The organism is Opitutia bacterium (assembly GCA_016217545.1).
Taxonomy (GTDB): domain Bacteria; phylum Verrucomicrobiota; class Verrucomicrobiia; order Opitutales; family Opitutaceae; genus Didemnitutus.
The window spans coordinates 1,092,551-1,150,221 of the sequence record JACRHT010000012.1; the positions used below are offsets into that span (position 1 = coordinate 1,092,551).

Annotated in this window: 43 protein-coding genes and 2 tRNA genes (2 of these 45 running past the window's edge); 27 read left to right on the plus strand and 18 right to left on the minus strand. The window is 66.3% G+C overall.

All coding sequences use genetic code 11. The features are described from left to right. Nucleotides 1-1,991 carry the 5' portion of a M13 family metallopeptidase gene (locus tag HZA32_11635; GenBank protein ID MBI5424725.1) on the minus strand. It extends 40 nt beyond the left edge of the window, so only the first 1,991 of its 2,031 coding nucleotides appear in the window; the start codon lies at nucleotides 1,989-1,991; the stop codon falls past the left edge of the window. Between the two features lie 345 nt (nucleotides 1,992-2,336). On the opposite strand from HZA32_11635, the gene HZA32_11640 reads away from it, so the two are divergent. Together HZA32_11640 and HZA32_11645 are read left to right on the plus strand one after the other, a co-directional pair. Next, on the plus strand, nucleotides 2,337-6,050 hold the full coding sequence (locus tag HZA32_11640) for a response regulator (GenBank protein MBI5424726.1): 3,714 nt from the start codon (nucleotides 2,337-2,339) through the stop codon (nucleotides 6,048-6,050). Then, on the plus strand, nucleotides 6,047-6,967 hold the full coding sequence (locus HZA32_11645; GenBank protein MBI5424727.1) for a response regulator: 921 nt from the start codon (nucleotides 6,047-6,049) through the stop codon (nucleotides 6,965-6,967). The genes HZA32_11640 and HZA32_11645 overlap by 4 nt, the downstream gene beginning before the upstream one ends. A gap of 128 nt (nucleotides 6,968-7,095) precedes the next feature. Here HZA32_11645 and mgrA read toward each other — a convergent pair whose 3' ends face one another. Then, the gene (gene mgrA / locus HZA32_11650; GenBank protein ID MBI5424728.1) at nucleotides 7,096-8,091 is read right to left on the minus strand and encodes an L-glyceraldehyde 3-phosphate reductase; all 996 of its coding nucleotides are present in this window, start codon (nucleotides 8,089-8,091) and stop codon (nucleotides 7,096-7,098) included. A 136-nt stretch (nucleotides 8,092-8,227) separates the two neighbouring features. On the opposite strand from mgrA, the gene HZA32_11655 reads away from it, so the two are divergent. Beyond that, nucleotides 8,228-8,770 carry a GNAT family N-acetyltransferase gene (locus HZA32_11655; protein MBI5424729.1) on the plus strand — a complete coding sequence of 181 codons (543 nt, stop codon included), beginning with the start codon at nucleotides 8,228-8,230 and terminating at the stop codon, nucleotides 8,768-8,770. 27 nt (nucleotides 8,771-8,797) lie between these two features. After that, on the plus strand, nucleotides 8,798-9,256 hold the full coding sequence (locus HZA32_11660) for a DoxX family protein (protein MBI5424730.1): 459 nt from the start codon (nucleotides 8,798-8,800) through the stop codon (nucleotides 9,254-9,256). Nucleotides 9,257-9,313: 57 nt separating this feature from the next. On the opposite strand, the gene HZA32_11665 is transcribed toward HZA32_11660, so the two are convergent. Next, entirely contained in the window at nucleotides 9,314-10,171 is an 858-nt protein-coding gene (locus HZA32_11665) for a DUF4339 domain-containing protein (GenBank protein ID MBI5424731.1), read from the minus strand. Between the two features lie 105 nt (nucleotides 10,172-10,276). Beyond that, nucleotides 10,277-11,356 (minus strand): ribosome small subunit-dependent GTPase A, encoded by a 1,080-nt coding sequence (gene rsgA / locus HZA32_11670; GenBank protein MBI5424732.1) that lies wholly within the window; start codon nucleotides 11,354-11,356, stop codon nucleotides 10,277-10,279. A gap of 215 nt (nucleotides 11,357-11,571) precedes the next feature. Here rsgA and HZA32_11675 point away from each other — a divergent pair, with 215 nt between their 5' ends. Both HZA32_11675 and HZA32_11680 read left to right on the plus strand, forming a co-directional pair. Further along, on the plus strand, nucleotides 11,572-12,327 hold the full coding sequence (locus HZA32_11675; protein ID MBI5424733.1) for a TonB family protein: 756 nt from the start codon (nucleotides 11,572-11,574) through the stop codon (nucleotides 12,325-12,327). A gap of 177 nt (nucleotides 12,328-12,504) precedes the next feature. Next, on the plus strand, nucleotides 12,505-14,268 hold the full coding sequence (locus tag HZA32_11680) for a PQQ-binding-like beta-propeller repeat protein (GenBank protein MBI5424734.1): 1,764 nt from the start codon (nucleotides 12,505-12,507) through the stop codon (nucleotides 14,266-14,268). 154 nt (nucleotides 14,269-14,422) lie between these two features. Here the strand turns inward: HZA32_11680 and HZA32_11685 are convergent, their stop codons facing one another. Continuing rightward, the gene (locus HZA32_11685; protein ID MBI5424735.1) at nucleotides 14,423-14,731 is read right to left on the minus strand and encodes a YhbY family RNA-binding protein; all 309 of its coding nucleotides are present in this window, start codon (nucleotides 14,729-14,731) and stop codon (nucleotides 14,423-14,425) included. 304 nt (nucleotides 14,732-15,035) lie between these two features. Between HZA32_11685 and HZA32_11690 the strand changes: the two genes are divergently transcribed. After that, on the plus strand, nucleotides 15,036-15,827 hold the full coding sequence (locus HZA32_11690) for a TonB family protein (GenBank protein ID MBI5424736.1): 792 nt from the start codon (nucleotides 15,036-15,038) through the stop codon (nucleotides 15,825-15,827). Between the two features lie 280 nt (nucleotides 15,828-16,107). Beyond that, nucleotides 16,108-16,866 (plus strand): TonB family protein, encoded by a 759-nt coding sequence (locus HZA32_11695; protein MBI5424737.1) that lies wholly within the window; start codon nucleotides 16,108-16,110, stop codon nucleotides 16,864-16,866. Nucleotides 16,867-16,884: 18 nt separating this feature from the next. On the opposite strand, the gene HZA32_11700 is transcribed toward HZA32_11695, so the two are convergent. Next, the gene (locus HZA32_11700; GenBank protein ID MBI5424738.1) at nucleotides 16,885-17,580 is read right to left on the minus strand and encodes an rRNA pseudouridine synthase; all 696 of its coding nucleotides are present in this window, start codon (nucleotides 17,578-17,580) and stop codon (nucleotides 16,885-16,887) included. Between the two features lie 113 nt (nucleotides 17,581-17,693). Between HZA32_11700 and HZA32_11705 the strand changes: the two genes are divergently transcribed. Both HZA32_11705 and HZA32_11710 read left to right on the plus strand, forming a co-directional pair. Then, a complete protein-coding gene (locus HZA32_11705) occupies nucleotides 17,694-18,848 on the plus strand; it encodes an alpha/beta hydrolase (protein MBI5424739.1) in 1,155 nt (384 codons plus the stop codon). Between the two features lie 60 nt (nucleotides 18,849-18,908). Next, nucleotides 18,909-20,612, plus strand: coding sequence for a DUF4177 domain-containing protein (locus HZA32_11710; protein ID MBI5424740.1), 1,704 nt, complete (start codon nucleotides 18,909-18,911; stop codon nucleotides 20,610-20,612). A 274-nt stretch (nucleotides 20,613-20,886) separates the two neighbouring features. Here the strand turns inward: HZA32_11710 and HZA32_11715 are convergent, their stop codons facing one another. Beyond that, nucleotides 20,887-22,470, minus strand: a complete 1,584-nt coding sequence (locus tag HZA32_11715; protein MBI5424741.1) for a GH3 auxin-responsive promoter family protein — start codon at nucleotides 22,468-22,470, stop codon at nucleotides 20,887-20,889. A gap of 136 nt (nucleotides 22,471-22,606) precedes the next feature. Between HZA32_11715 and HZA32_11720 the strand changes: the two genes are divergently transcribed. The 3 genes from HZA32_11720 to HZA32_11730 all read left to right on the plus strand — a co-directional run bounded on the left by HZA32_11720 (nucleotide 22,607) and on the right by HZA32_11730 (nucleotide 29,340). Further along, a complete protein-coding gene (locus HZA32_11720) occupies nucleotides 22,607-23,404 on the plus strand; it encodes an RNA pseudouridine synthase (GenBank protein ID MBI5424742.1) in 798 nt (265 codons plus the stop codon). A gap of 582 nt (nucleotides 23,405-23,986) precedes the next feature. Then, on the plus strand, nucleotides 23,987-26,047 hold the full coding sequence (locus tag HZA32_11725) for an enoyl-CoA hydratase/isomerase family protein (protein MBI5424743.1): 2,061 nt from the start codon (nucleotides 23,987-23,989) through the stop codon (nucleotides 26,045-26,047). 107 nt (nucleotides 26,048-26,154) lie between these two features. Continuing rightward, nucleotides 26,155-29,340 carry a 2-oxo acid dehydrogenase subunit E2 gene (locus HZA32_11730; protein MBI5424744.1) on the plus strand — a complete coding sequence of 1,062 codons (3,186 nt, stop codon included), beginning with the start codon at nucleotides 26,155-26,157 and terminating at the stop codon, nucleotides 29,338-29,340. Between the two features lie 263 nt (nucleotides 29,341-29,603). Here the strand turns inward: HZA32_11730 and HZA32_11735 are convergent, their stop codons facing one another. The 6 genes from HZA32_11735 to HZA32_11760 form a co-directional block, all read right to left on the minus strand. Continuing rightward, the gene (locus HZA32_11735; GenBank protein ID MBI5424745.1) at nucleotides 29,604-30,101 is read right to left on the minus strand and encodes an N-acetyltransferase; all 498 of its coding nucleotides are present in this window, start codon (nucleotides 30,099-30,101) and stop codon (nucleotides 29,604-29,606) included. Nucleotides 30,102-30,157: 56 nt separating this feature from the next. Then, a complete protein-coding gene (locus HZA32_11740) occupies nucleotides 30,158-30,541 on the minus strand; it encodes an ACT domain-containing protein (protein MBI5424746.1) in 384 nt (127 codons plus the stop codon). A 274-nt stretch (nucleotides 30,542-30,815) separates the two neighbouring features. Next, nucleotides 30,816-31,805: an MCE family protein gene (locus tag HZA32_11745; GenBank protein MBI5424747.1), complete on the minus strand. Its 990-nt coding sequence runs from the start codon at nucleotides 31,803-31,805 to the stop codon at nucleotides 30,816-30,818. After that, a complete protein-coding gene (locus HZA32_11750) occupies nucleotides 31,798-32,601 on the minus strand; it encodes an ATP-binding cassette domain-containing protein (GenBank protein ID MBI5424748.1) in 804 nt (267 codons plus the stop codon). Before HZA32_11750 ends, HZA32_11745 begins: the two co-directional genes overlap by 8 nt. A gap of 7 nt (nucleotides 32,602-32,608) precedes the next feature. Beyond that, nucleotides 32,609-33,361 carry an ABC transporter permease gene (locus HZA32_11755; GenBank protein ID MBI5424749.1) on the minus strand — a complete coding sequence of 251 codons (753 nt, stop codon included), beginning with the start codon at nucleotides 33,359-33,361 and terminating at the stop codon, nucleotides 32,609-32,611. Next, a complete protein-coding gene (locus HZA32_11760; protein ID MBI5424750.1) occupies nucleotides 33,358-34,839 on the minus strand; it encodes a hypothetical protein in 1,482 nt (493 codons plus the stop codon). Before HZA32_11760 ends, HZA32_11755 begins: the two co-directional genes overlap by 4 nt. A gap of 200 nt (nucleotides 34,840-35,039) precedes the next feature. On the opposite strand from HZA32_11760, the gene HZA32_11765 reads away from it, so the two are divergent. Next, nucleotides 35,040-35,624, plus strand: coding sequence for an RsmD family RNA methyltransferase (locus tag HZA32_11765; protein MBI5424751.1), 585 nt, complete (start codon nucleotides 35,040-35,042; stop codon nucleotides 35,622-35,624). Here the strand turns inward: HZA32_11765 and HZA32_11770 are convergent. Beyond that, nucleotides 35,621-36,361, minus strand: coding sequence for a 16S rRNA (uracil(1498)-N(3))-methyltransferase (locus HZA32_11770; protein ID MBI5424752.1), 741 nt, complete (start codon nucleotides 36,359-36,361; stop codon nucleotides 35,621-35,623). The genes HZA32_11765 and HZA32_11770 overlap by 4 nt on opposite strands. A 45-nt stretch (nucleotides 36,362-36,406) precedes the next feature. Between HZA32_11770 and HZA32_11775 the strand changes: the two genes are divergently transcribed. After that, entirely contained in the window at nucleotides 36,407-37,111 is a 705-nt protein-coding gene (locus HZA32_11775; protein ID MBI5424753.1) for a response regulator transcription factor, read from the plus strand. Here the strand turns inward: HZA32_11775 and HZA32_11780 are convergent. Next, nucleotides 37,092-40,919 carry a response regulator gene (locus HZA32_11780; protein MBI5424754.1) on the minus strand — a complete coding sequence of 1,276 codons (3,828 nt, stop codon included), beginning with the start codon at nucleotides 40,917-40,919 and terminating at the stop codon, nucleotides 37,092-37,094. The two genes, HZA32_11775 and HZA32_11780, sit on opposite strands and share 20 nt — an antisense overlap. Before the next feature lie 154 nt (nucleotides 40,920-41,073). On the opposite strand from HZA32_11780, the gene HZA32_11785 reads away from it, so the two are divergent. Beyond that, on the plus strand, nucleotides 41,074-41,241 hold the full coding sequence (locus HZA32_11785; protein ID MBI5424755.1) for a hypothetical protein: 168 nt from the start codon (nucleotides 41,074-41,076) through the stop codon (nucleotides 41,239-41,241). Between the two features lie 9 nt (nucleotides 41,242-41,250). Further along, a complete protein-coding gene (locus HZA32_11790) occupies nucleotides 41,251-42,141 on the plus strand; it encodes a hypothetical protein (protein ID MBI5424756.1) in 891 nt (296 codons plus the stop codon). Nucleotides 42,142-42,207: 66 nt separating this feature from the next. On the opposite strand, the gene HZA32_11795 is transcribed toward HZA32_11790, so the two are convergent. Next, a tRNA-Gly gene (locus tag HZA32_11795) sits at nucleotides 42,208-42,281 on the minus strand. A 116-nt stretch (nucleotides 42,282-42,397) separates the two neighbouring features. Between HZA32_11795 and HZA32_11800 the strand changes: the two genes are divergently transcribed. The 5 genes from HZA32_11800 (at nucleotide 42,398) to HZA32_11820 (ending at nucleotide 50,740) form a co-directional block, all read left to right on the plus strand. After that, the gene (locus HZA32_11800; protein ID MBI5424757.1) at nucleotides 42,398-43,537 is read left to right on the plus strand and encodes a type II secretion system F family protein; all 1,140 of its coding nucleotides are present in this window, start codon (nucleotides 42,398-42,400) and stop codon (nucleotides 43,535-43,537) included. 203 nt (nucleotides 43,538-43,740) lie between these two features. Beyond that, the gene (locus HZA32_11805; GenBank protein ID MBI5424758.1) at nucleotides 43,741-45,003 is read left to right on the plus strand and encodes a sigma-54-dependent Fis family transcriptional regulator; all 1,263 of its coding nucleotides are present in this window, start codon (nucleotides 43,741-43,743) and stop codon (nucleotides 45,001-45,003) included. A gap of 273 nt (nucleotides 45,004-45,276) precedes the next feature. Continuing rightward, nucleotides 45,277-48,543: a carbamoyl-phosphate synthase large subunit gene (carB, locus tag HZA32_11810; GenBank protein MBI5424759.1), complete on the plus strand. Its 3,267-nt coding sequence runs from the start codon at nucleotides 45,277-45,279 to the stop codon at nucleotides 48,541-48,543. A 412-nt stretch (nucleotides 48,544-48,955) separates the two neighbouring features. Next, nucleotides 48,956-49,783 carry a formyltetrahydrofolate deformylase gene (gene purU, locus HZA32_11815; protein MBI5424760.1) on the plus strand — a complete coding sequence of 276 codons (828 nt, stop codon included), beginning with the start codon at nucleotides 48,956-48,958 and terminating at the stop codon, nucleotides 49,781-49,783. A 237-nt stretch (nucleotides 49,784-50,020) separates the two neighbouring features. Then, on the plus strand, nucleotides 50,021-50,740 hold the full coding sequence (locus HZA32_11820; GenBank protein ID MBI5424761.1) for a tetratricopeptide repeat protein: 720 nt from the start codon (nucleotides 50,021-50,023) through the stop codon (nucleotides 50,738-50,740). Nucleotides 50,741-51,092: 352 nt separating this feature from the next. On the opposite strand, the gene HZA32_11825 is transcribed toward HZA32_11820, so the two are convergent. Further along, on the minus strand, nucleotides 51,093-51,875 hold the full coding sequence (locus HZA32_11825; GenBank protein ID MBI5424762.1) for a PEP-CTERM sorting domain-containing protein: 783 nt from the start codon (nucleotides 51,873-51,875) through the stop codon (nucleotides 51,093-51,095). A gap of 223 nt (nucleotides 51,876-52,098) precedes the next feature. Here HZA32_11825 and HZA32_11830 point away from each other — a divergent pair. The 4 genes from HZA32_11830 to HZA32_11845 all read left to right on the plus strand — a co-directional run bounded on the left by HZA32_11830 (nucleotide 52,099) and on the right by HZA32_11845 (nucleotide 55,047). Beyond that, a tRNA-Pro gene (locus HZA32_11830) sits at nucleotides 52,099-52,175 on the plus strand. Nucleotides 52,176-52,385: 210 nt separating this feature from the next. Next, nucleotides 52,386-52,916 carry a LysM peptidoglycan-binding domain-containing protein gene (locus HZA32_11835; protein MBI5424763.1) on the plus strand — a complete coding sequence of 177 codons (531 nt, stop codon included), beginning with the start codon at nucleotides 52,386-52,388 and terminating at the stop codon, nucleotides 52,914-52,916. 152 nt (nucleotides 52,917-53,068) lie between these two features. Beyond that, on the plus strand, nucleotides 53,069-53,638 hold the full coding sequence (locus HZA32_11840) for an NUDIX hydrolase (GenBank protein ID MBI5424764.1): 570 nt from the start codon (nucleotides 53,069-53,071) through the stop codon (nucleotides 53,636-53,638). Between the two features lie 146 nt (nucleotides 53,639-53,784). Further along, nucleotides 53,785-55,047 carry a CoF synthetase gene (locus tag HZA32_11845; GenBank protein MBI5424765.1) on the plus strand — a complete coding sequence of 421 codons (1,263 nt, stop codon included), beginning with the start codon at nucleotides 53,785-53,787 and terminating at the stop codon, nucleotides 55,045-55,047. Nucleotides 55,048-55,049: 2 nt separating this feature from the next. Here HZA32_11845 and HZA32_11850 read toward each other — a convergent pair whose 3' ends face one another. Continuing rightward, nucleotides 55,050-56,084 carry a PEP-CTERM sorting domain-containing protein gene (locus tag HZA32_11850; protein MBI5424766.1) on the minus strand — a complete coding sequence of 345 codons (1,035 nt, stop codon included), beginning with the start codon at nucleotides 56,082-56,084 and terminating at the stop codon, nucleotides 55,050-55,052. A 62-nt stretch (nucleotides 56,085-56,146) separates the two neighbouring features. Between HZA32_11850 and HZA32_11855 the strand changes: the two genes are divergently transcribed. Next, nucleotides 56,147-57,671 carry the 5' portion of a tetratricopeptide repeat protein gene (locus HZA32_11855; protein ID MBI5424767.1) on the plus strand. The gene runs 191 nt beyond the window's last position, so only the first 1,525 of its 1,716 coding nucleotides appear in the window; the start codon lies at nucleotides 56,147-56,149; its stop codon lies off the right edge, out of view.

Consider the following 57,671-nt stretch of genomic DNA (forward strand, 5'->3'; position numbering starts at 1 on the left):
GGGTCGCCCTCCTTGATGCCGAAGGTGTCGTAGAATTCCTGGAGGTTCACGAGCGGGCCGTAGGAGCGGAATTCGCCGGGCGAGTGCGGGTCGGCTTGCAGGTAGAACTTCATGCGGTCGTCGCGGGTCTTCGTCTTCCAGACCTGCGCCCACGAGAGGAAGAAGCGCTGCTCGGGCGTGAGGCCGTCGATCAGTTTGCGCTCCTTGCCGACGAGCGAGCGCTCGAGCGCCTCGTAGGCGATGGAGACGCCGGCGAGGTCGGCGATGTTTTCGCCGAGGGTGAGCTGGCCGTTGACCTTCAGGCCGGGGAGCGCCTCGTAGGCGCCGAATTGGTTCACGAGCTTGTCGGAGCGGGCCTTGAATTCGGCGGCGTCCTTCTCGGTCCACCAATCCTTCAGATTGCCCGAGGCGTCGTAGAGGCGGCCCTGGTCGTCGAAGCCGTGCGTGATCTCGTGGCCGATGACGGCGCAGATCGCACCGAAGTTGACGGCGTCGTCCATCTCCGCGTCGAAATACGGCGGCTGGAGAATGCCGGCGAGGAACACGAGTTGGTTGGCGGAGGGCTGGTTGTAGGCGTTGACCTGGTGCGGCGAGGCGAGGAATTCGTCGCGGTCGAACGGCTGGCCGAACTTCGCGAGCTGGCGCTTCACTTCAAAGAAGGACGCGGCGCGGATGTTGCCGTAGAAGTCGTCGCGCGCGATCGAGAGGCCGGAGTAGTCGCGCCACTTGGGCGGCGCTCCGACCATGACGCGATACGAGGCGAGTTTCTCGAGCGCCTTCGTCTTGGTGGCATCGGCCATCCAATCGAGCTTCTGGATGCGGTCGCGGAGGACGTCCTTCATGATCGCGATCATGCCGTCGAGGCGGGCCTTCACGGCGGGCGGGAAATATTTCGCGACGTAGAGTTCGGAGATGGCGTAGCCGACCTGGGCGTCCATGCGCTTGGCGACGCGCTGCCAGCGCGGTTCCTGTTGCGGCGTGCCGTTGAGCGTCTTGCCGAAGAAGCGGAAGCTCTCGTCCTCGAATGCCGAGGAGAGGAACGGCGCGGAATCCTTCAGGGCGTGGTAGCGCAGGTAGACCTTCCAGTCCGCGAGGCGCGGCTCGAGCATCGTGCCGAGCGTCGCGAAGAACTTCGGCTGCATGACGATGATCTGCTGCTCGCTGGCGGGGATCATCGCGAGAGACATGTAGCGTTCGAGCGGGAAGCCCGGCATGGCGGCCGCGGCTTCGACGCGGGTCATCATGTTGTAGTTCGCGAGCGGATCGCGCAGCTCGGTTTGCGATTTGGAAACTTCGGCGAGCGCCTTCTCGAGGGCGAAGACGGTGGCGGCGTCGGCCTTGGCGGCTTCGGGCGTGGCGCCGGCGAGTTCGAACATCTTCGCGATGTGCACGACGAATTCGTCGCGGAACTTCGCATACTTCTCGTCGAAATAGTAGTCGCGCGTCGGCAGGCTGAGGCCGCCCTGCGCGAGGTAGAACCGGATCTTCGAGTTGTCCTTGAAGTCGGCGTAGATGAACGCGCCGAAGAGCGGTCCGCCGATGTGGTTCTGCGCGTCGGCCACGGCGACGATGAGGTCGTCGACGGACTTGATCGCAGCGATCTGGTCGAGCGTGGGCTGGAGCGGCTTGATTCCGGCGGCGTTGATCGCGTCGGTGTTCATGGCCGAGGCGTAGAAGTCGCCGACCTTTTGCTGAATCGAGCCCGGAGCGCCGGACTTTTCCGCGGCCTCCTCGAGGATGCTGCGGACGCGGGCCCAGTTGTTTTCGCCGAGCATGTCGCCGGAGCCCCAGCGGGCCTTGTCGGCGGGGATGGCGGTGCGGGTGCCCCAACCGCCCCAGGCGTATTTGGCGAAGTCGACGCCGGGCGACACGGAGCGGTCCATGTGTTCGACGGAGAACTTGAGATCTTGGGCCGGCACGACGGCGGCGGATGCGGCGGCGGCGCTCAGCGTCGCGGCCAGGGCGACGAGGATGAGACGGGGTGATTTCATGAAGCTCGGACGTTGAGGGTCCGCCGGATGTCCGGCAATGCCACACTGACCAGTGGGGAATACCGCGCGACGAACGCGTATTTTCGCAGGGCGGGTGGCGGGGCGGTGGGCCTGCGTAGTTATGCGTAGTTGTCTGCGCGTCGGTGCGTTGACCGCTTCGCGGTCACCGACCACTCTGCGGGCATGGTGTCCCCAACCCGTGCGATTCGCTTTCCTTTCACCCGGCGGGGTGCGGCGACATTGGTCGCCGGGTGGGCGTTGGGTTGCGCGGCCTTTCTGACCACAGCGGCGCGTGCCGAGGCTACGGATCCGGGATTCTTTCATTCCGAGGCGGGCCGGTTGTTCGTGCGCCGGTTTTCCGCCGACGAATACGGGACCAACCCGCAGGTTTGGACGATGATCCAGCGCTCCGACGGCGTTCGGTATTTCGGGTGCTACGGCGGCATCGCGGAATTCGACGGATCCACTTGGCAGGCGCTGCCCTCGGCGCTCGGTTCGTTTCGCGGCTTTGCGCAAACCCCGGATGAGCGGGTCTATTTCACGGCCACGAGCGACGTCGGGTGGATCGATCACGCGCCCGATGGCTCGCTGCGCCTGCAATCGATCCTCGCCGCGCTTCCGCCCGAGGCCCTGCCGGCCGGGCCGTTTGCCGAGCTGGCGGTTTACGAGGGTAAGCTCCACCTCTCGACCACGAAGGGAGTGGTCCGCTGGAATGGCCAGACGGTCGATCGTTTCTGGCCGCTGCCTGGCACGCGCACGGCCCGGATCAGTCTGAGCGGAGGACGGCTTTTTTTCCGGCGCATGGGCACCACGGAAATCCTCGAGCTCCGCGGCGACGAATGGATCAAGGTGGTCGACGAGCCCGAACTCAAAGGCAAGAGCGTGCAATTCATCGTCCCGGCTGCCGATGGCGCTCCGGTCATCGGCGTCGAGCCGGGCGGGCTGTTCCGCGCCAATCCTGCGGGCCGACTTGTGGGTTGGTCGACGCCAGCCGATGCGATTCTGAACGGGGCGCAACTCTACTCGGCGGCGGCACTGCGGGACGGCACGGTGGCGGTTGGCACGTTCAGCGACGGTCTCGTGCTGGTTTCTCCCGACGGCCGCCAAGCTCGGCAAGTCACTCTGCGCGACGGTCTGCCGAGCAATGTCATCCAAGGCATTGGCACGGATCGCGACGGGCGGGTGTGGCTCGGCACCTACAACGGCATCGCCACGTTCGAGTGGCCGCCGGTCTTCACGGTTTTCGATCAGCGGGATGGCGTCGATGCCGCGATGATCCGCTCGATGTGCCGCTATGATGGGCGCATTTTCATCGGCGGCCTCGGTGGCGTGGCGCTGATCGAACCGCGCGCGACGGAGCAACTCGACGCGGCGCACGTCGTTCGTTCGGCGGCCTTGGAGTCCGTGAACTCCGCTCCGGTGGAACACGCCAGTGGCACGGTCCATGGCGGCCCCGGGGGATTGAAGACGCTGCGCGACGGAAAACCCGAGGTGCTGCTCCCGCTCGAGGACAACCTCATCTTTCTCGAGCCCACGCCGGAGAATCCCGACCGTCTGCTTTTTGCCGGGCAAAAGGGCGTCGGCAGTATGCTCTACCGAAACGGTCACTGGCAGCTCGAAGGCTACGCGGCCGGCTACGGCCAGGTCTCGATCATCGTCCGGCAGGCCACCGACGGATCCGTCTGGGCGCGCACCGCGGCTGGCGACGGCTACCGGATCAAGGTCCCCCGGCTCGCCACCGGCGCCCCCGATTGGTCGCGTGCGGAGGTCACGCCTTTTTCGGCGATCCCTGGCTGGCTGACGGAAAAGAGCGTCGAATGGACATTGGTGAACACCCCGGCCGGTCTCGCTGCGATGACTCAGACCGGCATTCTGGTCTACGATCCGCGCGTGGGACGCTTCGAGCCCGACCAACGTTTCGATCGAAGCGGGCGTCCTGCGGGCGCGTTGTTCACGCTGCTCGACGAACCAAAGGCGATCTGGGGTGTTGTCTTCCCGAACGGACGCCGGCCCGGAGGGCGAAACGCAATGGGGCGTTTCGTATTCGAGGCCGATGGCGCGGCGCGCTGGATTCCGCTGCGCGAGGACATCGGACTAACGCTCGGGGCGCTGGCGGCGCACGACGTGAATGCCGATGCCACGGCGCCGGGCATTTACTGGCTTCGCGGCCTCAACAGCGTCATGCGGCTCGACCTCGCGCGGCTCGCCGCGCCGCCACCGCCGCACGCACCGCTGTTGCGCAGCATTCGGCGCGACGACCAGCCGCTGCCGTTGCCGGATCGGTCCGCCGCATTGCGCCTGCCTTGGGCACGCAGCGCCTTGACGTTCCAAGTCGCCGCACCGCTGTCCGGTCTCGGCGATGTGCGTTGCGAAAGCCGGCTCGCCGGCTGGAACGAGGAGTGGAGCACGCCGACTGCGCGGCTGACCACCACCTACACTGGTCTGGTCCCCGGGGAATACGTTTTTGAAGTCCGGGAGCGCGACGCCCAGGGCAGGGTGGGACCGATCACGCGTGTGGCATTCACGCTCCTGCCCCCATGGTGGCGGACACCGCTGGCCTATGCGCTCTACTTCGTCGCGCTCGTCGCCGGCATCGCGGCTTTCGTGCGCTGGCGACTCGCCGCGTCGCGGCGCGAACAGGCGCGGCTCGAGCGCATCGTGCAGGAACGCACGCGCGAACTCGCCGCCGCGCGCGACGAGGCCGAGGCCGCCAGCCGCGCCAAGAGCACGTTCCTCGCGCACATGAGCCACGAGCTGCGCACTCCTCTCAACGGCATCATCGGCTACGCGCAGGTGCTGCTCAAAGACGGCACCGTCGCCGGGCGCCAGCGCGAACGCGTGAACATCGTCCACGCGAGCGGCCTGCACCTGCTCCGCATGATCAACGAGGTGCTCGATTTCTCGAAGATCGAGGCGGGCAAGATCGAGCGGCACGACGCGCCGTTCCACTTCGGCCAGCTCCTGCGCGAACTCGCCGTCGCCCACGAAGCCGCCGCGCAGGGGCGCGGCCTTGTCTTCGCGCTCGAGACGCCGTCCGACCTGCCAAGCCACGTGAGTGGCGACGCGCAGAAGCTCCGCCAGATTCTCGACAACCTGCTCTCCAACGCCGTGAAGTTCACGCCGCAGGGCCGCGTCACGCTCCGCGTCGCGCGCGACGGTGCGGATCGCTGGCGGTTCGCGGTGAGCGACACCGGCGTCGGCCTCGGCCCGGCGGATCGCGCCCGGCTGTTTCAACCGTTCGAACAGGCGCGCAGCGGCCGTCCCGCCGAGCCCGGCACCGGCCTCGGCCTCGCCATCACGCTGCGCCTCGTGCAGCTGCTCGGCGGTGAACTCCAGCTCGACAGCGAGCCGGGTCGCGGCAGCCAGTTTTTCTTCACGCTCGCGCTGCCCGGCGTCGCGACACCGGAGACCGCCGCGCGCCCGGCGCAACCGCTGACCGGCTACGCGGGACCGCGCCGCCGCATCCTCGTGGTCGACGACAATGCCGTGAACCGCTCGCTGCTCACCGACCTGCTCACGCCGCTCGGGTTCAGCGTGGCCGAGTTCGCCAGCGCCGAGGAAATGCTCGCGGCGGGACCCGGCGAGCTGCGCGGCGATCTCGCGTTTCTCGACGTGAAGTTGCCCGGGCTCGACGGGCTCGAACTCGCGCGCCGCCTGCGCGCGCGCGGCGATTCGCGCGCGATGCCGATCGTGTTCACCTCCGCGTCGGTGCTCACCTTCGATCGCGTCGCAGCGGAGGCGATCGGTTGCCCGGATTTTCTGCCCAAGCCCTTCGCCGAGCCGCAGCTGAACGAGCTGCTGCTGCGCCTGCTGCCGCTCGACTGGCAGCACGGCGCTGCGCCCGAGGTCGCGGTTGCGGCGGCCACGGCATTGCCGCGCGCGTTGCTCGAACAACTGCTCGCACTCGCCGACAGCGGCGACATCGCCGCGTTGCGTGCTGCGCTCGCCGAAGCCCGCCGCTCGCACGCGAACGATGTGACGCTCGGGCAGGTTGAAACCGCCGCGGCCTCCTACCAGCTTGAGCAGGTCCGCTCGCTGCTCCGCACCGCGCTCGCATGAAAAGCCCCACCGTCCTCGTCGTCGACGACACGCCCGCCAACGTCGGCGTCGTGCTCGAATCCCTCGGCAGCGCCGGCTTGCGCGTGCTCATGGCCGAGAGCGGCGAACGCGCGCTCGAATTGCTCGGGAAGCAAGCGGTCGACCTCGTGTTGCTCGATGTGATCATGCCCGGACGCGACGGCTTCGCGACCTTCGCGGAAATCCGCCGCCGCGCGGAATGGGCGGACATCCCGGTGCTCTTCATGACCGCCGTCGACGAACCGGCGCAAAAGGTCCGCGCGCTCGACGCCGGTGCGGTCGACTACATTTCCAAGCCCGTGCATCCGCCCGAAGTGCTCGCCCGCGTGCGCACGCACCTCGAACTCCGCGCCGCGCGCCGCGAACTCGAGCGGCAGAACGCGAAGCTCGAAGCCGAGATGGCCGTGCGTCTCGACGCCGAGGCGCAGCTGGCGCATTCGCTCGATCGCGCCGTGATCATCGCCGATGCCGACGGCCGTGTTGTTTTTCAAACGCTCGCCGCGACGCACCTGTTGCACAAGCACGTGCCGCAGCCGCCGGCGGGCCGCTTGCCGGCCGAGTTGCGCGCGAGCGATCGCATCGTCGGGCCGGCGGGCACGTTGCTCGTGCAGCGTTTCAGCGGTGGCAACGGCGGCGAGCCGCTGCAGGTCGTGCATCTCGCGGAGGAATTCGCGCCGCCCGGGCCGGCGGCGCTCGTCGCGCTCGGCCTGACGCCGCGCCAGGCGGAGGTGCTTTACTGGATCGCGCAGGGCAAGACGAACGGCGAGACGGCCGTCATCCTCGGCACGAGCCCTCGCACGGTCGACAAGCACGTCGAGCAGCTGCTCGAGCGCCTCGGCGTGGAAAATCGCCTCGCCGCCGCCGCGCGCGCGAACGACGTGCTGCGTCCGGCGCGTTGAGCGGCCGCTCGATCGTCGGGCGCGCGGGCGACGTCAAGTGCGGCGGGCCCAGCGGTCCCGCCCTACCGCTCGTAACGAAGGCACTTCTGTAGCGGCGGTCCTGTGACCGCCGCTACAGCACAGGAACATCACCCGAGAATCGATTCGATCTTCGCCAGCTCGTCCGCGCCGAGCGGCGGCTGGGCGAGCGCGCCGTGCAGGTCGTCGAGTTGCGCGACTTTGCTGGCGCCGATGAGCACCGTGGTGATTTCGGGGCGACGGAAGAGCCAGAGCACCGCGAGCTGCGCGAGCGTCGCGCCGCGAGCGACGGCGACGTCGTTGAGCGCGCGGATTTTCGCGAGCACTTCCGGCGTGATGCGCTCGGTCGGCAGGAACGGCGACACGCCGCGTCCGGCGCGCGAGTCGGCCGGGATGCCGTTGAGGTAGCGGTTGGTGAGCAGGCCTTGCGCGAGCGGCGAGAACGGGATGCAGCCCGCGCCGACGTCGCTGAGCGTCGGGAGCAGCTCCGGCTCCACCCAGCGGTTGAACATGTTGTAGACCGGCTGGTGGATGAGCAGCGGGACGCCGAGGGACTTGAGGATCGCGGCGGCTTCGCGCGTGCGCTTGGCGTCGTAGTTGGAAATGCCGGCGTAGAGCGCGCGGCCGCTGCGCACGGCGTCGGCGAGCGCGGTCATCGTTTCCTCGAGCGGCGTGTCGGGATCGGGCCGGTGTGAGTAAAAAATGTCGACGTAGTCGAGGCCCATGCGGCGCAGGCTCTGGTCGAGTGAGGCGAGGAGGTATTTGCGCGAGCCCCATTCGCCGTAGGGGCCGGGCCACATCAGGTAGCCGGCCTTGGTGGAGATGATCATCTCGTCGCGGTGCGCGGCGAAGTCGTCGCGGAGCAATTTGCCGAAGTTCTCCTCTGCGCTGCCGGGCGGCGGGCCGTAGTTGTTGGCGAGGTCGAAATGCGTGCAGCCGAGATCGAAGGCGCGCCGCAGCAGCGCGCGCTGGTTCTCAAGCGCGTCGACGTGGCCGAAGTTGTGCCAGAGGCCGAGCGAGAGACGCGGGAGCTTCAGGCCGGAGCGGCCGCAACGCGCGTAGCGGCCGATTTCGTAGCGATTCGGGGCAGGGGTGTAGGACGACATCGACGCGAAACGTGCGCGAAGCCGGCGCGCGGCTCAACGGGGATTTCGCACGATGACATGCGGACGGTGCGAAGCGGCGCGAGGGAAGGCCGAGAAAACGACTCGCGCGGGCGCGGCGGGATTTCAAAGTCGCGGCATGAATCCGCTCCTGCCGCCCGCGTTCACGCTGCGCCAATGGCGTGACGACGATCTCGATGCGTTCGCCGAGATGAACGCGGACCCGGAGTTGATGCGGCACATGCCGGCGGCGCTGACGCGCGAGGAGTCCGCGGCGACGCTGGCGCGCGTGCGCGATGGCATCGCGGCGCGCGGCTGGGGCTTGTGGGCGGTGGAGGTCGACGGCGAGCTGGCCGGTTGGACGGGGTTGAACCCGCCAGCGTGGACGGCGCACTTCACGCCCTGCGTGGAAGTGGGCTGGCGCTTGCGGCGCAAATTCTGGGGGCGCGGCCTCGCGACCGCCGCGGCGCGCGAGGCGGTGCGCTACGGTTTCGAGACGTTGCAGCTCGGCGAGATCGTGTCGTTCACCGTGCTCGCGAACGAGCGTTCGTGGCGCGTGATGGAGCGGCTCGGTTTCACGCGCGACCTCGCGGGCGACTTCGATCATCCGCGCTTGCCGGAGGGGCATCCGTTGCGCCGGCACATCCTTTATCGGAAGAAAAACCCGGCGCGCCGGGAATAAGGCGGCGCGGTCCGGCTCCCATGAGCCATGAATCCGCGCACGCTCCTCGACGCTTTCGACCGCTTTGCTTCCCACTTGCAGGCCCCGCTGCTGTTCTTGCTCCGCGCTTACTGGGGCGTGTCGTTCGCGCAGACGGGCTGGGGCAAGCTGATGCACCTCGAGCGCACGACCGAATTTTTCGCTTCGCTCAACCTCCCTGCGCCGAAGCTCAACGCGATCGCGGCCGGGTCGACGGAGATGCTCGGTGGCGTGTTGCTGGCGCTGGGGTTGTTTGCGCGGCCGGCGGCGGTGCCGCTGGCGTTCACGATGATCGTGGCGTATCTGACGGCTGATCGCGAGGCGGTGCAGGCGATCTTCAGCGACACCGACAAGTTCACGGGCGCGGCGCCGTTCCTCTTTTTGCTCGTCTCGCTGCTCGTGCTCGCGTTCGGGCCGGGCAAGTGGTCGCTGGATCATGTTCGCGCTCGCAAGGGTGGGGCGAGGTGAGGCCAAGAAAAACGGCGCCCGCAGGGGCGCCGTGAAAGTCCGGGCGTTGCGCGAGGCTTACTTGGGCGCGCCGACGAGCTGCTCGTAGGCGGAGGCGAGCACCGCGTAGAAGAACGGCGCGGTGAGCACGACGCCGATCAGCAGGATGACGGTGCCGAGCGACGAAGCGATCGCGGCGACGAGCACGAGGAAGAAGAACATGAACCAGTTCGCCGAAATGATCCGGCGGCTGACTTCCATGGCGGGCCAGAAGTCGAGCTTGTGGTCGAGGATCAGGAGGTAGGTGAACTTGTAGGCGATGTAGAGGTAGAGGCCGGGCAGGATGAGGCAGACGAGGCCGACCAGCGTCAGCACGATGCTCACGAGGCTGCCGAGGAGCAGGGCGCCGGTCATCGTGTTGAAGCCCATGAAGCAATCGCCGAACTCCGGACGTTCGCCGCGGAGCTTGCGGACGAAGTAATACTCGAGGCCGCCGACCAGCGGGCCGTAGAGCAACAGGCCGGCAATCGGGATGAAGTCGACGGCGGCGATGACGATCGTCATCACCAGCGTCACGCCGACGAAGGTCCAGTAGTCGGTCTTGAGCAGGTCGAGGCCGCGGCTGAAGGCGGCGCCGAAATCGAGTTTCGCGCCGCGCGCGAGGATGGCGTCGGCGTAGGTCTTGGGATCGGGGTTCAGCGCGGGGCTGGCGGGCTTGGGCATCTGGCCCCACGCGTCGCGTTGCGGAGGTGGCGGCGGGGTCGCCCCGAAGGCGCCGGCAAACTCGGGCAGGGAGCCGAGCGTGCTCCACGCGGCTTCGCCGTCGCGGCGGCACTGCGTCTGGGCGTTTGCGCGTCCGCTGGCGATCCACTCGCGCAGCTTGTCGGCCGAGACCGGCCCGTATTCCTTACCGTCGGCGCCAATAATGGTGAACATGGTGGGCGGAGGCTAGAGGGTGGCGCGGGGGCGTCAACGGTGCGACGGTGAGCGGTTTACCCGGGGGACGAACGGGGGCGGCGCCGCGCGGACGGCGTGCGCGGGTTAGTCCTCGCCGCGTTTTTCCTGCACGCGCTGGCGGAGCTGCTTCGTGACCTTTTTCCACTCCGTCTTGTGCTTCTGCGAGGCGCGGCGGTCGACGCGACGGACTTCGAAGGCGGTCTCGCGCTGGAGGCGCTGGTAGCTTTGCCAGCGGGAGAGTTCGAGCGAGCCGTCGGCGAGTGCGGCGCAGATGGCGCAGCCGGGTTCGGTGGTGTGCGAGCAGTCGGTGAATTTGCAGCGGAGCGTGAGCTCGCGGATGTCGGCGAAGACGTCCCCGACCGCCTCGTCGGCCTGCCAGGGCTGGAGTTCGCGCATGCCGGGCGTGTCGATGATGAGCACGCCGTCGGGCGAGACGACGAGTTCGCGCAGGGTGGTGGTGTGCCGACCCTTGCCGTCGATGTCGCGGGTTTCCTGCGTGGCGAGGAGTTCCTCGCCGACGAGCTCGTTGATGAGCGTGGATTTGCCGACGCCGGAGGAGCCGAGGAAGGCCACGGTGGTGCGCGGGCGGAGCCACTCGCGCAGCGGCTTGGTGCCGCCGCGTTTGAGGGCGCTGGTGACGACGATCGGCGTGTCGCGGGCAATGGCGGCGACTTCGGCGCGGCGGTCGGCGGCTTCGCGCGTGAGGTCGGATTTGTTGAGGACGATGACCGGCTGCGCGCCACTGCTGCGGGCGGCGGCGAGATAGCGCTCGATGCGGCGGAGGTTGAAATTGGCGTCGAGCGAGCTGACGAGGAAGACGGTGTCGATGTTGGCGGCGACGACCTGCTCGATCACCTGCAAGCCGGCGGCTTTGCGGGAGAACTTGGTGCGGCGCGGCAGCACGGCGTGGATCAGCGCGCGGGTGTCGTCGCCCGGGAGCATCTCGATGGCGACCCAATCGCCGACGGCGGGCATGTCGGAGATCGCGCCGGTCTCGGCGAGGAACTTGCCGGTGCACTGCGCGAGGCGCGCGGTGTCGGGCGTGGTGACTTCCCAGAAGCCTTTCAGCTGGAGCGTGACGCGCGCGGCCTGCAGCCCGGCCGCGGCGTGCGGCGCGAAGGCGGTGGCAAGGGCATCGGTCCAGCCGAGGTCGGCGAGCGTCATGGATTTGGGAAATTGCGCCGCGCGCGCGCCGGTGCAACGCCGCACTTCGGGCGTGAGGGTGCCGGGTTGGCCGAAGGAGTTAGGCTATTTGGCGTAACGGGGGCCTTCAAGGCATGCGCACCCTTGGGCAAGCGATGCAGGGGCTGAAAACGCGGTTGGCCGTATCATGGGGCATGCTCGACACAATCCACGCTCTATCCCCGGCGACGGATGCAATGAAACCCACTACCGCTCGGCGCCTCCCCGCTTCCGTGCTGGCCAGCCCGCGCTATGCAGCGGGTTCCTGGCGCTACTACGGATGCTCCAATCCCCGCGGCACACTGATCCTCGCGATCTTCGTGTCCGTCGGCATGCACGTGATGTTCCTTTACGGGTTCAATCACAAAGCCAAGGTCGTCAAGACTGCGGCTCCGGTGGAGGAGATCGTCCAGATCGCCATGCCGGACTTGAAAGAAGAGGAGCCCGACAAGGTCGAGGAGCTCGGCGACTCGTCCGACGACCAGACTCCGGTGATCGCGGTGCCGCAACTAGCTGATGTGCCGTCCTCGGTCTCGGTCAACCAGTTCGTGCAGCCGCTGCAGGTTCAGCCGCAGATCGCGGAGAACCTCAATGCCGCCAAGGTCGCCAAGATTCCGCTGAGCGCCACCCGCGCCCAGAAGATCGCCAACCTCGGCAAGGTGTTCGAAATTTCCCAGCTCGACCGCGCTCCGACGCCTATCGCGCAACCGCCGCCGGCGTTCCCGTATTCGCTGCGCCAGCAGGTCTCCGAGGCAAAGGTGACGCTCGAGTTCATCGTCGATGCCAACGGCGAAGTCGTCGCCCCGATGGTGACCGACTCCTCGCACCACGGCTTCGACGAAGCGGCGATGGTCGGTGTCTCCAAGTGGAAGTTCCGCCCCGGCATGAAGGCCGGCCGCAAGGTCAACACCCGCGTGCGCCAGGTGATCAACTTCACCATCGGCGACGAGTGAGGTTCTAGATTTGACGGGTGAGCGGGAGATATTTGCCCGCCGCCCGGTCGAGCATCCGGGCCGGTCCCGCGCGTGATTTCTCCGCGGGGCCGTGCCACGGGTTCTTCCCGCCTACGCAGCTCTGCGTATGGGCCGGGGGATGAACCGCTGTTAGGTTGGGAGCGCAGATTGCGCTCCATGAAAAAACTTACCCCGCTCCTCGCGCTGTGGCTTGCGTTGGCCGCACCGCTCTCCGCCGGCACCGCCGCTAAATCCCTCTGGACCCAGGCGCTCGGCGCCGACGCCAAGTGGTATCAGCTCACCTCCGCTGGCACACTGCTGGTCGGCACCGCGGACGCGTTGCTCTCCGTGAGTCCCGAGGACGGCAAGGTGCTCTGGAAGCGCGCCGACATCGCGAAATCCACGCGCAACAACGCCGTCGAGATTGCGGGCACCCCGTGGATCGTCGCCAACAACTTCGCCGGCATTGGCAATTCCAAGGTCACGATGCAGGCGCTCGACCTCCTCAGCGGCGAGACCGCTTGGAAAACGCCGCAGATGAACGGCCAATACCTCGACACCATCGCCGCGCCGCACAAGGGCCTCGTGATTTTCGTCCTCCAAACCTGGGGCGAGAAGGACGACGGCATCTACCTGCGCGCCCACGACCTCGCGACCGGCGCGGCGAAGTGGTCGGTGAAGTTCTGCAAATCCCAAGGCATCCCGCTGCACCTCGCCGATGGCAGCGGAAAATTCATGCCGACGATGGATCTCTCCGGTTACCACGATCCCGTGTTCGATGGTGACGAGATGTATCTCGGCTACCTCGGTATTCACTGCGTCGATCTCAACACCGGCGCCATCAAGTGGGGCGTGGATTTCCCGCCCGGTGCCAAGGGCCTGAAAAAGACCTACGCGCCGCTCCGCCTCGAGGGCGATTTGATCTACGGCGCCGGCGGCGGCAGCGTGGTCGCCATCAATCGCCGCACCGGCCAGCAGGTTTGGAAGAGCGAACGCATCTCGGAATTCGCCGGCCTGTTCAAGGCGCGCGACAACGCCATCGTGTCCCAACTCGAGGTGGTCGATGGGAAGATCTTTGCGCGCTTCGGCGGTAATTTCTCCGATGGCAACCAAGTCGTCCTGCGCGAGCCGCTCGGCGTGGTCGTGCTCGACGGCGCGACCGGCAACCCCATCTACAAGGACCAGAAAATCGAGGGCGGCCTGACCAACCTCATGGTGCTGCCCGAGGCGCACGCGGTGATGTTTGCCGACGGCAAGGAGCTCGTCGGCCTCTCCACGCAGGGCGCCACTGTTACCGAGACCTTCCGCGTGCCGATCGAGTTCAAACGCAAGATGGGCGGCAGCGACGTCGCCAAGATCGGCCTCGGCCTCACCGGCGGACTCATGGGCACAGTCAAGGCGGTCGCGTCCTCCAGCAAGGCGCGCCTCGACGTGCCGGTCGCGATCACGCGGCAGAACGGCCACGTCGTCGTGCAAGGCAAGCAGCACCTCCTCGGCTTCGACCCGCTCGTGAAACAGCAGAAGTGGTCGCTCTACTACGCCGCGCCGAGCGACGCGTTCGCGACGATCGCGATGTTCGCCGTCACCGCGCTCGCATCCGCGCAGGGCAACATGCAGGTCGCGCAAAACGGCGGCATCCTGAACAGCGGCGGCCAACAAGGAATGAACAACATCCAGTCCGCGCTCGATCGCTACAACCGTTACACCGAGAAACGCGCCGCCCTCGCCGGCGGATCGAAGGCGACCGAGAGTTACACCTACATCGTCACCAAGCTCCCGAAATCCGGCCTCGGTCTTTACGGCGTGAATCTCGCCAGCGGTGAGACGGATCGCGAGATCGCGCTGGGCGCGAAGGACCCCGACTATCTCGCCGACGAGCGGACCGGACGGGTCTACTATTTCAAGGACCACGACACGATCGTCGCTTATGCCTTCAACTGAACGCGGAACCTTTCCCGCGCGTCTGCGTCGAACGCGTCCGAACCCATTGTCCTGAACGCGAGCGGGAGACATACGCCCGCCAGCTCAGATCCACAATATTGCGGCCTCGCACTCCGAATTCGCGGAGGCGAGGCCGCGCTGCGTGCGGCGCCGGTTACGGCAGCACGAGTAGCTTCGAGCCCCCGGGACCGGGCCGCCAGAGGAGCGCCGTGTGACCCACGGCGCCGACGCACAGGCACGCCGCGTCGCGCTCGATCACTTCGCACAGCGCGGCGCGTTCGTGGCGATCCTGCCCGCCGGTGAAGCGCAGCTTCACCAGCTCGCGCGCGTCGAGCTGGCGGAGCAGCTCGGCGAGGAACTCCGTCGTCACGCCGTCGCGCCCGAGCCACGCGTGATCGGGCAGCGTCTGGCCGCGACCGCGGAGCTGGGTCTTTTGTGCGCCGGTGAGAACAGGGAGGGACATGCGCGCAACAGAGGCGAAACAGTCGCGCATGAAAAGCCCCGAATGACTGTGCCGGTTGGCGCGTGGCGATTTTCCCACGCGCGGGACGGACCGTTCCCGTGCGCGCGGATTCCGGCGGGTGGCCGAAAGGCGAACGGGAAATTTAACTCGTTGAGCGCGCGGGCGCTTCCGGTCGCCGCGGCGCGTTGGCATGGCCGTTGCAAAAGGGAACGCATCACCTGCACGCGTCGCGAAGCTCAGTTTCTGAAACTTCCGCGCCACTTGCAGGGTAAGAACAGCAACACAACTTCCGCACCTCTTTCCCATGAAGACCACGAACACACTCCGCCAATCCCGCCCGGCCCGCCCGCATTTTCCGCGCGGCGCCTCCACGGCGCTGCCGATGACGCCCGCGCCCGCCGGCAGCTGGCGCTATCCGTCCGCGCCGAAGACGCACTGGAGTTTCGCCGTCGCGATCGTCGCCGCGCTCAGCCTGCACGCGGCGATGTTCTACGGTTTCAATTCGAAGCCCGCGCGCCGCAGCGCCGCGGCTCCGCAAGCCGTCGGGCAGGTCATCCAACTTGAGATGCCGCCCGTCGTGCCCGAGGAGACCGAGGACAAGCCCACCGAGCTCGCCGAGGAGTCTTCACCGACCGTCGCCGTGCCGCAGCTGGCCGAAGTGCCCACCAGCGTCTCGCTGACGGATTTCACGCAAACGATCGATCTGCGCCCGAAGACCGAAGTCGACGCCAACGCGCTCCGCTCGATGACGATTCCCGTCAACCATGGCCGTGGTGGCAGCGGCCTCGGCACCGGCGGCGACATTTTCAAGCTGGCTGATCTCGACCGCGTTCCGCAGGTCGTCGCGCAGCCGGCGCCGCAGTTCCCGCAGAACCAAGGCCTCGAGGGCGGCGTCGTGCGCCTGAGCTTCATCGTCGATGCTGACGGCAACGTCCGCGACCCGAAGATCGTCGACGCGACGGACCACGCGTTCGAGACCCCGGCGATCAACGGCGTGAAGAAATGGAAATTCCGTCCCGGCATGAAGGGCGGCCGCAAGGTCGCGACGCTGATGGAAGTGCCGATCCGCTTCGAGCTGACCGATCCGCAGGGCTGAGTTTCCAAACCTGACCAATTCCCACGCGCGCTGGAAAACCAGCGCGCGTTTTTTTTGGCCGACGGTTCCGCCTGACACGCAGGCGTCGCGAAAATGTCACATTGCGCGCCGTCCAGACCGGCGCGGTCCGGGAAATCGCGAACCGATTTGCGAAGATTCGGTGACGGCCGGGGAGGCCACTTGAGTTTCGTTCCGATCGTCCCTCTGTGTGCGCTGCCGGAAACCCGGTGCATCCCGAATGCCTATGAAAACTCACGATCTTCCTCGTTCCGCGCGTCACGTGCGCGCCCACTTCCCGCTCGCGCTCGACGCGCGGGCTCCGCTCTCCTCCGCTCGCGGCGATTGGCGCTATCCCAAGGCGCCGAAGACCGGTGGCACCCTCGCGATCGGCGCGCTGGCTGCCCTCGGCCTGCACGCGGCGATGTTCTACGGCGTGCCCGAACATCGGCCGCGCGCGGTCCGCCCCGCCGTGTCGGCGGTCGCGCCGACGATCGAAATCGCGCTGCCGCCGCTCCCACCGGAGGAAACCGAGGAGGCTCCGCGCGAACTCGTCGAGCAACCGGCGTCCGCGATCGCGGTGCCCCAGCTGGCCGAGCTCCCCTCCAGCGTCGCCCTCAGCGATTTCACGCAGGCGGTCGATTTGCGGCCGCGCGTCGACGCCGACGTCGGCGCCTTCAAGTCCATGACGATTCCGGTTCTCCGCGGCCGGGGCGGCGCGGGCCTCGGCGGGTTGAACAGCATTTTCAATCTCGCGCAGCTCGACCGCGTGCCCGAGCCGATCGCGCAACCGATGCCGGCGTTTCCGAAGAACGTGCATCTCGTCGGCATCGAACAGGTGGTCGTCGAAGTGGAATTCATCGTCGACGCGGAAGGACGAGTGATCGATCCGCGCGTGACCGGCTCCAACGCCGTGGAGTTCAACGCCGCCGCTCTCTCCGGCGTCGCGCGGTGGAAATTCCGCCCGGGCATTCTGTCGGGTCGCAAGGTGGCGACGCGGATGTCCGTGCCGCTGAAGTTCGACCTCGGCGCGCGCGAATAGCCGCGCGCGTCGCGGAGCTCACGCGAACGTGTTCAACGGCAGCTCGCGCCATGTGCCCGGCGCGAGCTCGCCGATTTCGAGGTGGCCGAAGCGCACGCGGTGCAGCGTGAGCACTTCGCAGCCTTGGCTCGCGAACATGCGGCGCACTTGGTGATAGCGGCCTTCGGTGAGCGTCAGTTCGGCCTCGCGCGGGCCGAGCACGCGCAGCTCGGCGGGCGCGCACGGCGCGGTTTCGCCGCGGAGCATGAGCGTGCCGCTCGCGAAGAGTTCCGCGAGGCCCGGCGGCAAATCGGCGTCGACCGTGGCGCGGTAGATTTTTGGGGCCTTGTGCTTGGGCGACGTGAGCCGGTGGACGAGGTCGCTTTGGTCGGTGAGCAGGAGCAGTCCGCTCGTGTCCTTGTCGAGACGGCCGATGGTGGTGACCTGCGGGTTGCGCCGCTGCCAACGGGCGGGCAACAGGCTGTAGACGCTCGGGCCTTCGCGGATGTCGTGCGAGCAGACGAGCCCGACGGGCTTGTGCATGAGCAGGAGCAAACCGTCCGGATGGTCGAGCGGCTCGCCGTCGACCTGCACGAGCGCGGCGGAGGTTTTCTCGCCCGGATCGTCGGCCGTTTGGCCCGCGATGGTCACGCGTCCGTCGTCGATCCAGTCGCGCGCCTCGCGGCGCGAGCAGTAGCCGAGGTTGGCAAGGAGTTGGTCGAGGCGGCGGAGCATCGGAGGCGAAAGATGGAGGACTGGGAACCGAGGACAGAGGACAGGAGACGGCGCGCGCGGGGCGAGGCTGAAATAATGTCGTCCGTCCGCCGGCTTCCCGCGTAACAAGGGGCATGTTTCAGATGTTGCTCGCGGCGCTGATCGTCGCCGGCGCCTACGCGGCGTCGTTCACGCTCTATCACGCGCCGCAGTGGTCGTGGATTTGGAAGGTCGCGCTCGCGGTCGGCGAATACGGGATTTGGTTCCTGCCGTTGGCGATCGGGTTTGGCGCGATCGCGTGGGTCACCACCGGCGGAGCGCTGCGCGTGGCGTTGGCCGTGTTGTGCGGATTTACGACGCTCGCGTTGTTGCGACCGATCGTGAGTGCGGCGTGGATCGCGCGCGATTTGCCGCGACGGCTGACGGAGGCGTTTGGGGCTGCGCGCGATGAGTCCCCCGCTTTTTCCGTGGCACGACTCGTCGTTCACCAAGCGCCGCCCGAAGTGGCGGTGGAAACGCACGTCTTCGCGCGCCACGCCGGCGAGGAACTGAAACTGGATTTCTACCGCGCGGCGCGCGCGGGCGCGGAGGGTGTGCCGTGCATCGTGGTCGTCCACGGTGGCGGCTGGGATGGCGGGGATCGGCACCAGATTCCCGAGTGGAATCATCGCTGGGCGGCGCGCGGCTACGCGGTGGCGGCGATTTCGTATCGGCTGGCGCCGAGATTCATCTGGCCGGCGCAGCGCGATGATGTGCTCGCGGCGATCGCGTGGTTGAAGGCGCACGCGCGCGAACTCGGCGTCGACGCGACGCGGTTCGTCCTGCTCGGTCGCTCGGCGGGCGGGCAAATCGCGACCGCGGTCGCCTACGGGGCGCACGATCCGGCGATCCGCGGCGTGGTTTCGTTCTATGCGCCGCAAGACATGGAGTTTGCCTGGGGCGTGTCGCGCGAGGACGACGCGCTGAACTCCGTGAACCTCATGCGCCAGTATCTCGGTGGTCCGCCCGATACGCCGCAGCGCAAGGCGCTCTACGTCACCGCCAGCGCGCAGGCGATGATCGGCCCCGCGACGCCGCCCACGCTGTTGCTGCACGGCGCGCCCGACACGCTGGTCTGGCATCGGCACAGCGAGCGGCTGACCGCCGCGTTGCAGGCGGCGGGCGTGCGGCACCATTTTCTCTCGCTGCCGTGGGCGACGCACGCCTTCGACTTCAATCCCGACGGGCCGGGCGGACAGCTGGCGGATCACGCGATCGGATTTTTCCTGCGCGCGGTGCTGCGCGGCTGAGGGGCGCCGCCGAGTTTAGGCTGGCCACCGTGCGGCGGTTCCGGGTTGATGGCCGCTCACATGTCCAACTGGGAATACAAAGTCATCACCAGCGGCAAGGGCGGCTTCGCGTCGCCGGCATTGCTGGAAAAATTTCTCAACGACCTCGGTCAGGAGGGGTGGGAAATCATCAACTTTCACACGCAACCCGACAACCTGCTGGCGTTCACCGGCCTCGTGCGTCGCACGACGCAACGGGACTGGACGCTCGAGGATGCCGCGGCCGCGGCGGCGCGCGCGGAGGCCGACAAGTTGCGCGCGGAATTCGAAGCGAAGTTCAAGGCGGCGAGCGGCAGTTCTTCCGGCCAGACGGCCGAGGAAGCTGCCGAGACCTTTCTCGCCGAGGAAAAAGTCGGCACGGACGACGGTCTGCGCCGCTTGCGCGATACGTCCCGCGACGACGACCGCGATGCGCCGGAAGACGACGGCATCGAGCGTGAGGATGATTGGGACAAGCTCGCCGAAGAGGACGAGTTGCCGACGTTCTTCGACGCGATGCGTCCGCACATGCGCAAGAACCAGCGCGGCCCGGGCATGAGCGTGGGCGTAGATTACCTCGCGAAGAAGTGGAAGATGGAGGAGGCAGACATCAAGGGCGCGCTCGTCGAGTGCGGCCTGCAGATTCCCGCCGACGAGAACGCCAAGCCCGTCTACGTCGAGTTCGAGGGCGACATCTATTGGGTGAACATCAATCGCCGCGGCGAAATCTGGATCAACACCCGCGAGAAGCCCGAGCCGGTGTTCCGCATCGCCGCTGGCAAGCGCCTCAGCGACGAGGAAGCTCCCGCCGACAACGCGCCTGCGCAACGCGACGACCGCCGCCAGCAAGAGACGCGCGCCGAGCGCCAGTCCGAGGCCGCTGCCCAGCCGCGCGAGTCGCAGCCGAGCGCCGCGCCGCAAGCCGCCGCGCCCCAGCAGCCGGCCGGTCCGAAAACCTTCCTCGACAAAGTCCGCGGCCTCATGCGCCGCAATCGCCGCGGCCACGGTTGGTCGGGCAGTTTCGGTTTCCTGACGAAGGCGCTGCGCACCGACGAAGCGGGCTTGCTCGCCCAACTCGCCGAGCAGGGCCTCAAGATGAAGGAGGACAGCGCGGAGAAACCGCTTTTCCACGAGGAGGGCGACTTCCTCTACTGGATGGACAAGAACCAGCGCGGAGAAATCTGGATCAACGCGCGGAAAAATCGCGGCGGCCAGAGGCCCGACGGCGCTGACGCAGGTGGTGACGAAGGCCCCGAGTCCGGCGCACCCGAGTCTGCTGAAGCGGCCGCTCCGGCCGAGCCGACCGCCGAACCGACAGTCGCTCCCGAGGCCGCGCCGCAACCGGCGGCGGTCGAGTCTGCCGCTCCGTCCGCCGAGCCGGCTCCGGCGCCCGCTTCCGCTTCCGACCGCGTTCGCGCCGACACGCTCGATGCGCTTCGCCTGCTCTTGCAGCCGAAGAAACGCGGCGACGGCGTCACCGCGAAGGTCGACGATCTTTCCGCCCAGATCGGCCGCCCGGCCATCGAGATTCTCGAAGCGCTGGTCGCCGCCGGCCTCAATATCCCCGACGACGCGAAGACGAAGCCCACCTTCGGCGAGCGCAACGGCGAGATCTTCTGGCTGAATCGCAACGCCAAGGGCGATCTCTGGCTCAACGCCAAGGATTCGAAGGCGAAGCGCGCGCGCTCGAAGAAGAAGGACGAAGGTGACGAGTCTTCCGACGACGAGAGCGGCGGCGAAGACTGAGCCCGCAGCGATCGTTCCCCCCTTCCAGCGGAGCCCAGGTGGCTCCGCTTTTTGTCGCCGCGCATTTGTTGGTTACAAACGCCCCGGGCCGCCCGGCAATAAACGCGGAGCCGTTCGCGCTGCGGTGTGGGAAAATCCTGGCGCACGCACGCCTTAGGGGTCGGGGTCCGCGGTGTGCGCAAGTTTCAAGGACCCCAGGGAAACGCCGGGCGACGGATTCATCTCCGCCGCCCGGAAAGCTTTGGGCCGCCCGACGTGCGCCGCGCTTGGGCGCTCAGTTCTGCCGGGAAGACGGCTGCGTGTGAAAGCGCGCGATGCCGGCGAGTTGGTCGGCGACGAGACGGTCGCTGCGGCAGCGGGCGAATTTGCCCGCGCCTTCGCGCAGGCCGTGCAGGCGCGTCCACTCGTTGAACGTGCCCGGCATGACGAGCCGCACGAGCGGCGCCTCGAGCGCGCCGTTCGCGCGTCGGCCGGTGTAGTCGAGCTGATGCCGGCTGAGTTCGAGATCGATTTCCGCCGCGAGCAGCGGCCCGGTGGGCGTGCGCACGGTGCCGGGGCGCAGTTCGATCCACCATTCGTGACAACCCTGCGGACGCGGCACCATGCGGGTGAAATACGGCGCGACGTGGAAATTCACCGGCGTCCACTCGTTGCGCGTGCACACGGCGAGCAGCGCCGCCGTGACTTCGCGCTCGCTCACCCGTTCACTGAAGGAGTTCAACTGGAGTTCGGTGCGGCCGGTGAACACGAGCCGCGCGGGCTTGGCGGAGACGAACATCACCGTGTCGCCGATCAGGCAGCGGCAAAGGCCGGCGGGCGTCGAGACGATGACGGCGTATTCGATGTTCGGCTGGACGTCGGCCAGCGCCACGCAGCGGCTGCCGAGCGTCGGGAGCTCCGCGTCGGCGAGTTCGCGTGCCGGGAGAAACTCGTAGAAGATTCCGTGATCCGCGAGGAGCCGCAAACCGGCGCCGGGCTCGCCGTCCTGGGCGGCGTAGATGCCCTCGGCACCGGCGTAGAGTTCGTGCAACGCGACGTCGGGGCCGAGGTTCGCGCGCAGGTCGTCGGCAAAAATGCCGAGGATCGATCCCGTGTGCAGGCAGCACATGAGATTCGGCCAGACGGCGCGAAGGTGCTGCACGCGGCGCTTGCCGGTGCTGTGGTGCGCGCGCGCCGCCTCGGCGAGCGCGGCGAGCGACGAGGGCGTTCCCGCGACGAGGCGCACGTCCCAGTCGGCGCATTTCTCGGCGACGGCGCGCATCTTTTCCTCGCCCTCCGGCAGACGGGCGACGGCGCGCGGCGGTGCGTAGAGATTTTTTTCGGACCATTCGCTGAGTGCCAGCGGGACCATCGCGTCGAGGTAGCCGGCGTAGGCGCCGCCGGCCTCGTTCAGTGCCGTGCTGGCACCGACGTGCAGGTGGCGTCCGGCGAAAAGTTCCGGCTGCCCCGTTTGCGCGGCGTGCAGCAGCAATGCGTCGCCCAGCGCGGCGCGGTAGTGCGCGAGCATGGCGGGCGTCGCGGGCAGCGGCTTGGGTGTGCCGTCGACGGTGCCGGCGGTGTAGACGAAGAAGCGGCAGCGCCCCGGCCAGAGCACGTCCGCGGCGCCGGCGGCCATGCGCTCGACCCAGCCCTTGAATTCTCCCGGCGTGCGCAGCGGCACTTGCGTGCGGTATTCGGCGTAGGTGGTGCGCGGGCCGAGCCCGTGCTGGCGGCCGAACTCCGTGTGCGCGTGCGCGGCCATGAGCGTCGTGAAGGCGCGCTGCTGCCCGGCGGCGTCGCGGCCGCGCAGGCGGCGCTGCAACTGCCGCATGCGATAGCTCGCGATGAGTTTCACGAGGAAGCGCGGCGCGAGCGTCATGGCGGCAAGTGAAGGGATTACGCGGCGCGAAGCCAGAAAGGAGCGGGGATGGTCGGCGAAATTCTTTTAAAAGCGCTGGCCCGTTCCGCGGATAAACGTTGCCGCGCCCCCGGCGTTGCCGTTCAACACGCGCCGCATGCCGTCGTTGCCGCCGGTCATCTTCGAGGACGAGGCGCTCATCGCCTTCGACAAGCCCAGCGGGCTGCTCATCGCACCCGACCGCTGGGACAAGTCGCGCGCAAACCTGATGGATCAGGTTCACGCCGCGCTCGGGCACGGCGTGGCCAACGTCCACCGCATCGACGCCGATACGAGCGGCGTGGTGCTGTGCACGAAGACGAAGCCCGCCCTGGATTTCGTGAGCGGCCAATTTCAGTCGAAGACCGTCGAAAAGCTCTATCTCGCGTTCGTCGTGAGTGCGGGGCCGTGCGCGGCGCCGTGGGCCGGAGGCACCACGCCGATCGCCGACGCGGCGGGCGCATTGCCGGACGCGTTCACCGTCGAACTCGTGTTGAAGGAAGACGACGCCCTGCCGGGCCGCATGTGCGTCGTGCGCAAGCACGGCAAGGCCGCGGTGACGGACTTCAAGGTGAGCGAGCGGTTCGGCGCGTTCACGCTGCTCGAGTGCCGGCCGCAGACCGGACGCACGCACCAGATCCGCGTGCACCTCGCGGCGAGCGGCTGGCCGATCCTCAACGATCCCTTCTACGGCAACGACACGCAGCTGCTCCTCTCCGGCCTGAAACGCGGCTACAAGGGCCGCGACGACGAGAAGCCGTTGCTCGCGCGCCTCGCGCTGCACGCGAGCGCATTGACGTTCACGCATCCGCTCTCGCGCGAGCGCGTCACGGTCTCCGCGCCGCTGCCGCGCGACTTCGAGGTTGCGTTGAAATATCTCCGAAAATTCAGCGGACTGAACGCGCGGCGCCGCTGAAGCCGGTGCGCGTGCGCCGGCAGTTCCCCCACCGGGCGCTCGTCGAGGAGGCCCGCGGAAAACTCACCGCTCGTCACGGCGCAGGGCGCGCGCGTTAGGGCGCGTCTTCAAATGGTCATGGCGAGGAGTCCCGCCGCGCGGGACGACGAAGCGACCGAGCGAGGCGACAGCATGACATCCAGCTGGATCGCCGCGGCCCGCTCTGCGGGCCGCGCGATGACGCGGCATTTTGAAGATGCGCCTTAGTAGTCCATTAAGAACTTTCGTTTTGGGCAGGTGCCGTTTTTAGAGGAGGAATCTCACTGGTATTGTTCGTTAATGGAAACGAATGACGAGGAGGGCGGGGCCGCCGCTGGGAAAACCGGGTGGATTTTCAGCTTGTTGCGGGAGCATGCTTGCAGGCGACCGCAAGATGTTCGTGGCGGAAGGGAAACGGTCGTCTGCAAGCAGGCCCCTGCAATTGTGGTTCCGGTCGGCGGCGGACTTACATTTGTCATACAGTGGCTAATAGTTGGCGCGCGCACGGGGCTTGGCGTTGCGAGGGGCGGTGGGGCGGAGTTCCTTGGCGCCACTCTTTCCCCCATGAGCAACCCCGCCACGGTTTCCCACTCCGTCGATGCCGACGGCATCGGCTGGATCGTTTTCGACGACCCCGCGAGTCGCGCCAACGTCTTCAATCCCCCGACCCAGGCCGCGCTGCGCGCCGCGGTCGAAGCGCTCGCGGCGCAGCCGGTGAAGGCGGTCGTGGTCACGAGCGGAAAGGAAAAAATCTTCATCGCCGGCGCGGACCTGAAATGGCTCGGCAAGATCGCAACGCCCGCAGAGGGCAAGGACGCCTCGCGCGCCGGTCACGCGCTCTTCGGCCTGTTGGACAACTTCAAGGTGCCGGTCGTGTGCGCAATTCACGGCGCGTGTGCCGGCGGCGGCTACGAACTCGCGCTCGCGTGCCACTGGCGGCTCGCGAGCGACGCGAAGGAAACCGTGATCGGGCTGCCTGAAGTCGGCATCGGTTTGATTCCCGGTTGGGGTGGTTGCGCGCGCTTGCCGCGGTTGATCGGCGCGAAGGCCGCGGTCGACCACATCTTGAAGGCGCAGCTGCTGCCGGCCGCCGAGGCGCACAAGGCCGGACTCGTCGATGAACTCGTCCCGGCGGCGGAGCTGAAGGCGCGCGCGAAAGCCGCCGCGCTGAAGCTCGCGGCCGAGGGCGGCGAGCCGGCGAGGTGGAGCGGATTGACCTCAATCCGCTCCGAACGCGTTGAGGTCAACGCGTTCCACCGTGGTCAGCCTGCGGACGCGACGTTCTTCGCCGAGCAGCGCAAGGTTGCCGCTTCGCGTATGCGCGGCCAGCCGGCACCGGCCGCCGTGCTCGATGCCGTCGAAAAGGGCGCGGGGCTCTCCCTCGAAGCCGCGCTCGATCTCGAAGCGTCGCTCTTCGGCGAAATCGCGGCGGGCGATGTCGCGCACAACATGGTGCACGTGTTCTTCCTCAAGGACGCGGTGAAGAAGCTCACGGTCGACGCGTGGTTCCCGAAGCCGGCGGAGGCCGTCGCGCCTGCGCCGTTCAAGAAGATCGGCGTGATCGGCGCCGGCGTGATGGGCTCGGGCATCGCGCAGTGGTGCGCGGCGCGCGGCTACAGCGTCGTGATGCGCGATGTGAAACCGGAGTTCGTCGAGCACGGACTCGCGGTGATCAAAGGACTTTTCGATGAAGCGGCGAAGCGCGGCAAGATGTCCGCCGACGCGGCGGCGCAGGGCACGGCGCGCGTGCAAGGCACGACGGAGCTGGCGGCGTTCGCGGATTGCGACCTCGTGGTCGAGGCGATCGTCGAGAACGTCGCGGCGAAGCAGGCGCTGTTCGCCGAGCTGTCGCGGGTCGTGCGGGCGGATTGCGTGCTCGCCTCGAACACCTCGGCGCTGCCGATCGAAGAACTCGCCGCGACGGCGACGCATCCCGGCCGCACGATCGGCATCCACTTCTTCAATCCGGTCAGCCGCATGCCGCTGATCGAGATGGTGCTCTCGCCGCACACAACGCGCGAGACCGCGGATCGCGTGCTGGCGTTCGCGAAACACCTCGGCAAGACGCCGGTCATCTGCCGTTCGTCGCCGGGCTTCCTCGTGACGCGCGTGCTGTTTTTCTATCTCAACGCTGCGTGCGAACTCTGGGAGCAAGGCGTGCCGACGGACGTCATCGATCGCGCGGTGCGCGATTGGGGCTGGCCGATGGGACCGATGCGCCTGATCGACGAAGTCGGCGTGGACGTGACGGACTTTATCTACGGCGAGATGAAGCACTATTTCCCCGCGCGCTTCGCCAGCACGAGCGTGTGCGGCAAGATGCTCGCGGCCGGCATGAAGGGTCGGAAGAACGGCGCGTCGACCGGCTTCTACGTCTACGAGGGCGGCAAGGAAGCGCTGAATCCCGCGATGGCGCAGTGGGCGCCCGCAGCCGTGAAGGCGATGGACGCCGCCGCGATCCAGGACCACCTCAACGGCGTGATGATCGACGAGACGAAGCGCGTGCTCGACGAAGGCGTGTTGAAGACCGCGGACGACGCGGACTTCGCGCTGCTGATGGGCACGGGATTTCCGGCGTTCCGCGGCGGCCTGATGCGCTATGCGCGCGCGCGCGGCCGCGTCTGACGCGTCGCTTAGCGGCACAGTTTCTCCACGCAACCCTGCATCGCGGCATCCAGAATTGCCGTTGCCGCACAGAACGTTTTCCGAAACCTACCCCTCCACGTCTCGCCATGGCCAAAGCCACGAACTCCACTCTGAACAAGGAGCAGCGCCGCCACCTGCTGCGCACGATGCTGGAAAGCCGGCACGGCGATCTGCGCGAGGAGAGTCTGAACCGGCAGGGCAAGGGACACTTCCATGTGTCGGGGCGCGGTCACGAGGCTTTCAGCGCGCTCGGGGCACAGTTGCGCGACGGCGATTTCATCGTGCCGTATTACCGCGATCGCGGCTTGTGCATGGGGCGCGGCATGAACACGCGCGAGCTGGCGCTGGAGTATTTCGCGAAACGCGAGTCGTCGTCGCGCGGGCGCATGATGCCGTCGCATTTCTCGTCGCGCGCGCTGAACATCGTCAGCGTGCCGACGCCGCTCGGTTCGCAACTGTTGCCGGCGTGCGGCGTGGCGTGGGGCATGAGGCTCGATGGCAAGGCCAGCGTCGTCGTCACCAGTATCGGCGACGCGGCGACGCGGCAGGGCGATTTCTACGAGGCGATCAGCTTCGCGCAGGAGAAGAAGCTCCCGATTCTCTTCATCGTCGAGGACAACGCCTACGGCATCTCGACGCCGACGCGGAAAATCAATCCGCTCGCGATCGACGTGCTCAACAAGTCGCAGTGGCGCGTCATTGACGGCTCCGATCTCGAACTCGTGCACGCCGAGACGGAGAAGGCCATCGCGCAGCTCCGCGCGGGCGACGGGCCGGTTTTCCTCTGGGCGAAGGTCGAGCGACTCTCGAGCCACACCAGCTCGGACGATCACACGCTCTACCGCTCGAAGGAGGACATCGCCGCGATGGAAAAGGCGGACCCGATTCGCGTGCTCCGCGACAAGATGATCAAGGCCGGTGAGCTGACCGAAGCGGAGTTCGCGAAGTTCGACGAGGAGATCAAGGAGAAGGTCCGCGCCGATTACGCGGCGGCCGAGAAGGCCGAGGATCCGCGCGTCGACGAGTTGCTGCTCGATGTCACGGGCGCGTCGCCCGACCTGAACGAGGAGCTCTTCAAGCCCGGCAAATACCGCATGGGCGACTTGATTAACAAGACGCTCCGCGCCGGGCTCGATGCCGATCCGGGCCGCGTGATCTTCGGCGAAGACATCGAGGATCCGAAGGGCGGCGTGTTCCGCCTCACGCAGAAACTTTCGACGGATTTTCCGGAGCAGGTGTTCAACTCGCCGCTCGCGGAGTCGACGATCTTCGGCATCGGCGGCGGTCTCGCGCTCTACGGACGGCGTCCGGTGTTCGAACTGCAGTTCATCGATTTCAGTTTCCCCGGCTTCAACCAGATCGTGCAGAATCTCGCGAACATCCGCTGGCGCTCGAATGGCGCTTGGAAGGTGCCGGCGGTGTTTTACGCGCCCTACGGCGCCTACCTGCCGGGCGGCTCGCTCTGGCATTCGCAGGCGAACGAGTCGGCCTACGCGCACTTTCCCGGCATCAACGTCGTCATTCCGTCGACGCCCGAGGACGCGGCCGGCCTGCTCTGGACGGCGATGCATGGCGAGGACATCACGCTCTTCCTCGCGCCGAAGCACATGATGTGGGCGGAGGTCGAATCGAAGCAGTCGATCAAATCCATCCCGCTCGGCTCGGCGCGCGTCGTGACCGAGGGCGAGGACCTCACGGTCGTCGCGTGGGGCAACACGATGGAGAAGGCCCACGAGGCGATCGCGGAGTTGAAGGGCGAAGTGAGCGTCGAGCTCATCGACCTGCGCTCGATCGTGCCGTGGGACAAAGCGGCGATCGAGACGTCGGTGCGCAAGACCGGTCGCTTGATTGTCATTCAGGAGGACACCGAGGCGTGCTCGGTTGGCCAGATGATCGTGCAGCACGTCGTCGGTCGCACGGATCTCTTCGGCGCGTTGAAGGCGCCACCGCGCCTGATCACGAAGGGCAACGTGATGATCGGCTACAACCCGATCTACGAATACGCCGCGCTGCCCGCAGTGCCGCAGATCGTGGAGGCGATTTGGGAGTTGGTGTCGATGAACCTCGCGCGCGGCGAGATGCCCGCGCCCCGACCGCCTGTCGTCGCTGTAGCCGGGGTCGGCGACCCCGGCCCGGGCTCGACGAGCCCGGCTACAACGAACCAAACCGCTTCTGGTCATTCGCCGCAGAACACCGTCATCGCGGGCACGAGCGACATCATCGTGCGGGTGCCGATCATGGGCGAGGGCCTGCGCTCGGCGCGCGTGGCGAATTTGAACAAGAAGCCCGGCGATGCCGTGAAGCACGACGACGTGCTTTGCGAACTCGAGACGGACAAGGCCGTCTATCCGGTCGAGGCGTCGTTTGCCGGCCAGTTCAAGGAGTGGCGCATCAAGGTCGACGACACCGTGCTCATCGGCCAGGAGATCGCGCTCGTCACCGGCGATGCCGCGAGCGTGGCGGGGTTGTCGATCGAAGGCGCGGCGAAGCATGTTGTAGCCGGGGCCGGTGGCCCCGGGCCGGGCTCAGCGAGCCCGGCTACAGCGAAGCCATCAGCTTCCGCACCGAAAGCCGCGCCCGCGTCGGTCTCTGTTTCCGCTTCCTCCTCCATGAATGGCAATGTCCGCCCGCCTGCCTTGCACCCCGCGATCACGAAGCGCCTCGATGCCGTGGTGCCCGCGAACATGTTGATGGACGTGCGCTGGGAGCCGTTGAAGAAAGCGCGCGAGGCCGCGAAGGCGAAGCTCGGCAAGGCCGCGCCGTCGCCCTCGGCGATGATGGCGTGGTGCGTCACGCGCGCGCAGGAGTTGCATCCGGCTTTCCGCTGCATCGTCGGCAAGGACGGCACGATTCTCGAGCAGCCGGTCTTCGATCAAGGCGTGGCTGTCGCGCTCGAAGGCGACCGGCTCGCCACGGCGGCGATTGCGGGCGCCAACAAGCTCGCGTTCGCCGACTTCAGCGCCGCCTACAACCGCGCGGTCGAGGAAACGCGCGCGGGCAAGCTGCTCGACGTGCAGGCGCCGCTCAACATCACGAGCCTCGGCGCGTTCGGCGTCGAGAGCGCGACGCCCATCGTGGTGCCGCCGGCGATGGCGACGCTCTTCATCGGCACGGCGCACGAGCGCATGATCAATGACGGTGGCGTGATCTATCCGTGCGAGGTCGTGACGCTCTCGCTGACGTTCGATCACAAGGTCGTGAACGGCGCCGGCGCGGCGGCATTTCTCCAGGAAGTGAAGAAGCAGTTCGAGACGTTCACGCTCCCGGCGTGAGTGCGTCGATGGCTTGCGATGGAAGGCTCGTCTCTGGACGGGCCGGGGGAGCTTCACGCGCTACGGCGTTTTAAAAAATAATGTAGCCGGGGTCGCTGACCCCGGAAAGGGACGTTCCCGCGGGAGAAAGCGCCGACCGGGCTCAGCGAGCCCGGCTACAGAAAAACAGACTAGGCGCGAGTGGAGATGCGCGGCGCGCGGGGACGCGCACCCTCCAGGGAGGGCACGAGCGAATCCGGCGGTTGGCGCGAGTCGTGCGCCGCTCAGTCGTGCCCGACGGTCTTGCTGCGACGTTCGAGCAGCAGCGTGTCGCACCAGTGGCCGGCGAGCGGGCCTTGCGGCATGCGGCCGATTTTCTCGCGAATGCCGATGATGTGGAAGCCGTGACGTTGCTGGAGCGCGACGCTCGCGGCGTTTTGGGGAAACGTGGAGGACTGGAGCGTCCAGAAGCCGCGCGCCTCGCTGAGCCGGATCATTTCCTTCATCAGCGCATCGCCGACGCGCTGACCGCGATGCGACGCGGCGACGTAGAGGCTCATTTCCGCGACGCCGCGGTAGACGTAGCGCGAAGAAACCGGGATGAGCACGGCCCATGCGGCGATCGCGCCTTTCGCGTCGCGAGCGACGACCGCGAGGTCGGCGATCTTGGTCTTGATGAAATCGGCGAAGGTTTCCGGAGGCGTGGCCTCGAACGTGGCGATGCCGGTCGCGATACCTTCGGCGTAGATGCGTTGCACGTCGGGCCAATCGGCCTCGGTCATGAGGTGAAACGTGACGTGGGGCATGACGGCGGGGCAGCCGGTCCCGTGCCAGACGCTCAGAGTCGTTCGACGGTGTGTTCCGCGTTGCGGAGCGTGCGGATGGCGTCCTCGAGCTGCGCCTGTTTCACGAGCACGTAGTCGGTGTCGAACGTCGAGTGTGCGAGGATGCTGATGCGCGAGAAGGCGAGGGGATCGAGCACGGAGGAGAGGATGCCGGTCTCGGTGAAGTTGAACGGGCCGCGCAGCTTGAAGAGGCGCCAGCCGGCTTCGTGTTTCACGTCGGCGGGGATTTGCGCGGCAGGGCAGAGGATCGACAGCTCGTCGGTGGTGCGCGTCGTGGCGCTGAAGACGGTGGAGTTCACCCACTCGGGAATCGGTGCGGCGGCGGGGAGACGGGCGATCGCGAATTCGCCGGGAAGAAGTTGGATGACGAGCGGCATGGCGTTGGCAGACAAGCGCGACGGCGGCGCGACCGCAAGCGCGCGGCCCGTGTCACTCGGGGCTAGCCGAAAACGCGCTTTGCCGAAGCGGTAGGCAGCGACCTTGGTCGCGCCCCCGAGAGCAACGGGCGCGTGCAAGCACGCTGCCTACGGTGGAAACGCGGTCTTCGGATAGCTTCCAGGCAAAAGAAAACCCGCGTCGGATACGGCGCGGGTGTGGAGAACTGAAACCGGAGTCGATCGACCCGCGCCCGGAGGTCGCGGGCCACCTTGCTCAGAAGAGCGCGTTGGCGACGACGCCGACGGCTTGGATCGGGCCGGAGTCGCCGAGGCCGTCGAGGGCGCGGTCGGCTTTCTTCACGACGCCTTGGACGTCTTTATACATCGAGTCGTCGTTGAGGAGCTTGCCGAGCGTGCCTTCGCCGCGCGCGATCTTGTCGGTGACGCTGCGGGCGTTGGCGACGGTGGCCTTGAGGTTGTCGGCGGTGGCTTGGTCGTAGAGCAGCGCGCCGACGGCACCCTTGCCGGACTTCACGTCGGCGATGATGCCGCGCGTATCGGCCATGAAGACTTTCGCGTCGCCGGCGGCAGCTTTGATTTCGCCGACGGCGGCGACGAGGTCGTCGTGGAGTTTCGGATCGTTGACCAGTTTGCCGAAGGTGCCTTCGCCGCTTTTGATTTTGGAAGTGATGTCCTGGAGGTTGGCGATGGTCTCGGTGAGCTTCGGGCCGTTCTGGTCGACGAGTTTGTCGAGCTTGTTGAAGAGCGAGCCGGAGCCGCTGTCACCGCCGAGCGCCTTGCCGATGTTGTCGGCGACGCCTTCGAGTTTGGCGCCGAGGGAGCCGAGCTGGGCGATGACCTCGTTCATGTCGGCGGTGTTCTTGGTCTTCATCGTGTCGCCGTCCTTGAGCATCACGGCGGAGTTGCCGAAGCTGACGGCGAGGTGCTGACTGCCGAGGAGGCTGGAGGTTTCGACGGAGGCGACGGCGTCGTTCGGGATGGAGACTTTCGGGTCGATGCTGAGCACGGCTTCGACGCGCTGGTTGCCGAGGCGCGTGGAAGCGACGGAGCCGATCTTCACGCCGGCCATCTGGACCTCGTCGCCTTCCTTGAGGCCCTTGAGGTTCGCGAAGGGCGCGAGGACGGTGTAGCCGCGCTTCTTGAAGATCTGGCCGCCGCTGAGCGACTCGAACGTGATCCAGGCCAGCGCGCAGCCGAGGAGGAAGAAAAGACCGACGCGAACGGTCTGTTGCGTGTTATTCATGGGAGTTCTCCAGTTGTTTAAAGCGGGGGTTCTTGAGGTCGATCGTGGGCGTGAGGAAGTTCGCGATGTCGCGCTCCTTCGGCTCGCGGAAGTCGGCGGGTTTGCCGGTGGCGCGGATCTTGCCGTCCATGATGATGGCGATGCGGTCGGCGATGTTGATCGCGAGGTCGCGGTCGTGCGTGACGACGATGCTGGTGACGGCGGTCTGCTCGCGGAGGGTGGCGATGATTTCGCTGATCGTGGCGCCCATCACCGGATCGAGTTCGGAGGTCGGCTCGTCGTAGAGGAGGAGTTGCGGCTCCATGACGAGGGCGCGGGCGATGGCGACGCGCTTCTTCATGCCGCCGGAGAGTTCGGACGGGAATTTCTGCGCGGCTTTCTCGAGCGAAAGGATCGAGAGCGCGCGCATCACGCGCTCGCGGATGCCGGCCTCGTTGCACTGGCGATGTTCGCGCGGGTAGAGCGCGAGGTTGTCGTAGACCGTGAGCGAGTTGAAGAGCGCGCCGGCCTGGAAAACGAGGGCGAGGTGGACCTTGTCGCGCGTGTCGGGATCGGCGGCATCGTATTCGCCGATGCGGACGGAGCCGCTCGTGGGCAATTCGAGGCCGGCGATGTGTTTCAGGAGGACGCTCTTGCCCGAGCCGCTGGGGCCCATGATGCAGAAGATTTCTCCGGGGCGCACCTCAAGGTTGATGTCCTTCAGCACGGTGACGCCGCCGAATTTCTTCGTCAGGTGGTCGACGGTGACGCCGAAGGTTTTGCCGGCGAAGGGAGTGGCGGTATAGGTGGAACTCATGGCCGGGTCAGAGGAGCGCCTTGGTGACGAAGTAATCGAGCACCAGGATGAGGATGAGCGAGGTGACGACGGCCTTGGTGACGGAGGCGCCGATCTCGCGCGGGCCGCCGCGGGTGTTGAGGCCGATGTAGCAGCAGACGGCGACGATCACGAAGCCGAAGACCTCGGCCTTCAGCAGACCGTCGGTGATGTCCTTGAAATCCATGTAGCGTTTCAGCGCCGCGAAGTAGGATTCGCTGGGGACGGAGATGAAATTGGTGTGCTCGCAAACGAGGGCGCCGCCATACCAGCCGCAGAGGTTGGCGATCAGCGCGAGCACGGGCATCATGACGAGCACGGCGGCGAGGCGCGGCAGCACCAGCATGCGCTCCGGCGGGATGTTCATCGTCACGAGTGCGTCGATCTCCTGGTAGACCTTCATCGAGGCGAGTTCGGCGGTGATGGCGGAGCCGACGCGGCCGGCGATGAGGATGGCGACCATGACGGGGCCGAGTTCGCGCGCCATCGACAGGCCGACCAGCGTGCCGATGAACTGTTTCGCTCCGAAATTCTGCATCGAGTAACCGCTCTGCAGCGCGAGCACCGAGCCGATGAAGAAGCTGAGGATCGTGACGATCGGCAGGGAGGTGTAGCCGATGACGAAGCACTGTTCGATGAAGCGCCCGAACTGTCGCGGCAGCGTGCCGGTGAACTTCAGCGTGCGCGTCATGAGGAGCACGACGCCGCCGATGTGGCCGAGGACGAGGGAGAGTTGCTTCATGGCTGGGTGGCCGCGGGGGCCTTGGTAGCAGGCGTGCGGCGGAAATCGAACAGGGAAAACTTCCAACGGGCCTCACCCGGAGCGCGGCGCCAGCTGAGCAGGCCGTTGCCGAGCGCGACGCGCGCGCCGGTCTCGGGCGTGGCGCGCGTGCTGAAGAGCGGGCCGAGGTGGAACTCGCGTTCGGTGGCCGAGCGACGGCGGCTGACGAGGTTCCAGAGGATGTTCCAACGTGTGTCGCCCGGCGCGCGTTGCTCGAAGCGGTAGACGGCGAAGATCGGCGAGTAGAGTTCGCGGATGGGCTCGTTGTTGGTGAAAAGGACTTCGAACGGGCTGAAGAGCTGGAATTGGCGGCGGCCAGCGCCGTTGTCCCACGCGCTGAAAAGCGGCCAGAGGTGGCGCTTCGAAGCGGGCGCGGCGGCGGGGTTCGAGAGGCTGCGTTGCTCGTGCGACCAGTAGACGACGAGCAGGAACTGATTTCGCTCATGCGCGACGCCCTGTTCGTTCCACTCGGCGTGGCGGACGAGCGGCCAGAGCACCCAGGTCTTGTCGTAACCCTTCACGACGCTGTGGGTGTAGAAGGGCGCCCAGCGGTTCACGGTGCGGTTGTCGCCGCGGCCCTGCACGAGGAACGGCCAGAAGTAGCGCGTCTCGTGGTAGCGGTGCGGCGCGGTGCGGTCGGTGTAGCCGAAGAACGGCCAGAGATAGTTCTCGTCGACGAAGCCCGGGGCGGTGGCGCGGGTGTAGAACGGCAGGAAGCCGAGGTTGGTGCGCGTGGCGCCAGCGGGGTCGTCGAGCTGTTTCGTCTGTTGGTAGATCAGCGGCCAGAGAAAATACCGATTGTCGTAGTCGTTCGGACGCGCGACGTGACCGAAGAGCGGCCACGCCTCGAAGCCGTGGTGGCCGTTGCCGCCGGTGAAGCGCAGGAAGGGCCACGGCACGTAGTTCGTGTGGCGTCCGTCCTTCTCGACGCGGAAATAAAGCGGAGCTGCGACCCAGCTGAGGCGGTCCTTGCCGAAGCGGTGCTTCACCTCGCCGGCGATCGGCAGCAGCGCGCGGTAACTCGTCGCCGGGTCGCCGGTATCACGCGAGAAATAGAGCGGCCACACGTCGAAACCGCGGACGGGATGGCCGCCGTCGCTGGCGAGGCCGGGCTGGCGGCGGAAATTGATCAGCTGAAAGAACGAGAACGACTCGCTCGCGGCGTCGTGCTGCCAGGAAAACAGCGGGTAGAGAAAATAGGAGGCTTCGCGGTCGGCTTGCTTCGTGTTGAGGAACAGCGGGCGCCAGGCGCGGATTTCCTTGCCGTCGGCGGTTGTGCGCTCGGCGAGGAGCGGGCCGAGGCCTTGTTGCGCGGTGACTTCGCCGGTCTGGTCGTCGACGGTCGCGACGCGCAACGGCCAGCCGTTGAGTTCGGCGCCGCGGAGCGGTAGCGCGAACCCGGCCGCGGCGAGGAGCCAGAAGGCGAGTCGAGACTTCATGCTTGGTTGATGGTAAAGGCGTTGCCTTTGCGTCGACCTGGGCCAGTTAGGTGGTGGCCCGGGCCGAACAGGGACAGGTAAATCCCGGTCCGCTGGGGCGCAAACAGTATGTTGAAACCGCAACGAGCAGAAAGTGTTCCGCTGCAACAGCGTCTTGAGGCGCGGCGTGCCGGTGTGATTCGCGTCGGAGGGCGCTTCGGATGCGCATAACCGGCGGCAACGCGCGGGGCATCCCGCTCAACTTGCCGAAGGGCGACGCCGTGCGGCCGGCGACCGATGCGATGCGGCAGGCGGTTTTCTCGAGCATCGCGAGTCGGGTGCCGGGCGCGCGTTTTTTGGACCTTTTCGCCGGCAGCGGAGCCTACGGGCTCGAGGCGCTGAGTCGCGGAGCGGCGGGCGGCGTGTTCGTGGAGAAGAACGCCAAGACGGTCGCATTCATCCGCCAAAACATCGCGGCGGTGTGCAAAAGCCTCGGGCGGGGGACGGAGGATTTGCGCGTGGTGAATGCCGACGCGACCGGCGTGCCCGATGCGGGCGAGCTGCCGGATCTCGTTTTCATCGATCCGCCCTATGACTTGATCGCGGAGGTGGCGCCGAAGCTGTTCGCGCGGCTGACGACGTTGCTCGCGCCGAAGCCGGATCCGGTGATCGTGTTCGAAATGCCGGGCGAGCTGGAAGTGGCGGCGGAGGACTGGACGTGCGTGCGGCGCCTGGGCAAGGGCGCGCGCCAGCCGACGGTGTGTTTTTTCAAGCGCGCCGAGCTCGCCGCGGCCGAGGCGGGCTAGAACGTGCCGCGTGCGGCCTTGGCGAGGGCGAGCGTGGCGACGACGGCGGTCTCGAGGCGCAGCACGCGCGTGCCGAGGTGGGCGAGTTCGAAGCCGGTGGCGCGAAGCTGGTCGCGATCGCGCGGGCCCCAGCCGCGCTCGGGACCGAGAGCGAGGACGAGCGGGCGTTCGCGGGCGAGGCGACAATCGGCGAAGGCGCGAGTGGCTTCGTAGTTGTCGAGCGCGAGACGTTGCGTGTCGGCCGGGAGCGCGGCGATGGCCGCGGCCAGCGGTCGGTCGGACGTGACCTCCGGGATGGAGGTGGTGAAGGACTGTTCGGCTCCGGCGAGGACGTGCCGGCGCCATTCGCCGTCGCGCCAGAGGGTGCTGTGGGCGTAGCTCGGTTCGGTTTTCTCGGTCGCGACGAAGTGGATGGCGCTCACGCCGAGCGTGGTGGCGTCGCGCAGGATATCGCGCGCGGTTTGGGGGCGCGGCAGTCCGATGAGGAGCGTGAGGGTGTCCGGTGGCGCGGGCGGAACGGACCACGTGAAGGCGAGTTCGATCTCGGCCTCGCGCACGGCGACGATGCGGCCCTTGCCGCGCGGGCCGTTGACGATGCCGGCGTCGAACTCGTCGCCGGGGCCGCGGTGCAGCACGTCGAGCAGATGGCGCGCGCGAGGATCGGGGCGGGGAAGCGCGGCGGAGATTTCGGCGGCGGTGAAGAGCACCAAGTTCACGCGGTCGGGGTAGCGGGTGATGCAGGATATGTCCACGCTTGGCTTGCTGCGCACGGCGTTTGGGGTATGCCTGCGGCCGTGAATGCGAGTGTAAATTCTCCCGCCAAAGATGATGGCGACCCGCTGCGTGGGCAGCGGGCGATCATTGTGGAGGACCAGAAACTCTTCGCGGATTTCCTTGCCGGTTGTTTTCGCGAATGGGGGATCGAAGTGTTGCTCGCGACGGCGTCGGGTTCAGCCGGACTCGCCGCGGTGCACCAGATGCGCCCGGACCTGCTGATGCTGGATTTTTCCCTGCCGGATATCGACGGGCTGGAGGTCGCGCGGCAGGTGCTGACGGACCGGAGTTTCTCCGCGATGAAGGTGATCGGCATCTCCTCGCACCGGGACCCGTGGACGATGTTGCAGGTGCAGAAGCTGGGCCTGCACGGTTTCGTGGACAAAATGGATCAGAGCGCCGAGACGCTGCGGACGGCCGTCATTTCAGTCGTGAGCGGAAATGTTTTCTACACCAGCGCGGTGGTGGAATCGAGCGCGCGGCTGCGGCGCGACCCGAAGGCGTTCAACCGGGTGCTCTCCGACTACGAGTTGAAGATCCTCGCGCTGATCGGCCACGCGATGACCGATGAGGAGATCGCGGCGGAGCTCGGCATCAGTCCCTCGACCATGCAGTCGCGGCGGCGCGACATCATGAAGAAGCTCGACGTCCACTCGACGCCGAAGCTGATCCACTACGCGATCGCGAACGGCCTCACGCGGGCTCGCAATTGAGGCGCGTCAGCGTGTCGTGCAGGGAGGTCCAATCCTGCGTCAGCTCGGTCGCCAAGGGGCGGGCGGCGGCCCAGTTGCCTTGCTGGCACAGGCGCTCGAGCTGGAGCGCACGCTTCATGGCGGCGGCGGCGTGAAGGAAGCCGAAACGGCCGGCGAGTTTGTGGGCGGCGCGGGCGCTATGCTGCCGATCTTCGGCGGTGAGGCCGGCGTGCAGCTCTTCGAACTCGGCTCGGGCGGCGGTGGAGAACTCGGCGAGTTCGGCTTCGAGGGTCTGCGCGTGCTGGCGGGCGAGCGTTTGGAGATTTTCGAGGGGATCGAAGCTGTCGCGCGAAGGGAGCACGAAGTGCCGGGCGTCGCCGGGCGAGCGCGATTGGATGGCTTCGGCGAGCGCTGAGCCGAGCCGTTCTTCGCCGATGGGTTTGCTGAGGAAGCCATCCATCCCGGCGGCCAGGCATTCGCGGCGTTTCTCGACGGTGGAGTAGGCGGTGGTGGCGATGATGAGCGGCTGGCGTTGCTGCGTCGTCTGGCGGATGCGCTTCGCCAAGGCGGGGCCGGTGGTGTCCGGCATGTCGTAGTCGAGGAAGACGACGTCGGGATGCTGCGTGAGGGCGGCGAGGGCGGCGTCGGCGTTGGCCGCGCGGAGGACTTGGAAGCCGCGGCGTTCGAGCATCGTGGCGAGGGCGACGAGGTTGTAGTCCTCGTCGTCGACGATGAGCGCGAGCTTCGGCAGGTCGACGATGGTCTGCGTCGCGTTGTCGAGGGTGACGGGTGCCGCGATCGGGAGCTCGAGGGAAAGGAAAAAGGTGGAGCCTTCGCCCGGGGCGCTCTCGACCCAGGCGTTGCCGCCCATCTTGGTGGCGAGGCGCCGGCAGACGGCGAGGCCCATGCCGGTGCCCGGGATGCGGTTGCTGCGGGCGCCGGCGCCGCGCTCGAATTTTTCGAAGATGCGTTCCTGCTCCTCGAGGGGAATGCCGGGGCCGGCGTCGGAGACGGCGAAGGTGAGGACGGCGTTCTTTTCGCCGACGATGCGCGCCCACACCGTGACGTCGATGTCGCCTTGCGGGGCGTATTTGATCGCGTTGCTGACGTAGTTGAGGAGGACCTGGCGGATGCGGCGGGCGTCGCCGATCAGGCGGGGCGGCACGGAGGGACCGAGGGCGAACTCGACTTTCACGCCTGCGGCGGCGCTGACGGGCGAGGTGATGGCGGAGACGGCGTCGAGCAGTTCCGCGGGCGAGAACGGCTGCGGGTCGAGCTCGATGGTGCCGGATTGGAGTTTGGAGAAGTCGAGGATGTCCTCGAGGAGCGAGGCGAGGTGGGTGGCGCAGTGGCGCAGGAGCCCGAAGCGGTAGCGGCCCTCCTCGTCGAGGTGGGAGATGTCGATCGCCGCGGAGAGGCCGACGACGCCGTTCATCGGGTTGCGGATCTCGTGGCTCATGCTGGCGAGGAAGTCGTCCTTGGCGGCGTTGGCTTGGACGAGTTCGGCAGTGCGTTCGGCGACCTGTTTTTCGAGTTCGAGGTTGCGGGCGCGGATGCGGCGTTCGCGGATGCGGATGGCGCCGAGCAGCGCAGCGATGAAGAGAGCGGCGTAGGCTGCGTAGGCCCACACGGAGCGATACCAAGGAGGAAGGATGGTAAACGAAATCGCGACGGGCTCGCTGACGAGGCCGCCGGGGTTGATGGCGCGGGCGGCGAACGTGTAGTCACCCTCTCTGAGGTTGGAGTATTCGAAGGACGTCTCGTCGGCGGGCGGCCCCCATTCGGGCGAGCCGGGGCCGAAGCTGACTTGGAAACGGAGCGCCGGACGCATCGTTATGTCGGGCGAACTGACCCGGAGCTTCGGGCGTCCATCATGGCTGAAAACGGCGTCGACGGGCGTCGGCGGGGCCAACTCGACCCGGGGCGGACTTGGTTTGGACCACTCCGGCAATTCTTCGGGGCGAGCCTGCATCAGGCCACCCTCACCGCCGATCCAGAGGGTGTCAGTGCCGCCCTCGCGTGTGACCGCCAGCCGGGTGATGCCGCCGATGGACTGCAGGCCGGGAACAAGAATATCCCGCAAACGTTGAACTTCACCGGTGGGCGATAGATCGAGCGCCGCTATGCCGGTCTCGAATCCCACGGGAGAGTTTGACCGCGTGAAGACTACATACAATCGCCGCTCATCGGGTGAAAGCGCGGCCAGCGAAACGGTTCCAGGCAATGAGCCCAGTTTTGCCGGCTCGCGCCCGGGCCGAAGCAGAAACAGGGTGCGGTTCGCCAAGGCAATGATGTCGTGCTCGCGCCGGATCACGGCGCTGGGCGCGCCACTCGAGTTGCGAAACACCGCTGGGGCATCAGCGGGAACAAATCGTCCATCCGACCAAGTGAACCGGCGCGGTGGCGCCCAGAACGAGGCGGTCCAGAGGTCATGGGCCTCGTCGAAAGCGAGGGTGTGGACCGGCCCGAGCGAGACCTGATATTCGGTCGACTGCCATTTTCCACTGACGGGGTCGCGCGCGAGTTGAACCTGGCCGCGAGCGTGCACGGCGAGGAACTGGTCGGGGTTCCACAAGGGCAGCAGCGCCGTGAAGGAGCGCCCGGACAAGTCACAGATGGTTTCGGTTCGATTCGGGCGCGCGAGGTCGATTCCGCCGAAACGGGCTACCACCGCGCTGCCGTCGCTGCGCGCGGAGAGCGTGTAGAAATTGTTAGGTGTCGTCGGGACGTTTTCGAGTGCGAGGCCGGCCGATCCTGCTGCCGCGCGGAAGAGCCGGTTGATGGCCCCGATCCATACGGCGCCATGTGGGTCGACAGCTAGGGCTCCGATGCTCGGTTGCGGATCTTCGCGCGCGAGCGGGACGCGGGCGACGGCTCCGGCGCTATCGAAGCGGAGCAGCCCGAAGGCGTTGCACACCCACAGTTGTCCGTCTCGGTCGAGAAAAGGCTGCTGCGTGTCGCCGAGAAGGGGCACCTGACGGAGGAAATTCCCCTCGCGGTCGACGATGGAAATGCCGCCGCTGAGAGTGATCAAGGCGCGGTGTCTGGCGGTAAGCTCCACCACTCCGGTGAGGCGATGGACTTGGGTGAATTCCCCCAGCGCTGTCGGCGAGATCTGTTTCGATTGCGGACCAATCGACCGGAAGCCGCGGTTGGAAGCGCCAATCAGCTGACCGTCGCGTTCCTCCAGCCAGAATAGCCCCTTGTCGGGCAACTCGGCGGGTTTCGCGACCTGCTTCGGGCCGTCCTCGTCAATGCGATAGAGGCCGCTTTCGAGGTGGTGAAACCAGAGCGCGTTGTTGAAGCGCACCGGAAAAAGCCGCACTGCGGTCGGATAGTTCCAGACGCGGAAACGCGAACCGTCCCAGCGGAGAAGGCTGTTGCTCGTGACGAGATAGATGCCGCCGGCAGTCGGGTAGCAGGCCCAGACGGTGTGAAAATCGGCGGCCGAGGAAGGCACCTTGTCGCGCAATGATACAACGTGCGGTGGCGCGGTGGGACTGAGCTCGATGTAACCGAAGTCGCCGACGCCACCCCACCAAAGCCGTCCCTCGTGATCGAAGTCCAAACGGGCGATCGCGAATCCGGTGAGGAGGGTGGACCAGGACTTGCCGTCGAAAGCCACGAGGCCTCCACTGCAACCGACGTATATGACTCCCGTATTCGGGTGCTGGGTGACAAAGTAGGCAGTTCCATGGTTGCCCATGTCGCGGGCCGTGAAGCGTTGCAGCAGCGGTTCGCCCCAAGCTACGTCGTTCCACGCGGCATGAACGATCGGCGCGGAGGCGAACGCGAGGGCAAGCCACAGCCATGTGCGGAGGCGAAACATGGGGAAAATGTGGGCGCAGAATGCCGCGACGGCCAATCGGAGAAACACCTAAATTCAGGCGTTGGAGGCGGGAATGAGAGCGCCGATGGCACCTCACAGCAGGCTAATTCCGCACGTCAGTTACTGAGCGCGATCACAGTAACATCCGCCCGCCATGAAAAAACTCCACCGTTTCATTCTCGGGCTGGTCACCAGCCTCCTTTTATCGGCCGGTTTCGTTCGCGCGGCCGAAGTCACCTCCGGCACGCCCGCCGTCATCCAATCCCCCGCGCCGTTGCTGCCCGATCTCCCGTGCGAAGTCACGTCGTGCAACATCCTCTGATTCGGTTCCATGTTCAACTTCGCTGCTTTTCGTTACCGAGAGGTGATGGCCCCCGAAGGCGGGCCGATCGAGCGGGTCGTATGCGCTGAGACGCCGGTGCTCGGGGCGCGTTGGTTTGCGGCCAACGCGCACCTGAAGCCTGAACTCAAATCGAACACGTGGAAGCGCCAGGTGTTCGGGAACGCCAACGGCAGCGGCACGGATCGCTCGCCGCTGGTCGCGCGCTTCAAGGCCATCTCGGAGGCGATGGAGCGCTGGGCGCACTGGCAGACGTTCCGCAGCGGCGAGGGCGCGCGCTACGGTTTCGACGTCGATCCGTCGAGCAACGGCATGGCGGCGTTTCCGGGCCTGTTTGCCCGTCAAGCGCGGCATGGCGCGCTGATGGAAGCGGCGGAACGGTTCAATTTGATGAACTGGTGGGAGGGCAGGCTGCTGGCCCATCCCGTGAACTCGCCGCGGCCGGACGTGCAGGCTTTCGCGATCGAGTCGGAAGCGCCCGGCGTGACGGTGGTGCTGCACCGCCGGAGCGATCGCGGCCATCACGCCTACGGGCATGCGTCGGCCGATACCGTCGAGGCTGCGTGTTGGAAGGCCGCCGTCGAACTCGAGCGGCACGATGCGGTGGTGGGTTACTACGTCTTGGCGGGGCACGCGTCGCACGAGCGTGATGCGATGCATCCTATCGAGCAGCGCAGTCTGTTTTTCGCCTCGGACGCGGGCTACGATCTCTTCTCGTCTCGCGTCTGCGCGGGCCTCAGTGGCACGCGCGCCAAACCGCGCCTGGTGTTCGACGGGGTGGTGCCGGGGCCTTGGCAGGGCTACGCGCACGTCTGGCGTGTGTTGTTCGAGCCGCCGAGCCTGCGCTTCCTGTCGCGCGAAGTGGAATACTTCCTCTGGTGAACGCGGACCTCGAGTGAGGGCCCGCTTGCTCGGAGCTGGCGTGCCAGCCGGAGCCTTGGCGGAGACTGGTGCGGGCAGACGGAATCGAACCGACGATACCTGTTTGGAAGACAGGAGTTTTACCACTAAACTATGCCCGCGAAGGCGTGGGCGTGAGAGTGGCGCGGGCGAACCGTCATTCAAGCTTTAGTTAAACTCGGCTGCACCCGCGAATGGGGTTGCGAGCGTAAAATCGTTGCGCTTAAACGCCCACACCATGGCAACTCCCGCGGCCGCCAAACCGAAGTCGAGCGTTCAACAGGCCCAAGCCCTGGCCAAACAGAAGGCCCTCGAGAAGAAATCGAAGACTTACAAGCTGGGGCTCGGGGAACTCGCCATCTTCACCAGCCAGCTCGCGTCGCTGCTCCAAGCCGGCCTGCCGCTCGTGTCGTGTCTCGAGGCGTTGCAGGACCAGACGGAGGATCAGGTTTTCCGCATCGTCATCCGCGACGTGCGCAACGACATCGCGACGGGCACATCGTTTTCCGCCGCAGTGAAGAAATTCCCGAACTCGTTCAATTCGCTCTTCGTCTCGATGGTCGAGGCGGGCGAGGCCTCCGGCGGCCTCGCGGAAATTCTGGCCAAGGTCGCGGCGTATTTCGAATCCACCGTGAAGCTGACCAAGAAGGTGAAGTCGGCCATGACTTACCCGATCGCGGTCATCGGCCTCGCCGTCGCGCTCGTGAACGTGCTGCTCATCTTCGTCATTCCGGTGTTCGCAGACATGTTCAAGGACTTCGGCGCCAAGCTCCCCGCGCCGACGCAGATGCTGATCGATCTCTCGAACTTCCTGAAAACCTGGTGGTGGGCGATCCTGTTGGGCGCCTACGGCGCCTTCACGCTGTTGAAGAAATACACCGCCACGCCGGCCGGCCGGCGCCAGAAGGACAACTTCCTCGTGCGCGCGCCGATCTTCGGCAACCTGGTGCACAAGATCGCACTCTCGCGCTTCTGCCGCACTTACGCGACGCTCATGCGTTCCGGCGTGCCGATCCTGCGCACGCTCGAGATCGTCTCCTCGGCCTCCGGCATGTGCCAGGTGGAGGACGCGTGCGTCGAGATCGCGAAGCACGTGTCGCAAGGCGGGCAAGTCTCCGAAGTGATGGCGGCGAATCCGTTTTTCCCGCCGATGATGAAGCACATGGTCAAGGCCGGCGAATCCACCGGCAACGTCGACGGCATGATGAACAAGATCGCCGATTTCTACGACACCGAGTGCGACGCCACGGTGGCCGCGCTCACGTCGCTGATCGAGCCGATGCTCATCGTGTTCCTCGGCATCGTGGTCGGCGGCATCGTCATGGCGATGTTCCTCCCGATCTTCCAACTCGGTGCGGTCGCCGGCGGCCAAGGCTGACGTCGCCGTCGCCTTACGCGATTTTCCATTCGGCGCCCGGCGAAACCGGGCGCCTTTTTCGCGCCGCGCGAAGCCGTCATGCAGCGAACCGCAGCGACGGAGAAACGTTTCTAAACACTTCGTTTACCGGTTCCGCGCCGGTTGACCGAAACCCGCTTGCGTGCACCGTGGGCGCTCCGCAAAGTCACGGACCCTTCAGCCCCATGCCTTCCATTCTGATCGTCGACGACCTCATCTCGATTCACGAGATGCTCGAGGCCGTCATCCAGCCGACCGGCTTCGCGACCTCGTTCGCGACCGACGGCGAGAAGGCGATGGTGCGCTACAAGGCCGAGAAATTCGATCTCGTGCTGGCCGACATCGACATGAAGCCGATGGACGGCATCACGTTGCTCAAACAGCTGAAGCAATACGACCCGGCCGCCGTCGTCATCATCATGACGGCCTACGCCAGCACCGAGAGCGCGATCCAGGCGCTGAAATTCGGCGCGTTCGATTACCTCCAGAAACCTTTCCGCGTCGACGAACTCATCCAAACCCTCAAGCGCGGCGTGGAGTTCAAACGCGTCGTCACCGAGCGCGAGGCCGCGCGCGGCACCGGCGTCGGCGCCGTCCAAGCGGGTGACTTCGACGCGCGCCTCGTCGGCTCCAGCGCCAAGATCAAGCGCCTCGTCACCCAGCTCAAGAAACTCGCCACCGCGCACGCTCCCGTGCTCGTCAGCGGCGAACTCGGCAGCGGGCACGAGATCGCGGCCGAGTTGCTGCACCTCGCCGGCTCGCCCGCGGGCAGCCCGTTGATCAGCATCGACTGCAAGCTCCTCGACGCCGCCACGCTGCACGATGGCCTGCTCGGCACCGAAGGCACCGGCGGCAAATGGGTGCAGCAAGCCAAAGGCGGCACCCTCGTGCTCCAGCACATCCAGTGCCTCGCGCCGGAGTCGCAGGAAAAGCTCGTTTCCGTCCTTCGCACCCACGCCCCGCATGTCCGTGTGATCTGCACCTCGGAGGTCGACCTCGAAAAGCTCACCGAGGAAGGCGGGTTCAACGAAGAGTTGTTCTACCGCATCGCAGCGCTGCCTGTGCATATGCCGGCCCTGCGCGAGCGGACCGAGGACATCCCGCTGCTCCTCAAGGACGTCGCGGCGAAGGCCGCCAACCCGCAATTCGACGCACGCCAGATCGAGTTCACCGACGACGCCCTCGCGACCCTCAAGGCCTACCGCTGGCCGGGCAATTTGGTCGAGTTCACGCAGGTCGTGTCGCAGGTGATCTCGGCCGCCGAGGCGCGCGTGATCACTTCGGCCCAGTTGCCGCTCCGCGTGCATGACCTCAAGGATTGGCCCGCGCTCTCGGATTATCTGGCGGGGCAGGAAAAACAGTATGTCGCCCGCGTGCTCCATGCCTGCGGCGGCGACAAAGCCAAGGCCGCCAAGGTTCTAGGCATTGATCCGACGAGGCTGGTCTGAGCGCTTCGGAAGACGGAAGACGGACGACTGAGGACGGAAGGCAGAGGGCAGAGGAGAACAGGCGGCCAACGCGCCAAGGTTCGCTGCGACGTCGTTGACCGCGGATCTTCCGCAGTTTGCGCAGTTTTTCGCACCTTGCTGCATCGGTCTTAGCTCTCCGTCCCCCGTATTCCGTGCGCTGTCCTCCGTGCGCCGCACGGTATGCCGCGGGCTTGAGCTTTTCCCTCTTGCCGCGCCCAAACCCGGTCCCAACCTTCGCCGAAATCTGCGCTCATGCCCAAACGCACCGACCTTGAATCCATCCTGATCATCGGCGCCGGCCCCATTATCATCGGCCAGGCCTGCGAATTCGACTATTCCGGCACCCAAGCGTGCAAGGCGCTCAAGGAGGAGGGCTACAAGGTCATTCTCGTGAACTCCAATCCGGCTACGATCATGACCGATCCGGAGTTCGCCGACGTCACCTACATCGAGCCGTTGAGCGTTGAGATCGTCGAAAAGATCATCGCCAAGGAGCGCCCGTCCGCGTTGCTGCCGACGCTCGGCGGCCAGACCGCGCTCAATCTCTCGATGCAGCTCCACAAGGCCGGCATCCTCGAGAAATACGGCGTCGAGATGATCGGCGCGAAGCCGCCCGCGATCGAGAAGGGTGAGGACCGCCAGCTTTTCAAGGAGGCCATGCTCAAGATCGGCCTCGATTGCGCGAAGTCGCGCACGGTGAAAACCCTCGAGGACGCCCGCAAGGCCGCCGACGAGATCGGCATGTTCCCGCTCATCATCCGCCCGTCGTTCACGCTCGGCGGCACCGGCGGCGGCGTCGCTTACAACCGCGAGGAGTTCGAACAGATCGTCACCGGCGGCCTCGAAGCCTCGCCGACGCATGAAGTTCTCGTCGAGGAATGCCTCCTCGGTTGGAAGGAATACGAGATGGAGGTCATGCGCGACCACAAGGACCAGTGCGTCGTCATCTGCTCCATCGAGAACTTCGACCCAATGGGCGTGCACACCGGCGACTCGATCACCGTCGCGCCCGCGCTCACGCTCACGGACAAGGAATACCAGGTGATGCGCGACGCCTCCTTCGCCGTCATCCGCGAGATCGGCGTCGAGACCGGCGGCTCGAACATCCAGTTCTCCGTCGACCCGGCCACCGGCCGCATGGTCGTCATCGAGATGAATCCGCGCGTGTCGCGCTCGTCCGCGCTCGCGTCGAAAGCCACCGGCTTCCCCATCGCGAAAATCGCTGCGAAGCTCGCCGTCGGCTACACGCTCGACGAGCTGCGCAACGACATCACGCGCCTCACGCCCGCCAGCTTCGAGCCGACGATCGACTACGTCGTCACGAAGATCCCGCGCTTCACCTTCGAGAAATTCCCCGGCGCCAACACCACGCTCACCTCCGCGATGAAGTCGGTCGGCGAGGCGATGGCCATCGGCCGCACGTTCAAGGAATCGTTCCAGAAGTGCCTCCGCTCGCTCGAGACCGGCGCGCGCGGCTGGGGCGGCGGCGGCAAATACGGCGGTGAGGGCCCTCTGGGCGCCACCGGCCACGACGATCTGCCCGACGACGCCACGCTGCGCCAGAAGCTCGGCACGCCGAACGCCGAGCGCGTCTACTTCATCCGCTGGGCGTTCATGTCCGGCATGTCGGTCGACGAGATTTTCGATCTCACGAAAATCGATCCGTGGTTCCTGCACCAGCTGCGTGAACTCCACGAGATGGAGCTGCACCTCAAGACGCTCACGCTCGCCACGCTCGATGCGCGCACGCTGAAACGCGCGAAGCAGTTCGGCTTCTCCGACGCGCAGCTCGCGCACCTGCTGAAGGTCGATTTCGACACCATGCGCGCCGCGCGCAAAAAGGCCGGCGTCAACACGACCTACCGCCTCGTCGACACCTGCGCCGCCGAGTTCGAGGCCTTCACGCCCTACTACTACTCGAGCTACGGCGACGAGAACGAGATCCTGCCTTCGAAGAAAAAGAAGATCATGATCATCGGCGGCGGCCCGAACCGCATCGGCCAGGGCATCGAGTTCGACTACTGCTGCGTGCACGCGTCGTTCGCGCTGCGCGAGGCGGGCTTCGAGACGGTGATGGTGAACTCGAATCCCGAGACAGTTTCGACCGACTACGACACCTCCGACCGCCTCTACTTCGAACCGCTCACCCTCGAGGACGTGCTCGAGATCTACGAGCAGGAAGGCTGCGTCGGCGCCATCGCGCAGTTCGGCGGCCAGACCCCGCTCAATCTCGCCAGCGCCCTGAAGGCGCGCGGCGTGAACGTCATCGGCACATCGCCGGAAAGCATCGATACCGCCGAGGACCGCAAGCTCTTCGCCGCCGTCCTCGACCAGCTCCAACTCAAGTCGCCCGCCAACCGCATCGCCATGTCGGAGCCCGAGGCGATCGCGTGCGCGGGCGAGCTCGGTTACCCGGTGCTCGTGCGTCCGTCGTTCGTGCTCGGCGGCCGCGGCATGTTCATTCTCTACAGCGAGACCGAACTGCGCGACGTCGCGCACCAAGTCTTCGCGGTCATGCCGGGCAAGCCGGTGCTCATCGACAAATTCCTCGAAGACGCGATCGAACTCGACGTCGACTGCATCAGCGACGGCGAGACGACGCTCGTCGGCGGCATGCTCGAACACATCGAATATGCCGGCGTGCACTCGGGCGACGCCGCGATGGTGATGCCGCCGCACACGCTCGGCAAAGACATGCTCGCGACCGTCCGCTCCGCCACCTACGCGCTCGCGAAAGCGCTGAAGGTCGTCGGCCTGATGAACGTCCAGTTCGCGATCAAGGACAACCAGCTCTACGTCCTCGAAGTGAACCCCCGCGCGTCGCGCACCGTGCCGTTCGTGGCCAAGGCCATCGGCGTGCCGCTCGCGAAACTCGCCGCCAAGGTCATGGCCGGCGCCAAGCTGAAGGACCTCGGCTTCACGCAGGAAATCCAGCCGAAGCACTGGTGCGTGAAGGAGTCCGTGTTCCCCTTCAACCGCTTCCCCGGCGCCGCCATCATGCTCAGCCCCGAGATGCGTTCGACGGGCGAAGTCATGGGCATGGACGACGATCTCGGCATCGCCTACGCGAAGACCCAGATGGCCGCCAAGCCGTCGCTGCCGATGAAGGGCAAGGTTTTCATCAGCGTCAAAGACACGGACAAGCCGCACGTCGTGGAACTCGCGAAGGGTTTCATCGAACTCGGTTTCACCGTCTGCTCGACGACGAACACCGCCAAGCTCCTCCAATCGCACGGCCTCGCGGTGCAGCCCGTCTTCAAGCTCGCGGAAGGCCGCCCGAACTGCGTCGACATGATCAAGAACGGCGGGATCCAGTTCGTCGTGAACACCCCGCGCGGCATGATCCCGCGCCACGACGAGAACGCGATTCGCGCCGCCGCCTTCGCCAACAATGTCGCGATGTCGACGACGCTCACCGGTGCCCGCGCCGCGCTGAACGGCATCCGCGCGATGAAGAATCTCCAAGTCGGCGTCCGACCGATCCAGGAATACCGCCACAACACGCAGCCGATGGCGTAGTGCGTGGAGGACGGATTCCGGAAGACAGAGGACGGAGAACTGAGGACCGAGGACGGAACGCTGAGCCCGGACACGCGCTTGCGGATCGGCCATGGCGTTCACCGGCGGGCGGAAACTGGCGTTACGATGCGACGTTAGCCGCGTGAGGTGGTCGCCGCCGTCCCGGTGGCGACGCGAACGCGGCAGGTGCAATGCTGCTCCTTGGCGTCGCCGGGGACGTCGACGCCCACCTTGCCGGTGCGCTTTTTTGCGGGGCAATCTGCGGCGGGTAGGGGCCGTTGCCCTCAACGGCCCTTTGCTTGCGCGCGTGATCCTCGAAGGTGCTTGAGAGCAAGCGCCCCTACCATCGTCCACCTACGCATGACACGCGCGCTGCTCCCCAACGTGCGTGCGCTCGTCTAGCTTTGCCGCAATGTCCGCCGAAAATCCGCTCACGCTCGTCGCCTTGCTGCACGGTCCCGATCAACGCGGCCTCGTCGCGCGAGCCTCGGGTTGGATATTCCAGCGCGGCGGAAACATTCTCCACGCCGACCAACATCGCGACGAGGACGAGGGCATCTTCTTCCAGCGCATCGAATGGGTGCCTCCGGCCGGGGCGAAGCCCGCTGCCGAGGAAAAGGCGTTTCTCGCCTACGCGCGCGACGAGCTGGGCATGAGCGCCCGCGTCTCCGACTCTGCGCATCGTCCGCGCTTGGTGCTCTTCGTGTCGAAGGCCGAGCATTGCTTTCACGACATCGTGCTCCGCTGGCGCGCGGGCGAATTTCCCTGCGAGATTGTCGGGGTCGCCTCCAACCACCGCGACCTCGCCGCCGCGGCGCGCGGTTACGGGTTGAAGTTCTTCCACCTGCCGGTCACGGCCGATACGAAGACGGAGGCCGAGGCGCGCCAGCTCGCGTTGCTGCGCCGCCTGAAAGCCGACGTCGTCGTGCTCGCGCGCTACATGCAGGTGCTCTCGGCAGACTTTCTCGCGGCGTTCGCGAAGCCGGTGATCAACATCCATCACTCGTTCCTGCCGGCCTTCGCCGGCGGTCGGCCGTATCACCAGGCGCACGAGCGCGGCGTTAAGCTCATCGGCGCCACGGCGCATTACGCGACCGCCGTGCTCGACGACGGGCCGATCATCCATCAGGACGTCGCGCGCGTGACGCACCGCCACGGCGTCGAGGACCTCATCCGCAAGGGCCGCGACCTCGAGAACCGCGTCCTCGTCTTCGGGCGCAAGACGGTCGTCTTCGACTGAGTCACGCGAAACGCGACGCGAACGTTGCGGCGGGTAGGGGCGGTTGCCCCAACCGCCCGTCGTCCGCGGTCCGTGAGATCACGCAAGGGCGCTTGAGGGCAAGCGCCCCTACCGGTGGCCGCAGCTACGCGGTTCCAGGTATTCCGTCCTCTGTCTTCGGTCCTCCGTCCTCTGCAATCCGCCCTCCGATTCCGGGCTTGAGCGCGTTCGTGGCGTTCCCCATGTTGCGCGATTCCCATGAGCAACGTCCCTTCCGCCACTCCCCCGCATGACCCGGCCAACCCGCCGCCGCCCGCCGGTGCCGACGCTTTTGCCGCCGACGTGCAGACCTTCTGGGAGAAAAATCGCTCGTTCATCTTCATCCTCGTCGCCGCCGTGCTCCTCGGCCTCATCGGCCGCGAAGGCTGGCAATGGTTCCAAGCCTCGCGCGAACAGGGCGTGCAGGAGGAATACGTCAAGGCCGGCGACAACGTCGGCACGCTCGCGAAGTTCGCCGCCGCCAACAAGGGCCATGCGCTCGCCGGCGTCGCGCTGCTGCGCGTCGCGGACGACAACTACGCCAAGAACGATTTCAAGTCCGCCGCCGCCAACTACACCCAGGCGACCGAGACGCTCGAGAACGACGCGTTGAAGTCGCGCGCCAAGCTCGGCGCTGCCATGAGCCAGATCGCCGCCGGCGATCGCACCGCCGGCGAAACGGCGCTCAAGGCCGTCAGCGCGGACACCAAGGCCGTCGCCGCGACCCGTGCCGAGGCCGCTTATCACCTCGCCGTGCTGTTGAAGGACGCGGGCCGCGTCGACGATGCCAAGAAGGCCATCGAAGAAGTGAAGAAGATCGACGCCGCCGGCCTCTGGGCACAGCGCTCCTTCGCGCTCAGCGCGCAGCTGGAAGCCGCCCAACCCTCGGCCCCGGCCACGACCGGCGCTCCGACGGTGGAGTTCAAGCCGAAGGGCTGAGCGAAAAGCTCTAAGCAGTAAGCAGGGCGGCCCATCGGCCGCCTTTTTTTGAGCGCGCGACGAACGAAGGGATGAGGCTGCCACCCCGGCGCGGTTGGGCGCAGGTTTTCCCTGACGCTACTCCGTTAGGTGCGGGATGCTCGCTGTAGAAGCGAAAGAATTTGTGGGCCGGGTGCCCCCACCCGGCGATTTAACGGCTGCGGGAGCGAAAATGCGCGGGATGGGGGCAACCCACCCACATCCAAGTTAACGGAGTAGTTCTAAAGGTGTCGCGCGCCGACGTGACGGGCGCGGGGGGCAGAAAAAAGCCCACCGAAAATCGGCGGGCGAAAGAAGAGAGGAGTAGTTGAGTTCAGAGCAGCGGGGCAGCGCCGCGTTGCTTGCGACGTTTCCAAGCTACACCGGCTAGCGCGAATACGCCTGCAATGGCCACATAGGTGGACGGTTCCGGGATAGCGGAATAATTGAGTGAAAAATTGTCGATGCCTAAGGTGTCGTAAGTGGAGTCCGACGCGCCGCTGGCATTGCGGAATCTGAAGGCAACGCTGCTGGATTGATTGTTGATCGAACTTAGCGTCGTAGAATCGACCGTTAGAGTAATTGATCCGAGCGGAGTGGTGGAGGAGTATGCCCCCAGCGACGTGAACGAACCACTGCTGCCAATTCGGTATTCGAGCGTATAAGTTTGGTTTGTTGTTCCTGCATTGTTTCCCGTGAACAGGTCGACGCTCAGGCTAAAATTTCCGTAGCCGCTGGTATTCGCTAGCTCGAAGACAATACCGCCATCGCGAGACGCTGCAGTCAGGGGTTTCCAACCTAACGCTCGATTCAGATCTGATGATTGTGTAGATGTGCTCGCGTTTGACGCGATATCATTGCTCGCAATATTTCGGAAAAAAGTTCCAGCGGTCGCGCTATTCCAAGCGGTGGCGGCAGACGTGAAAGCGGCAGATGTGCCGTAGCTTGAACTGGTCGCGCTCGTATAAACCGACCATCCGCTTGGCAGGCCCGAACTCAGCGAATTGAAGTCTTCTGTATAGCTGGTTCCACTGAGGGAAATCTGCGCACTGGACGAAATCGCCAGACAGGCGGCGCATAGTGCTAGGGCGCGGCGGAGAAACGAAACGGGGGACATGACAGGGTATGCGAGGTGTGCGTTGTCAGTCGTAGAGGCCAAAAGCAACGACGGGGAAGTTGGTAGTGGAGCGGTGATTTCCTTGCACGCCTTTTCTCTGTGAGAATCCCGTGTCAGGCGCGACGAAGGGGTCGACAAGGCGTGCTGACCTTAGTGCAGGAAGCGAGCCAGCTCCTCCCCCTTGACTATCGCGATGGGATTGACTCCGCTGTGTGTCGGTCGCCGGGGTGTAGCTTAGCCTGGTAGAGCGCCTGGTTTGGGACCAGGAGGTCGAGAGTTCGAATCTCTCCGCCCCGACCAATTTTCGGAGGCCGTTTTTCGGCTGATGGAGCGCATCGTGATGAAACCTGCACTGCGGCCGGTCGGCAGATTTTGGCGGAAACCACGCGTCGTCGCGCAGGTGACGGCGGCTCAGCGAGAAGCCCGCGTCTCCGGGGCCATTTCGTGAACAAATGCTTCTTGCCTCACTCGGAAGCGGCTCCTACACAAGTTTCTTCAATCTCTCACCAAATGGACACTCTTTCCCGCGACAGCAGCTCCAGCTCCAGCAATATCGTGCCGATGATCGGCGCGTTCACCGGCGTCATCGGCCTCCTCCTGGCCGTGGTGGCTCTGGTTCAACTCTCCACGGTCAAGAAGACCCTGGCCGCGCACGGCGATGAAATCGCCAAGATCGCGACGATCGAGAACGAGGTCCGCTCGAACGCTTCCAAGACCGAGGCCGACATGAAGAATCTGCGCGACGGCGTGCAGAACGCCCTCAACCAGGTCGGCACCGAGATCGGCGCCATCCGCGCCCAGCTGACGAAGATGGAAGAGGCCATGAAGAAACCCGCTCCGGTCGTCGGCAAGGGTGGCAAGGCTGCTCCGACGGGCGTGAAGAACGCCGACGGCACCTACACGGTCGCCAAGGGCGACGGTCTCTCCGCCATCGCGCGCAAGTTCGGCACCAGCGTCGACGCGCTCCTCGCCGAGAATCCCGGCCTGAATCCGAACAAGATGCACATCGGCCAGAAGATTAAGCTGCCGGCCGGCAAGTAATCGGATCGCTCGATCAATTTCGAAAAGCCCCCGCGCGAGCGGGGGCTTTTTTGTATCCATGCGTGCCGCGCCACACGCGCGACACGCATCGGGCGTGAGCGCGGAAGCACTCGCCGCTTGTCACTCGGAGCGCCGCGCCTTTTTCTGCGCCGATGAGCTCAACGGAAAAGCCGCAGCGCTGGAAAAAACTCGGAGCGCGCTCGGTCGCGCACACGCGCATCTTCGATGTGGAGAGCGTGGACTTCCATCACCCGGCGCATCCAGCGCCGCGCGATTTCTTCCTGATCAACGCACCGGATTGGGTGAACGTCGTCGCGCTCACGCCGCAGCACGAGATCGTGCTCGTGCGGCAATTCCGCTTCGGCACGAACGACATCTCGCTCGAAATTCCCGGCGGCGTGATCGAGCGCGGCGAAGCGCCGATCGCGGCCGCGGTGCGCGAGCTCGCGGAGGAAACGGGCTACGTCGGCGAGAACGTGCGCCTGCTCGGCTCGGTGCATCCGAATCCCGCGATGCAGACCAATCGCTGTCATCTCGTGTTGGTCGAAAACGCGCGCCGCACGAGCGAGCTCGCGTGGGATCCGAACGAGGAATTCGAGATTCTCGCGGTGCCAGTGGAGGAGGTCTATGCGCGCGCGTATAGCGGCGAGATCACGCACTCGCTCGTGCTGGACGGGTTGCTGCTGTTTCGCCCGCATTGGGAGAGGTTGCGCGGGAAGTGAATGCGCGCGTGGTGCGGGGCGGACGGGAAAACTGTCCCGCTCATCCGCAGCGGCGGCTGATTTCTCGCGGCGGAGGATAGGACGGGTGCGTCGTTTGACATTACCCCGGGGCGGCTTTTACTGCGCCATCCCCGATGGAAAGCGCCGTGTCCACGCCTGCGTTCGCCAACTCGACCGACTCGCTCGGCGAGGTGGACGACTGTCGCCTGCCGGCGACGCTCGAAAACGAGATCCGCGCCATCTACGCGCGCAGCCCGCTCTACACGCAACGCTTCCCGCTGCATGGCGCGCCGCTGCAGTGGTCGTGCTACCGCGAGATTCCCGTGCTGACGAAGCAGGAGATCGTGCAGCGCGGGCACACGGCGTTCTTCGCGGACTACCGAGAAATCGAGCGGGGATTCGCGCAGAAAAAATTCGAATACGAGCACACCTCCGGCACGACGAGCGGCCCGATGACGGTCGTGATGGAGGACGGCTGGTGGAACGCCCAGACGCGGCGCGCCTACCTCGCGCATCCGGTGCTGGCGCAGTATGTCGATCGGCCGTATCGTAAGTGCGTCCTCGCGCCGGTCGGGTGCTCGAGCAATCTCTGCCCTTACGAGGATCATCCGTTTCCGCATCGGTATTTCGACGGCACGGTCTACCTGAATCTCTCGAGTGATCCGTTCGCATTTCCCGAGGGCGAGTGGGAGCGCATCGTGCGCGAGTTGCAGGCGGTGCAGCCGGAGGTGATCGAGGGCGAGCCGGTTTATCTCTCGTTGCTCGCGCGCGCGTTGAAGCGCCGGCATATCGCGGTGCCGAGCGTGAAAACGGTCATCCTCACCTACGGCAAGGCGAGCCTGCAGCACAGCCGGCGGGTCGCGGAAGCGTTCCCGGGCGCGGCGCAGGTCGATCTCTACGGGTCGACGGAGGCGGGTTATCTTTTCGTTGGTGACGCGTTTCGCGACAACCTGCGCGTGGTCGAGGCGAACTGCTTCATCGAACTCGTGCCGTGGCGCGCGGAGTCGGATCCGGACGCGTTCCAGATCTACGTGACGACGCGCGATCGCGTGGCGATGCCGCTGCTGCGCTATCACACGGGAGACATCGTGCGGCGCACGCCGACGGGTTATCGCATTCTCGGGCGCGAAAAGGATCTGCACACGCGCGGCGATGGCGTGGTGGTGTCGGCCTTCGAGATCGATCAGGTGATGCCGGCGGAGTTCCAGTGCTGGCACTGGAGCCTGGTGCAGGTTTCGGAGCAGCGGTGGGAATTGCAGTATGTGGCCGACTTGATCGCGCCGGACGGTTTCGCGGAAAAGATCGCGGCGGTGCTGGGCGACGGGGCGCGCGTGACGCTGTTCCGCCGCAAATTCATCCAGCCGGCGGCAAGCGGAAAGTTCGCGTTGCTAAAGCCGCTCGCGCGGTGAGTTCAGTGCGCGGCGGTTTTGCCGTGCGTAGAGCGCCAGCGGCGGAGGCCAAAAATCGCGAAGCCCGCGCCGAGGAGGATCGCGCCGTAGGTCGACGGTTCGGGATAGCGGCGGAACATGACGCCGTTGACGGCGGCGAGGTCGATGCCGCCCGTGCCGGTGGCGTTGCTCGTCGAGGTGGGGTAGTAGGCCGCGTTACTCCAATCGACGAGGTTGGACATGTTACCGCCGTTGGTGACGTCGTTGCCGAAAAGCGAGTAGCCGTAGATCGTGGTGCCGGCGGCGATGCCGAGATCGGCGAGGGTTACCACGACGCCGCCGATGCCTTGCGTGCCGGTTTCGGAGTTGGAATTCCAGTAGGACGGGCTGCCGAGGTTGTCGCCGTTGCCGTAGCGGAAGAGGTTGTAGGTGCCGTTGCCGACGACGTTGGCGGTGCCGTAGTTGGCGCTGGTGATGCTGATGAGGTTGCCGGCGTAGGCGGTGGGCTTGTTGTTCACGGAATCCCAGCCGGTGATGAGCGCGATCTTCACCTGGTCGTGAACGTTGATCGCGCCGCGGTCGAAGATGGCGAAGGCCATGTCTGTGGTGGCGGCGGTGCCGCTCGTGCTGAGCACGAAGTCGAGCCGCTCGATGTTGCCGTCTTGCGCGCCGGAGCCGTTGGCGAAGGTGTTGTCGGAGCCGCGATAGAGATTGTTGCCGAGGAGAAGTGACGAGTAGTTGCTCGAGTAGGGCGCGCGGAACTCAGTGGTTGGCGAGCCCTGCATATACCAGACGGACGACTGGTTGGCGTTGACGCCGTTGCGACGGGCATAGGCGGCGACGCCGGTGCCGGAAAACGTGTAGGTGTTGCCTGTAGCGGAGGTGAAGGTGCTCACCGCGAGCGTCGAGTTCTCGAACGTGACGCCGTTGGTGTTGGTGTTCGCCAGGTCCGACGACGTGGTCGTAATCGCGGTGATCGCCGTCTGCGCCGACGCGGTGGCGGCGAGCAGGCCCAGCCACACCGGGATGAGGAGGGAAATCTGGCGGTGGCGCTTCACGGCGGTCGGCACTCTCCTGTTGCTAATCTGCTCCGTCAAATGAATAGGTCTTTACCCCTACTTTGACGACCTTTTCGAACGACCCCGAGGGAGACCATCCCGACTTCTTCGAGCGCTTCGAAGCGTGGCGATCGTCGCCGCGGCTGCTGCGTCGGTTGGGAATCGCGGCCGCGGTCCTGGCTTTGGTGGCGGGTGTCGCGGCGTGGCGCTGGTGGGCCTCGGCCGAGGCGCGGGCCTTGGCCAAGGCGGCGGAATTCCAGGAGGTGGGTGATTGGCGGCGGGCGGAATTGTTGCTGCAGCAGGCCTTGGATCGTCACCCCGGGAGCCTCCCGGCGCATCGGGCCTATGCGGCGTTTCTCGATCGGGTGAACCGGCCGGATGCCGTGGAGCTGTGGCGACGAGTGGTGGCGCTTTCGCCGGACGATGTGGGCGCGAGACTGAAATTCGCGGCGGCGGCGGTGCGCTCCGGGCAGTTCGACGAGGCGCGTCGTGCGTTGCAGGCGGTGCCGACGACGGCGCGCGAAGCGGAGTATCATCGTCTGGCCGCGGCGCTCGCGTTGGTGCGAGGCGATTCGGCGGAGGCGCGGGCGCGGTTGCGCTCGGTGGTCGCGCGTGCTCCTGACGATGCGCGGGCGCGCTTGAGCCTCGCGCTCGAGCAGTTGAAGGCCGCGGCGGAGGAGCAGGAGCGGGGACGCCAGGAGTTGGAGCGGCTATCGCGGCAGCCCGCCACCGCGCTGCGCGCCACGCTGGAGTTGATGCAGGACGCGGAGCGGCGCTGGCCGGGTGCGGCGGACGCGGAGGAAATTCTGGCGGATCGAATTTTGCTGGGGGCGGCGGGGGCGAAGTTGCGCGCGGCGGGGGAATCGGGGCGCATGAGATTGCTGCGCCACTTGTGGGCGCTGCCGGTCAGCGAGCCGGCCGATGTCGCGGTTTTTCTGCGGTGGAGTGCACAGGAGGGACTGGCGCGCGAGGCGTTGCGCTGGTGGGGAAACCAGACGGCGGTGGATCGCAGCCACCTGCTCGTGCAGTTGCCGCTGGCCGAGTGCGCGATCGCAGCGGGGGATTGGGGTGCGTTGCGGGACGCGCTCAAACGCGGGGCGTGGGGCCCGGTGATGTCCGACGTCGTGGACGAGGCTTTCGTGTTGCATGCGCAGGGTGTCGAAGGCGCGGGCGATTGGCTGCGGGTGCGGGAGCGCGCGGTAAATTCGGTGGCGACGTTGCAAGTGCTGGCGCAGCTTGCACGCTTGTGGGGCAACGATGGACGGGCGGAGCAGACGTGGCGAATGATCACGCGACAATATCCGCAGGAGCGGCGTGCTTGGGGCGAAATGCGGGCGATTTTCCTGCGGCGCGGAGACACTGCGGCGCTCAAGAAACTCTATGCGGAGTGGGAGGCGAGCGGGGCAGCGAGTGCCGACGTCAAAATCGAGCGGCGGATTCTCGCGCTGTTGACGGGCGACGAAGACGCGGTCGCGCTTCGGGAGATTTCTCGTTTCGCGGAGGAATTGCCGGACAGTGAATCATCGCGGGCGCTGCGGGCTTTGGTGTTGCGGGCCGAGGGACGCGGAGCCGAGGCACTGGCGTTGA

Bases quoted from the DNA above. Each gene is read 5' to 3' on its own strand.
- HZA32_11645 (MBI5424727.1), top strand. From the start codon at position 6,047: ATGAAAAGCCCCACCGTCCTCGTCGTCGACGACACGCCCGCCAACGTC.
- mgrA (MBI5424728.1), bottom strand. From the start codon at position 8,091: ATGTCGTCCTACACCCCTGCCCCGAATCGCTACGAAATCGGCCGCTAC.
- HZA32_11655 (MBI5424729.1), top strand. From the start codon at position 8,228: ATGAATCCGCTCCTGCCGCCCGCGTTCACGCTGCGCCAATGGCGTGAC.
- HZA32_11660 (MBI5424730.1), top strand. From the start codon at position 8,798: ATGAATCCGCGCACGCTCCTCGACGCTTTCGACCGCTTTGCTTCCCAC.
- HZA32_11665 (MBI5424731.1), bottom strand. From the start codon at position 10,171: ATGTTCACCATTATTGGCGCCGACGGTAAGGAATACGGGCCGGTCTCG.
- rsgA (MBI5424732.1), bottom strand. From the start codon at position 11,356: ATGACGCTCGCCGACCTCGGCTGGACCGATGCCCTTGCCACCGCCTTC.
- HZA32_11675 (MBI5424733.1), top strand. From the start codon at position 11,572: ATGAAACCCACTACCGCTCGGCGCCTCCCCGCTTCCGTGCTGGCCAGC.
- HZA32_11680 (MBI5424734.1), top strand. From the start codon at position 12,505: ATGAAAAAACTTACCCCGCTCCTCGCGCTGTGGCTTGCGTTGGCCGCA.
- HZA32_11685 (MBI5424735.1), bottom strand. From the start codon at position 14,731: ATGTCCCTCCCTGTTCTCACCGGCGCACAAAAGACCCAGCTCCGCGGT.
- HZA32_11690 (MBI5424736.1), top strand. From the start codon at position 15,036: ATGAAGACCACGAACACACTCCGCCAATCCCGCCCGGCCCGCCCGCAT.
- HZA32_11700 (MBI5424738.1), bottom strand. From the start codon at position 17,580: ATGCTCCGCCGCCTCGACCAACTCCTTGCCAACCTCGGCTACTGCTCG.
- HZA32_11705 (MBI5424739.1), top strand. From the start codon at position 17,694: ATGTTTCAGATGTTGCTCGCGGCGCTGATCGTCGCCGGCGCCTACGCG.
- HZA32_11710 (MBI5424740.1), top strand. From the start codon at position 18,909: ATGTCCAACTGGGAATACAAAGTCATCACCAGCGGCAAGGGCGGCTTC.
- HZA32_11715 (MBI5424741.1), bottom strand. From the start codon at position 22,470: ATGACGCTCGCGCCGCGCTTCCTCGTGAAACTCATCGCGAGCTATCGC.
- HZA32_11720 (MBI5424742.1), top strand. From the start codon at position 22,607: ATGCCGTCGTTGCCGCCGGTCATCTTCGAGGACGAGGCGCTCATCGCC.
- HZA32_11725 (MBI5424743.1), top strand. From the start codon at position 23,987: ATGAGCAACCCCGCCACGGTTTCCCACTCCGTCGATGCCGACGGCATC.
- HZA32_11730 (MBI5424744.1), top strand. From the start codon at position 26,155: ATGGCCAAAGCCACGAACTCCACTCTGAACAAGGAGCAGCGCCGCCAC.
- HZA32_11735 (MBI5424745.1), bottom strand. From the start codon at position 30,101: ATGACCGAGGCCGATTGGCCCGACGTGCAACGCATCTACGCCGAAGGT.
- HZA32_11740 (MBI5424746.1), bottom strand. From the start codon at position 30,541: ATGCCGCTCGTCATCCAACTTCTTCCCGGCGAATTCGCGATCGCCCGT.
- HZA32_11745 (MBI5424747.1), bottom strand. From the start codon at position 31,805: ATGAATAACACGCAACAGACCGTTCGCGTCGGTCTTTTCTTCCTCCTC.
- HZA32_11750 (MBI5424748.1), bottom strand. From the start codon at position 32,601: ATGAGTTCCACCTATACCGCCACTCCCTTCGCCGGCAAAACCTTCGGC.
- HZA32_11755 (MBI5424749.1), bottom strand. From the start codon at position 33,361: ATGAAGCAACTCTCCCTCGTCCTCGGCCACATCGGCGGCGTCGTGCTC.
- HZA32_11760 (MBI5424750.1), bottom strand. From the start codon at position 34,839: ATGAAGTCTCGACTCGCCTTCTGGCTCCTCGCCGCGGCCGGGTTCGCG.
- HZA32_11765 (MBI5424751.1), top strand. From the start codon at position 35,040: ATGCGCATAACCGGCGGCAACGCGCGGGGCATCCCGCTCAACTTGCCG.
- HZA32_11775 (MBI5424753.1), top strand. From the start codon at position 36,407: ATGCCTGCGGCCGTGAATGCGAGTGTAAATTCTCCCGCCAAAGATGAT.
- HZA32_11780 (MBI5424754.1), bottom strand. From the start codon at position 40,919: ATGTTTCGCCTCCGCACATGGCTGTGGCTTGCCCTCGCGTTCGCCTCC.
- HZA32_11785 (MBI5424755.1), top strand. From the start codon at position 41,074: ATGAAAAAACTCCACCGTTTCATTCTCGGGCTGGTCACCAGCCTCCTT.
- HZA32_11790 (MBI5424756.1), top strand. From the start codon at position 41,251: ATGTTCAACTTCGCTGCTTTTCGTTACCGAGAGGTGATGGCCCCCGAA.
- HZA32_11800 (MBI5424757.1), top strand. From the start codon at position 42,398: ATGGCAACTCCCGCGGCCGCCAAACCGAAGTCGAGCGTTCAACAGGCC.
- HZA32_11805 (MBI5424758.1), top strand. From the start codon at position 43,741: ATGCCTTCCATTCTGATCGTCGACGACCTCATCTCGATTCACGAGATG.
- carB (MBI5424759.1), top strand. From the start codon at position 45,277: ATGCCCAAACGCACCGACCTTGAATCCATCCTGATCATCGGCGCCGGC.
- purU (MBI5424760.1), top strand. From the start codon at position 48,956: ATGTCCGCCGAAAATCCGCTCACGCTCGTCGCCTTGCTGCACGGTCCC.
- HZA32_11820 (MBI5424761.1), top strand. From the start codon at position 50,021: ATGAGCAACGTCCCTTCCGCCACTCCCCCGCATGACCCGGCCAACCCG.
- HZA32_11825 (MBI5424762.1), bottom strand. From the start codon at position 51,875: ATGTCCCCCGTTTCGTTTCTCCGCCGCGCCCTAGCACTATGCGCCGCC.
- HZA32_11835 (MBI5424763.1), top strand. From the start codon at position 52,386: ATGGACACTCTTTCCCGCGACAGCAGCTCCAGCTCCAGCAATATCGTG.
- HZA32_11840 (MBI5424764.1), top strand. From the start codon at position 53,069: ATGAGCTCAACGGAAAAGCCGCAGCGCTGGAAAAAACTCGGAGCGCGC.